This window comes from Mesorhizobium sp. B2-4-12 (assembly GCF_006441575.1).
In the GTDB taxonomy this organism is placed as follows: domain Bacteria; phylum Pseudomonadota; class Alphaproteobacteria; order Rhizobiales; family Rhizobiaceae; genus Mesorhizobium.
The window spans coordinates 55,523-109,960 of the sequence record NZ_VFVC01000013.1 but is presented as its reverse complement, the minus strand read 5'-3'; the positions used below and the strand labels follow the sequence as shown (position 1 = coordinate 109,960).

Below are 54,438 nucleotides of genomic sequence, written 5' to 3'. Positions count from 1 at the left end.
GACACCAATTTACAAAGCTCAATCAACGCGCAAAACAAAACCCCGCCGAAAATCGACGGGGTTCGTCAGCAGTCTGACCCGCGGGGAGCGATCCCCGCGGGTTTTGTTTGGTCCGGATCAAGCATAGTGCTTCAGCCGCCGTCCGGCTTGGCTCCATTGCTGTCGGCACGCTTGCGGGAGCGGGCCAGCACGTCGTCCACTCCTGGTTCGCGCGCCGCGTCGCCGGCAGGCCGCGTATCTCACGTAGCCTGGTGCCGAAGGCGCCGCGCCCGCATTTTGCGACAAAACTTGCTGGCTCTCGGATGGATGCCGCATGCTGCCAGAATCCGGCGTTTCAGATAGGTGGATTTCTTCAAGGGTCGAGGGTCCTCGGCCGCGGCAAGAATTTCCACACGCAGGGCGCCCCATCCCTGGCAAGTCGGCCGGTCCGGGGCCAAACAAAAACCCGTGAGATCGCTCCCACGGGTTTTTGGTCGCCTGAGATGTTGCTGCTTTTCCCCGGAGGGAAGCAGTGACTAAAGATCAGGGGGTGCCACCACCGGGGATGCCGGGCGCCAGCTTGCTGGCGCCGTTGATGATCTGGCTGAGGAAGTTCTGGTCCTTGCCGCCAGTAGGCGTGGTGCGCGAGATGAAGTCGAATATCTTGCCGTCCTTCAGGCCGTAATTGGCGATCTGGGTGACGCGGCCGTCCGGGCCGAAATAGACCGCCAGCACATGCTGGTCCACCAGGTGCGGCTTGTCGAACGCGACATAGCGCTTGCGCGTCTGCGAGATGTAGTAGAACGCCTCATTGTCGAAGGTCGCCGTGGTCGACGGTGTGCCAAGCGCCAGCAGCACCTGCTCGCGGCTGGAGCCGACCGGTACCGAATCGACCGCCTGCTGGTCGATGACATACCCTTGCGTCAGCGTCTCGCTTGGATTGAGATCGCCGATCATCTTGTTCGTGTGGCATGCCGACAGCGCCGAAACCATAAGCAGCAGCGAGATCGCGCCGGCGGGCCTGGAAGTGAAGGTCGACTTGAAATTCAGCGCGCGCAACAACAATTCTCCATTACATCGCCGCAACTTGCGCTGGGCCGCAAAACCGGTAAACCAGCTTGCTTGCCGATGCAACAAGGCCAATTCAACAAACGGTCCCCGGAGACCATCCCCATGTTCCAGCGCCTTTTTGGCCGTGAACGCCACACCAACCGCGCCATCACCGACGCGCTCTACGCACAAATCGTGGCGGCGGCGCGGCAGACTGCATTTTATTCCCACTGGAGTGTGCCGGACACGCCGCTTGGCCGTTTCGAGATGCTTTCGCTGCACATGTTCCTGTTCCAGCATCGGCTGCGTGGCGAGAACGGCGTGGCGCAGGAGATCGCGCAGGTGCTGATCGACGAGTTCTTCCTCGACGTCGATCATTCGCTGCGGGAACTGGGCATTGGCGACGTCGGCGTGCCGAAGCGGATGAAGAAACTGGCCAAGATGTTTTATGGCCGCACGGCAGCCTATGATGATGCGCTGGAAAGAAACGATCATGACGGGCTGACCGCGGCACTTGCCCGCAACATCCGGCCCGACGCCGGCATCTGGCCGGAAGCATCGCAATTGGCCGGCTATGTCGCCGGCGCCTGCCGGCAACTGGCGGCGCAGCCGTCCGAATCAATCGTTTCCGGGACGGTGACATTTCCGCTGGCCAGGGAGGTCGATCGATGAAACATGCTGATCCGCAAAGCCCGGTTTCCTTTTTCGCGAATGTCGCCCGGCTGCCGCAGAAAGGGCTGCCCGTGGTGATCGAGGCCGACGCCACACAGCGCGCGGCCCTTGCCGAGGAGCACGGGCTGCTGTCTGTCGAAGCCTATCGGGCGGAACTCCTGGTCGCCTCCTGGAAGCGCAATGGCGTGAAGGTCAGCGGCCGCGTCGAGGCCGACATCACGCAAGCCTGCATCGTCACGCTCGATCCCGTCGCGGCGCATATCGACGAGCCGGTCGAGGCGCTGCTGCTCCCCGAGGACTCCAAGCTTGGACGGCAGGGATTTGAAGGCGGTGGCGAGATTCTGCTCGATGCGGACGGGCCCGACAGTCCCGAAACATTTTCCGGCGACACCATCGATGTCGGCGCACTCGCGGAGCAGTTCTTCGGTTTGGCGATCGACCCCTATCCGCGCAAGCCGGGCGCATCCCTGGACGCCGGCGGCGACACCGAACCGGAGGAGAACGAATTTCAGCAAAAACTGCGGTCCTTGCTGGGAAAATCCTGAAAACCTCGCCCGCGACGGAAAAGTCGGTTGTGTGAAAACCCAAAACCGCTATTTTCGCCAAACCTTTGCGATCACTAAAGCGACCTGCCGCCTAACCGTGAGATGAATACCGCGTGATCAGGATTTCCATCGATGCCATGGGCGGCGATCACGGACCAGCCGTGGTCATTCCGGCGCTCATGACGGTCGCGACCCGCCGCCCAGACATCCGTTTCGTCATCTACGGGCGTGAGGACGTGGTGCGTCCTGAACTGGCCAAGTTTCCCAAACTGGCCGAGGTGAGCGAATTCTTCCACTGTGAGGTCGCGGTCAGGATGGACGACAAACCAAGCCAGGCGCTGCGCCATGGCCGCTGGAAATCGTCGATGTGGAAGGCGGTCGAGGCGGTTAAGTCGGGCACTGCGGACGCTTGTATCTCGGCAGGCAACACCGGCGCGCTGATGGCGATGTCGAAATTCTGCCTGCGCACCATGGCCACCATAGATCGTCCGGCGATCGCGGCCTTGTGGCCGACATTACGTGGCGAAAGCGTGGTCCTCGACGTTGGCGCCACCATCGGCGCCGATGCGCACCAGCTCATTGATTTTGCCATTCTCGGCACCGGCATGGCGCGCTCCGTATTCGGCATTGCCCGGCCGACCGTCGGCTTGCTCAACGTTGGCGTGGAAGAGATCAAGGGCCAGGAAGAGGTCAAGGAAGCGGGACGCATGCTGCGCGAGGCCAACATGGCCTCGATGAATTATCATGGCTTTGTCGAAGGCGACGATATCGGCAAGGGTACGGTCGACGTGGTGGTGACGGAGGGCTTCGCCGGCAACATCGCGCTGAAGACGGCGGAAGGCACCGCCCGCCAGATCGCGGGTTATCTGCGCGCCGCCATGAGCCGCACCCTGATGGCCAGGATCGGCTATGTCTTCGCCAAGGGCGCTTTCGATCGCCTGCGCGAGAAGATGGATGTCGGCCGCTCTAACGGCGGCGTGTTCCTGGGACTGAACGGCATCGTCGTCAAAAGCCATGGCGGTGCTGATTCGGACGGTTTTGCCGCGGCGATCGAGCTCGGCTACGACATGGTGCGCAACAATCTGCTCGACCGCATCGAGGCCGACCTGGATCTGTTTCATGCGCGCAACCCGCATGCCCTGTCATATCGGAAATCCGACGTCGTTAGCGACGCGAAGGAATAGGAAAGAACTTTGATCAGATCAGTCGTGCGCGGCACGGGCGCCGCGCTGCCCCGCCGCATCATGAAGAATGCCGATTTCGAGGGCATGGTCGAAACCTCGGACGAGTGGATCGCCCAGCGCACCGGCATCCGTCAGCGCCATATCGCGGGCGACGATGAGACGACGGCTTCCCTGGGCGAGGCCGCGGCGCGCGCCGCCCTTGCCGATGCGGGGCTGACGCCAGACGATATCGACCTGATCGTGCTGGCGACGTCGACGCCCAACAACACGTTCCCGGCCACCGCGGTCGAAATCCAGGACCGGCTCGGCATGCATCACGGCTTTGCCTTCGACATGCAGGCGGTGTGCTCGGGCTTCGTCTATGCGGTGACCACGGCCGATCTCTATATTCGCGGCGGCCTGGCCAAACGCGTGCTGGTGATCGGCTCGGAAACATTCTCGCGCATTCTCGACTGGAACGACCGCTCGACCTGCGTGCTGTTCGGCGACGGCGCCGGTGCCCTGGTGCTGGAAGCGGGCGAGGGGGGCGGCACGATCGCCGACCACGGTGTTCTGGCGGCCAGCCTGCGCTCCGACGGCACGCACAAGGACAAGCTTTTTGTCGATGGGGGACCATCGACGACGGGGACGGTCGGCCACCTCAGGATGGAGGGCCGCGAGGTCTTCAAGCATGCGGTCGGCATGATCACCGACGTTATCGAGGCGACCTTCTCGGCCGCCGGGATCACCGCCGACGATCTCGACTGGTTCGTGCCGCATCAGGCCAATAAACGAATTATTGACGCTTCCGCCAAGAAGCTCGGGATAGCAGAGCAAAAAGTGGTGGTTACCGTCAATTTGCACGGTAACACCTCGGCGGCTTCCGTGCCGTTGGCGCTGTCGGTGGCCGTTGCCGATGGGCGCATCAAGAAGGGTGACCTTGTGCTCCTGGAAGCGATGGGCGGCGGCTTCACCTGGGGCGCCGTTCTGCTTCGCTGGTAAGTGCCGAACGGCTCGGTTTCGGTCCTTGACCTTGACGGATCAATTACTTAGGCTCAGCCGTTGTTGTGCCGATTTTATGTTTGAGCTGATGGGACGGTCGCATGGGGGGAAAGACACTTACGCGCGCCGACCTTGCCGAGGCCGTCTACCGGAAGGTCGGTCTGTCGCGCACTGAATCCGCCGAACTCGTTGAAGCCGTTCTGGACGAAATCTGCGAAGCCATCGTCCGCGGCGAGACGGTCAAGCTGTCGTCCTTCGCGACATTCCATGTCCGCTCCAAGAACGAGCGCATCGGACGCAATCCCAAGACCGGTGAGGAGGTGCCCATCCTGCCGCGCCGGGTGATGACCTTCAAGTCGTCCAACGTATTGAAGAACCGCATCTTGCGCTCTCACCAGAACAGCAAGGCCAAGGGCGGCAAGTAGCCTCCATTGTACGGTTGAAAACCGGCCCTCACCATAACGTTGGGCTTGAATATTGTTGCACAAACCGCTGAAATAAGGCCCGATTCGGCAGCATGGCCGGATTGGTGTTCCGCGTATGATCCATTCCGCGCAAACGGAATAAGCTTCTCTCTTTGTTGAGCGTGATTTCGTCTGAAGACCGTTCCGGATCACGCTCCAGCGTGAGGATTTCGCCCATGGACAAGAGCCCTGACGCCTTTCGTACCATCAGCGAGGTCGCCGAGGACCTCGACCTGCCGCAGCATGTGCTGCGTTTCTGGGAAACGCGCTTCAACCAGATCAAGCCGATGAAGCGCGGCGGCGGCCGGCGCTATTACCGGCCGCAGGATGTCGAGTTGATCAAGGGCATCCGCCACATGCTCTACGACCAGGGTTACACCATCAAGGGCGTGCAGAAGCTGCTGCGCGAAAACGGCAACCATTTCCTGGTTGCCATCGGCAATGGCGACATGGCCGCGGTCGAAGCGATTTCCCAGCGAAAGCAGGCCGACCAGGTGCCGCTGACGTCGGCAGCGCAGCCGCGCGGCGGCGATGATGAACTGGTTGGCCAGCCAAGGGTCAAGCCCAGCCGCCGCTTTTTCGGCCTTGGCAAGGGCGATGAGGAAGGTCCCGTTCAGCCGGACGCCTCGAAACTCTCGCGCGACAATCGCGCGCTGCTGCAGGAGGCGCTGTTCGACCTGCTCGAATGCAAGCGCTTGCTCGACCAGGTGCGCTGAGCGTCGCACGAAGTGCTTTGAAGGCGCGAAACTGGAACCCGCCTCGGGGTGAGGCGTTACGTTTCCTTCTGCAAGAGAAGGAAACGTAACGATGGCATCATTCTCGACCCTTTCGGACATCGATCTCGAAAAGCAGATCACGGCGCTGTCGAGGGAACTCGCGGCGTTGCGCAAGGCAGTGTCCAGGCGGGGTGGCGCCTACTATGAAGATGGTCGTGATGCCGCGCTCGACACATATTCCGATCTTGCCGGCCGTCTGCGCGATGCCATGCCGGCAATTCGTAAGCAGGGAAGGGTGATCGAGAGATCGGCCCGCGACCATCCGGCGGCTGCTGCCGCGGTTGGCCTTGTGGTGCTCGGCCTGGTGGCCAGCCTGTTGTTCAGCCGACGCTGAGATGCCCTCGCTGTCCTTGGCATTGTGAATTCCAAGGCAGACAATGGCGGCTCGCCGTTTTGGCGCCGTCATCCTCTTTTTGGAGCACTTGCGCACACCGCGCGCTGGCCGATCCGGTCAGCGATATCGGCTGTCGCCTCGGCATCTGGCGCGAAGCGCTTCGGCATAGAGGTGCACAGCACCCCTGTGCGGTCGGCGCAGGAATGCGGACTGCTCAAGCCGCCAGAGCCGTTCTATTTCTGCTGCGATCGCCGGGTTCGTCCAAGTGCCGTAGCCGGCGGCCGAGTAGACAGTGATCTCGCCGGCATAGAGGCGATCGTCGGTGACTAGGAAGTCGATGCGGATATAGTCGAGGTCGCCAGCAATGCCAGGTGCTATCGAGATCGCCTGGCGGACATGGTCGAGCAGCCTCGCATTGACGGGCAGGGCCTGGTCTTCGTCGGGATAATCCGGATCCCTCCCGGGCAACGGATTGGCTTGCCGGGCACGATTGGCCGATAGGCCCATTCGCCATGGCGCCGACCATAGCGTTCGCGTTGCCAGCGCCTCGCCTTGCGCACGATGGCAGCACGGTCCGGCCCGCCTTCGGAAACGAATATGTTCATCGCGCAGCCATGGTTTGCCTTGATCACAGCGGCGCTGGTCAGCAGGCCCGGAGGGATATTGGCAGCGTCGCGCCCGCACCAGAGTGTCTCTGGCATGGCGATCCCGGGGCAGGCGTCACGGATGTAGACCTTGGCCGCGAGCTTGTCGGTCAGCGTCACGAACAGCGGGTTGCGGTCGACGATTTTCCGCCACAGCACCAGTTCATTGTAGCGCACGGGCGCGGCCGGATTGGGCAGATAACCCAGTTCCACGGCAAATCGTGCGACAAGGACAGGGTGACGAGCCGTGAGCCACAATCGTGCGACTGACAGAACAAGACGATTTTTCCAGGAAACATCGGCCACGGCCGTCATCGGGAATACCTGGCCAAGTTGGCGAAACCTACCCCGGTGCGCGTACCCGGTCAGCATATGCCTTGCCGTATCGTGATTTGGCTCTGCGTGAAAGGTTTCGCTTACCGTCGGGGCATCGGGATTGACGCCGGAATTCTGGGGCCGGCGGTTTCGGTGTAACTCGACAGGCCCGATTCACGTCGTCCCCGGCATTGCATCACCAAGAGAAGACCGGCCTTGAACAAGAAGCCAAGGCGGTCTTCTCGTTGGTCGTCTGGTATGCTTAGTAGGCCTTCTTCACCATTTTCTTCATGTGGTGGTGATGGTGGTGGTAGTGGTAGTGATGATGGCGATGGTGATGGCGATGATGCTTTGCCATCGGAGCCGCATCCGCGCTTGTCGCACCGATGACCGGCGCCGTGAAAGCGAGGGCAACTGCAAGCCCGAGGGCCGAGAGGAGGGACTTCTTCATGGATCGTTTCCTTCTTTTCGCAGGCAGATATAAATCGGGTCGATAGCCCGACCGCCGCGAATGGAATTACGCTCCCGAATTTTTTCGTCAGTATTTCCCGATTGTAGAATTTTGTTTCTGAACTGTTTCTGGCCGACCGAGCCTCCATCACCACCATGGCACGGGCTGCAAGCTGTCTTGGTCGGCTGTTTGGCTACGCACGCGCAGATGCGCCAGCGAGGTGTGGGGTTCACGATAGTGTGACGGCCCGTTTGGCTCTTGGCAAATCGCTGGCGAGCGGGCATCTTCCTGCCCGTCTCAGGCAACATCCATTTTGATCAAACGCTTTCAGCCACCGGAGTTGCCAATGCCCCACAATGCAAAAGAACATGCCCCTTCCGAACCGTTAGCCAATGAGCTCGGGCCAATTTACAGCACCCTCAAGGCGATGCGGGAAACCCGCGGTTACAGCGTGGAAGAGCTGTCGCTGACCTGCGGCCTGTCGGTCGACGAGATCGAGGACATCGAGAGCGGCAGGGCGGCCGACCCGGCGAAGCTGCGTCGTATTGCGTCCGCGCTTCAACTGCCCCAGGACGCTGTGATTGTTTCCGCTGCGCCGGCACCGGCCGCACAAGGTCGGCCCCTGGCATAGAATCCAGCAACAGGCATGCCCAAGAAACCCGCCAGGCCCGCTTGGCGGGTTTCTTGTTGATGCCGCAGCGTTCTCCAGAAGCCGGGCTTGCCGACTTGTCGATCGCACGTGTTTATACCCACGGCATCCAGATCTGTTGCCGATTGCGTCCGCCGTGCATTGGGTTTTGAGCTGTGGGTCTTCTGATATGAGCTTGGAATCGGTTCGTGCCTTCTTCGCCGCGCATGCGCCGGACATTGAGGTCATCGTCACGGAAGCGAGTTCGGCGACGGTGACGCTGGCGGCGCAGGCGCATGGTGTGTTGCCGGCGCAGATCGCCAAGACGATCTGTCTTCGCGTCGCGGAACGGACCATGCTCGTCGTGACCAGTGGCATCGCCAGGCTGGATAACCGCAAGTTCAAGGATCAGTTCGGCGGCAAGCCGCGCATGCTCGACGCTGAAGAGGTCGTCGAGGCGACAAGCCACCCGGTGGGTGGCGTCTGCCCGTTTGGCCTGCCGTCGCCGCTGCCGGTCTACTGCGACGTGTCGTTGCGCGAATTCGGCGAGGTCGTGCCCGCCGCCGGCGCCACCAACGCTGCGGTACGGATTGAGCCGCGGCGTATGGCGGACCTGGTCGGCGCCGAATGGGTGGATGTGTGCCAGGGTTAGAGGCCGGATCCCGAAGCTGGAACCAGGGCGCGGAAAGAGGCGAGTCGAAAATCGGCTGACTGGCCGGGCGGACTTCGGGGGCAAGTCCTGCATAATTGGTCGGAGTGGCCGGATTCGAACCGACGACCCCTTGACCCCCAGTCAAGTGCGCTACCGGGCTGCGCTACACTCCGGACCGGTCGCGATGTATCGTGATAACCCCGCTTCGGTCAACCAAAATTCGGCGTTTGTTGCACCGGCGTTGATACGATGGCTCTTGGCCTCTGCAATGCGGGCCGCAGCCGCCGCTGATGGCGGTATTCGAGCGCGATGGCACCCCAGATCAAGCCGAGCAGCAGGTAGACGTGGCGCCAGTGATCGATGTCGATGAAGGTGCCGAGCCCGATATTGCCGATGAAGGCGACATAGGCGCACAAGAGATAGGGTTGCCACGGCCGGTCACGCAAAAGGATGCGGAACCCGGCTGCCAGGGTCCACAGGACAAGCGTCAGGAACGACACGAAGCCGAGCCAGCCATAGTCCATCAGCATCTTCAGCCAGATGTCGTGCGTGTCCTCGCCGAACAGCGTGCCGAAGACCAGTGGGCCGATGCCGAACGGATGCTCCATCGCCATCTGGAAACCGATCGTATAGCGGGCGAAGCGGCCGAGGCGGGCGGTGTCATAGCTCTGTTCGAGGTGCGCGCGGTTGGAGAACATCTCTGCCACCCCAGGCAGATGCAAGATCACGATCACGGCGATGGCCAGCAGCGACAGTGCGGCGATCGTCATGATCACCACGCGCAGCCGGAACATGCCGCTGTTGCTCTGCAGGAACAGGCAGCCGGTGAGCAGCACGGCGGAGACGGCAAACATGCCCCAGGCGCCGCGCGAGAAGGAGAAGAAGATGCCGGCCGTGATGATCAGCAACGGTATCGCCAGCAATGGCATGCGCGAGATCGGTCCGGTCAGGAGCAGATAGAGCAGATAGATGCCCGGCAACACCAGGAACGGTCCGAACACGTTCGGATCCTGGAAGGCGCCAGCGGCGCGATCGTATTTGGTGAACATTTCAGCACCGGGAAAGACGTGGAAATAGCCTGCTATGCCAAGCAGCGACGTCGCCACCGCCGAGACGACATAGGCAATGAAGATCAGACGGTAGAGGTTCGGCTGCGTGGCGGTGACCGATGCGAAGAACACGGCGCTGAAGGCGAGAAACAGCGATACGGCGAGATAGAGCGGCGTGTTGGCGAGGTTCGCCATCTGCGTCATCGAGATCATGCCGCCGATGTTCATCGCCACCAGCAGCACCAGCAGCGGCGTGGCGGCGCGGGAGATCCTCAGGCCGAAAAGGGCCCAGACGGCGATCAGCCCGGCCATGTAGATTTCATAAGGGGCCGGCTCGCTGATGACGAAGCCGGACAGGAGAATACCGAGCACCACCGCGCTGGAAGAAATCAGGGCGATCAGCTTGGCGTTGACTGCGGCCGGCGGCAGTTCGTGGGAAATCGCGCTCAATAGGCGTTTTCCGTGTTGAGCAGTCGAATCGGGGTCAGGAACAGGATCCGCAAATCGAACAGCAATGACCAGTTTTCGATGTAGTAGAGGTCGTACTCCGTCCGCATGCGGATCTTCTCATTGGTGTCCATCTCGCCGCGCCAGCCATTGATCTGCGCCCAGCCGGTGACACCGGGCTTGACCTTGTGGCGGGCGAAATAGCCGTCGACCACCTCATTGTAGAGAAGGTTGTGCGACTGCGCGGCAATGGCATGTGGACGCGGACCGATGAGCGACAGCGAGCCCAGCAGCGAGTTGAAGAATTGCGGCAGCTCGTCGATCGATGTCTTGCGAATGAAGCGCCCGACGCGGGTGACCCGCGGGTCGTTCTTGGTCACTGTCTGCTTGGCGGTCGGGTCCGATCTGTCGGTGTACATCGAGCGGAATTTATAGACCTCGATAACCTCGTTGTTGAAGCCGTGCCGTTTCTGCTTGAACAGGACAGGCCCCTTGCTGTCGAGCTTGATGGCGATCGCGGTGCCGAGCATCACCGGCAGGAAGACGACGATGCCGATGAGGCTGAAGATGATGTCGAAGGCACGCTTGGCGACCGAATCCCAGTCGTTGATCGGCTTGTCGAAAATGTCGAGCATCGGCACCGAGCCGATGTAGGAATAGGCGCGCGGGCGAAACTGCAGCGCGTTGGAGTGTGCCGACAGCCGGATGTCGACCGGCAGGACCCACAGCTTCTTCAGCAATTGCAGGACGCGCGTTTCGGCGGTCAGCGGCAGCGACACGATCAGCATGTCGATGCGGGCGATGCGGGCGAACTCGATCAGTTCCGAAATGGTGCCGAGCTTGGGATAACCGGCAACGATGGGCGGCGAGCGCTTGTCGCTGCGATCGTCGAAGATGCCGCAGATGCGGATGTCGTTGTAAGGCTGCTTTTCGACCGAGCGGATCAGGATCTCCGCCGCCCTGCCGCCGCCGACGATGACGGCGCGCCGCTCCATGCGGCCGTCGCGTGCCCAGCGCCGGATCAGCTTCGACATCACCAGCCTGAGGCCGAAGAGGAAGACAAAGCCGACGACGAACCACGTCCCGAACAGCAGGCGTGAATAATCTTCCGACATCTTCGTGGCGAAGGCTGTCAACGCCATCAGGGCGAAGGCGCCGGCCCAGGCCAGCAGGATGCGGCCGAAATTGGCGATCGGCCGCATGAGGGAGACCACCTGATAGCAGTCGGTGACATCGAGCAGCACCACGGCGAGGAATGACGCGGCGGCAATCGTCACCGGATATTGCCAGGCGAGATAGTTGAAGAACCCGACATAGTAGAAATAGACGCAGAGCCCCGAAACGAACAGCACCGCGAATTCGACCATGCGCAGGACGCCGCTGACCATAATCGGCGACATCGTATCGCGCCGGTATTGCGTGGCGACCTGTCGGGCAACGTCGTTCATGCCGCCCGGCGCATCGCCATCGGCCGGGCCGTCGAATTTACGCACCGCTTCGGGTGAAAAGCGGCGCGCGGGGTCGATCTCGTTCATGGGACAGTCCGCAAGCTTCCCTCGGGGATAGCAAAAGAGAGCTAAGAAACCCTTGAAGCAACGCATGGCTTTGGAAGGGCTTGGACTAGCTGTCGAGCGCGGCGAAGTAGGCTTTCTCGATTTCGGCGGCCATGACGTCGGCGCCGAAACGCGCCCTGAGGCCGGAACTGTCGGGCATCAGTTCGCGATAGGCGGCAAGGTCGGTCAGCGCCTGGCTCATCTTGCCGGCAAGCTCGGCCGCATCGGGCCGGATCAGGGCAGGGGAATCGGAACCAAAAATCTCTGGTATGCCGCCGACGGCTGTCGCGATCATCGGCCTTGCCCCGGCAAGGGCCTCCAGCACGATATAGGGCATCGCCTCGGCACGCGAAGGAACCACGACGAGCGCCGCCAGCGCGAAAGCCTCCCTGGCCGGCATTGGTGGCAGGAAACGGACATGGCCCTCAAGTCCCAGGCGCCGCACTTGTACGTGGTAGCGTGGCAGGTCGTCGCCGTCGCCGACCATCACCGCGCTCAGCGCGCGGCCGAGGCGAGGGCCGGCGGCGGCCAGGGCATCGATGAAGATGTCTGGCCCCTTGAGATCCCGCATCATGCCGATATAGAGCAGGTCCGCCTGATCGGCGTTGGCGATCACGGGTTCGAATTCGGCCGCGCGCAAGCCGTTGTAGACCAGCGCGTTCGGAATGGGCGGTTCGCCCACCTTCCTGCGATAGGTCCGCCGCTCATAATCGGAGACGAACAGCAGGCAATCGGTGAAGCGCGCCATGAAGCGCTCGAGCGCGAAGAACATCTTTCCGGTGGCGGTGTTCTCGTCATAGTGGAGGGAGCCGCCATGCGGCGAATAAAGGCGGGCTACGCGAGACCTTGACACCCGCAACAGTGAGCCGAACAGACGGGCATAGGCGCCACCCTTGGCGCCGTGCCCGTGCAGCACGTCCGGCCGCAATTCCTTGATGATCCTGTAGGTGCGTCTGGCCGAGGCGAGGTCGCCCGGGCCGACATGACGCTGCATTGGCGTGCGGTGGATGCCGAGCGCCAGCGTCTCCTTCATCTGCGCGAACAGACGCTCCTCGAATTCGCCGCCCGTGGTCGAATCGCAGACGATGCCCACCATGTGACCGGCGGCGGCCTGCGCTTCCGTCAAATCGCGCACATGCCGGAAAATTCCTCCGACGGGTGAACGAAAGCAGTGGACGATCCTGAGCTTGTCCGCCACGTGGTGTCATTCAGAACAGGCGTTCACGAACGTAGACGGTGTCTCCGGGCAGCAGCGGGTCCGAGGTGACCACGCGGCCGGTCATCACCTTGCCGTTGATGTCGCGCGTGATGTCGACGCTTTCCTGATTCGCGCGTGGCGTGAAGCCGCCGGCAATGGCGATGGCCTTCTGCACGGTCAGGCCGGGTACGTAGGAATACTGGCCGGCGGCGCCGACTTCGCCCATGACGAAGATCGGCCTGTAGCGATCGATCTCGACCGAGACGTCGGGGTCGCGCAGATAGCCTTGCCGCAGCTTGTCGGCGATCGCCTTTTCCATCTGCTGCGCGGTGTGGCCGCGGGCCGGTATCGCGCCGACGAGCGGGAAAGAGATATAGCCCGATTGGTCCACACTGTAGGTATTGGTCAGCCCGTCCTGCTCGAACACCGTGACACGGACACGGTCGCCGGCACCGAGACGGTAGGGCTGGTCGAGGATCTCGTGGAAGGCTGCCGGCGTCGGCCGGTAGCTGGAGCAGCCGGCGAGCATCGATACGGCAAGCAGTGCGCGAAAGAGGGAAGCAGTGCTTTTCATGACCGGATACGTACCTTCGACTGGCCGCTGCCGCATCGCAGCAAAGATCTGGGATCGGGCTCGTTATCATCCTGTTAGGGTTAATGGCCGGTAAAGGAGTCGGCTGATGCCGTTTACGCCGGCGAGAATTTCGCCGTATTTGCTGGTTTATCGTTTTTCTTCCCGTTCGCGCGTAAATGCTAACCAAAACTTACCGTGATCTTAACGGCTGAGTTACCATAGTTGTTTACGGTGCATCCCGACCCAGTTTCGGAGTAGGGATGCATGTCCGTTCAATCCGCGGCCGCAGATGTCGACGTTGATCTCAGGCAGCTTTTCGCCAGCCTGGCGAGGAATTGGCTGCGCATCCTGGTCTTCGTTCTGGTGGTGACAGGACTGACGTTCGCGTTCGCTTCGCTCGCGACCCGGCATTACAAGGCCCAGACGCAGGTGGAGATCGTTCCGCGCGAATCCGTCTACACCCGTCCGGCCGGCAACACTGACGGCGACAAGCCGATCCTCGACGAGCAAGGCGTTGCCACCCAGGTCCAGATAATTTCGTCCAACGAGATCCTGAAGCAGGTGGCGCAGAAGCTCGGCCTGTCGCGGCTGCCTGAGTTCGACGAAACGATCAATATGTCCTCCCTGAGCCGCGTGCTGATCCTGCTCGGCTTGAAAAACGACCCGATGGACGTTCCGGCCGACGAGCGTGTCCTGAAGAAGATGGGTGAGAAGCTCAACGTCTATGGTGTTGAAAAGACCCGCATCATTGCCATCGAGTTCTCCTCGGAGGATCCCAAGCTCGCCGCCGCCATTCCCGATGCCATCGCCGCCGCCTATATTGCGGGGCAGGGTGCGGCCAAGCGCGAATCGAACACTGCTGCCGCCGACTTTCTGGCGCCCGAGATCGCCGACCTGTCGAAGCAGGTCAAGGATGCCGAGGCCAAGGTCGCGGCCTACCGCGGCCAGTCCGACCTCCTGATTGGCGGCAACAATTCCGTTCTGGCCACCCAGCAACTGGCCGAGTTGTCGACCGAATTGTCCCGGGTGCGGGCCAACCGCGCCGCGGCCGAAGGCACCGCCGACAGTGTGCGCAAGGCGCTGCAGAACGGCGGCTCGCTGGATTCGCTGCCGGAAGTGCTGTCGTCCGACCTGATCCAGCGTCTGCGTGAGCGGCAGGTCGAGCTGCGCGCCAACATCGCCGATATGTCGACGACACTGCTCGACAATCATCCGCGCATCCGCGCCGCGAAATCGCAGTTGGCCGACCTCGATGCGCAGATCCGCAGCGAAGCCCAGAAGGTCATGAGGGGCCTTGTGATGCAGGCGGACGCGGCCAAGGCGCGCGAAAACCAGCTCGTCGCGGACGTCAACACGCTCAAAGCGGCTTCGGCGCAGGCCGGCGAACAGCAGGTCGGCCTCGACGCGCTGCAGCGCGATGCCGCCGCCAAGCGCCAGCAGCTCGAACTCTACCTGACCAACTACCGCGAGGCGGCTTCGCGTCAGGACCGCAACTATGTCCCGGTGGATGCCCGCATCGTCTCGCCGGCCTTGGTGCCCGCCGAGCCATACTTTCCCAAGGTCGGGCCGATCATCGGTGCGGCCGCAGCGGCTTCGCTTCTGCTGGCGGCGGTGTTCACGCTGTTGCGGGAGCTCTTCTCGGGCCGAGCAATGCGCCCGGCCACAGGAGCCCGCTTTGAGCCGATCGACGAAGTGCCGATGCCGCCGACTGTCCATCAAGAGCCATCTGCTCGCCTGGAACCGCCTGTCGCCAGCAAGCCCGCCAATCGCGCCGCCGAAGCGCCATTGCCCGAAACGGTCATGGGCCCGGAGATGATCGCGCAGCCCCAGCCAGCTGTGGAGGCAGTATCTGCCGCCCATGCCGCCCCTGTCGCCGGGGCCGCGCCCATGGCTGAGGCCAAGCCTATGGCTGAGGCCAAGCCAGTGGCTGAAGCCGAGCCTGTCACGGAGATCCCGCGGCCACGCTCCGTGCTTGGCGAGATCGATATCGAGAAGGCCGCTGAAAAGCTGATCGCGAGCGGGGCCGCGCGCGCCATATTCGTTTCGCCCGAAGGCGACGAGGCGGCCGCGTCGGCGATCCTGGTGGCGCGTGAGGTGTCCGACGCCGGCCTGCGCGTCCTGCTGCTCGACCTCACCGCCTCGGGCGCCGCCTCGCGGCCGATGCTCGACAGCGGGCTTTTCCCGGGCATCACCGATCTGCTCGCCTCGCAGGCGCAGTTCAGCGACGTGATCCATGCCGATCTTTATTCCGACTGCCATGTCATCCCCGTTGGCACGGCCGACCCGGTCCGCGCCATGCGCGCCGCCGACAGGCTGCCGATCATCATGCAGTCGCTGACCACGGCCTATGATCTGGTGGTGGTCGAATGCGGACCGGCCGACGCGCAAGGCATCAGCCGCCTGGGCAGCGATGCCACCGAGGTGTTCCTGTCCATGCTCGAGCCGGACGACGAAGTGACGCGAGCCGCCGTCAAGCTGATCGAGAACGGCTATCCCGACCTGACCCTTGTTACGCCGCTTGGCCACGAACCGCCCGGCACCCCGGGTCAGCGCTCCGCGGCTTGAAAGAACAGCCGTTGGGAGGCTTGCTCACTTTACGGCGAGCTTAGCTGTCGTCCTCGCCAGCCGGGGGTGCTGCCTGTCCGGCTGACTTACGGCGCAGCATCTTGGCCAGCTTCCAGATCGCCGGGCTGTTCTTGATGAAAGCCTTCAGCCGTGCATTCTGGCGAAGCATCAATGCCAGCGCACGGCCCTTCAGCGTCAGCGGGACCAGCACCTCGAAATGCTGCGTTTCGATATCGCACCATTGTCGCTTGTAGGGCTCGTCGCCGACGGAGAAATCATAGACCGCGAAACCCGTCTCGCAGGCCTCCTGGATGTTGTCGAAGAACAGGAAGTCGCCGGGACTGGTGTGCGCGAGATCGTCCTCGGCGATCGCTCCGAACTCGCAGATCAGCCGCCTGCCCGAGCGGCTCGATCCGGTGATAGCGCGCAGCTTGCCGGCAACCTCCAGTCCGTGCAGCACGAAAGGAGGCTCGGGCTGGTCCAAGGCCTGGGTAAACAGCCCTCGGAAAAAGGCGCGCGTCGGATCGTCGCCGAAGACGTTGGCAATGCCCATCTTGCGAAAGCGAAGCTCCTTCATCTCGAAGAAGGCGTCGAGCAACCGCTCCACCTCGTCCGAGCTGCGAGCCTCGATGCGCCGGTGGCTGCCGACTGCCTCGAATTTGCGGGTCTGCGAACGATGCTTCTTGCGTTTGCGCTTTCCGCCGGCGCGCAGCAGCAACGCATCGAAGCCTCCGGCAAGGTCGGCGGCCAGCGAAAGATTGGGGCTGGAAAAACGTGCAAGCGACGCCAGCGGATTGGCGATATCATCGAGCTTGGGCAGCAAGCGTTCCAGCGCGATGAGATCGATGTCCGGACGGGATTTGGCGACGGCCGCAAGCATCGAACGGATGGCGGCGACATCCGCATTGGCCAGCCATTGCGGGTCAGCGGCCGCGAAATTGCCGTTGGCGTGCCGGCCGCCCATGAAACGGGCGACTCGGAACCGTCCCTGGTTCACAACTTCCAGCGCCAGTGCAAAGACCGGCTTGCCTTCGAGAGCGAGCGTAGCCACGAGGAGTTCGGGCTTGACCTGCGCGGCCCAGTTCATGACCCAGGTCGCGCCCTGTGCCGGCGCACAGACCGCCGAGCGGCAGAACTTCGCATAGGCCGCCAGCCCCTCGGCGCCCGCGACCGAGATCGATGGCCCGGTGGCACCCCCAGGCAGGGCGCGTGGTGATGCCTCGGTCGCCGCAAGCCGATTGCCGTCAAATGGCGCCATTGCGTCAACCATACCTCAATCCTTAAGGCGTATTGATCCCGATTTGGGGGGGCGCTCAGGCGTGTTCCGTGCTTGGATCAGCCTAGGCGCAAAAGGTGAATGAATGATCGACGGTGGGGAGGCTATCCGAAAACTGGCGCTCAACGTCGCGCGCTATACCGGCCTCGCCCCATTGGCCAGACCGTTTGTCGGCGGCATCGGCGCCATCCTGATGCTGCACCGCGTGACAGCGACACCCGAAAAGCCGGATAGCGCAAACCGGCACCTCAACATCGCGCCCGGCTTCCTCGATGCCGTGATCGCCGACATGAAGGCGGACGGCTATGCCTTCGTCTCGATGGACGAAGCCGTGGAGCGCATCGAGGCAGGCGGCAAAGGTGGTCGGTTCGCCACCATCACCGCCGACGATGCCTATCGTGACAACATGACGGAGGCGCTGCCGGTGCTGGAAAAGCACGGCGCGCCGATCACCATCTATGTCGCCCCGGGACTGATCGACGGTACCGCCGATCTGTGGTGGGATGTGACCGAGGATATCGTCAATGCCTGCGACCGGCTGACGCTGGCGACCTCAAATAGTCCAATCGTGATTGATTGCGCGACCCCCGCCAGGAAGCGTCAGGCCATAGCCCGGTTGCACGCCTACCTCGCCACCGAGGTTCGCGAGGAAGACCTTAGGACTGTGCTGCGCGATCTGGCCACTTCCAATGGCATCGACGCGGATGCTCCGCGCCTGCGGACCCTGATGAACTGGAATGAGATTCGCACCATCGCCGCGCATCCGCTGGTGACGATCGGCGCCCATACCATCAACCACAGCAATCTGAAGCGGCTTTCCGAGGCCGATGCGCGACACGAGATCGGCGCTGTGAAGGATATGTTGCGGGCCAGGCTCGGCAGGGAGCCGCGCCATTTTGCCTACCCTTATGGCTATGCAAGCGCCGTCGGCTGCCGCGAAGTGGGCTTTGCCCGCGAGGCCGGCTATGCCTCCGCCGTGACGACCCGCCATGGTGTGCTGCGCGCCGAACATGCCGGTTTTCTCCATGCTTTGCCCCGCATTTCGGTCAACGGCCGCTACCAGAGCCTTGCCCATATCCGCACCATGCTGTCGGGCGTGACGACGCCGCTCGCCAATGCCGGCAAGATGGTCGTCACCGTCTGACGGGCTGCCAAGGCATGGCTCAGCGCTTGGCGCGTGGCTCCAGCATCAGCCACTTGATGATGCCCATGGCCGGCAGCACCCAGAGCAGGCCGCTGAGCAGAAAGAAGAAGAAATGCACCCACGCGCCCGATTCCGACAGGCGGGCGACCGCTAAGATCGATGCGACCAGCGCGTAGATGATAACCAGCGCCACCAGCAGGAACATTCCGATCAGCTTTTTCAGGCGAATAGGCATGGCTTGGCCTCGTTGTTCGCTATCGCTTAGGCCGAACACACGGCACGCGCAACCCGTGACAGGCGGCGCGACGGCGTGCCGCGCCGTCCGGTCTTGCCAGCAGGAATGCGATGGTCCACCAATCCGCGACATCAACCTGCCGGGATAGATTCATGGCCGCCATCACTGCTGCCACGCCTTACCAGGCCCGTGACCGCGACCTGCGCAACCGGGCGCTGGTGCGCGGCTGGCTCTACGTCGTGCTTCTGGTGCTGTTTGCGTTGGTGCTGGTTGGCGGCGCGACGCGGCTGACCGAGTCCGGCCTGTCGATCACCGAATGGCAGCCGATCCATGGCGTCATCCCGCCGCTCAATGAGGGCGAGTGGCAGGAGGAATTCCAGCGCTATCAGCAGATCCCGCAATACACCGAGCTCAACAAGGGCATGACTATCGAGGCATTCAAGTCGATCTTCTGGTGGGAGTGGGCGCACCGTCTGCTGGCGCGCAGCGTCGGCCTGGTCTTTGCCTTGCCGCTGCTGTTCTTCTGGGTGACGCGCCGGATAGAGCGCGGGCTCGGACCGAAACTTGCGGGAATTCTTCTCCTCGGCGGCCTGCAGGGCGCTATTGGCTGGTGGATGGTGGCCTCAGGCCTGGTCGACCGTGTGTCGGTGAGCCAGTACAGGCTGGCCACGCACCTGACGCTGGCGGCACTGATCTTCACCGCGACCATGGTCGTCGCCCGCGGGCTGGCGCCGCATTCCGAGCCCGCCGCCGATCGCTCGACGCAGAGATTGGCCGGTTTCATCGTGCTTCTGGCGCTGATCCAAATCTATCTCGGCGGCCTGGTCGCCGGTCTCGACGCCGGGATGAGCTACAACACCTGGCCGCTGATGGATGGCAGGATTATCCCGGGCGATCTGCTGATCCTCGAGCCGGTATGGCGCAACGTCTTCGAGAACCCGAAGACGGTGCAGTTCATACATCGCTTCGGCGCCTACACGATCTTCGCCGTCGCGCTCTGGCACATGATCACCACGCGCCGTCGGCTGCCCGGCTCAACCCATGCCCGCCGCGCGACGCTGCTGTTCGTGCTGGTGCTAGTGCAGGCCTCTATCGGCATCGGCACGCTGCTGATGCAGGTGCCCCTGCATATGGCGCTGACGCATCAGGGGTTCGCGCTGGTTGTGCTCGGTTTTGCCGCCGCCCATTGGCGCGGCACCAAAGGTGCCTATCCGCTCCCGCATGAGGTCGCGGTCAGGAGCTGATCCGAGCCGGGTCAAAGGTCACATCCAGAATTCGTTCGACTGCGTGGTCCTACCGCCGTCGAATTCGGCCTGCGACGCTGCGGCGGACGGTGCGGGCTGGCCTTGACCGCTTTCGCAGCCGTGTCCGCTTCGCCACGCACCTCGTCGGCGACATCGTCGAACGGTTTGAGCGCCTATGGCCGGCGAGCCGTCCTCGAACCGCACCTTCCAGATACGGCTCGAAAGGTCTCGGCGATGAGTTCGGGCGCGCTGACCCTCCAGCGCGCCGGAAATGCGGGTCCGTCCATCAAAGGCCGAGCATCAGGTCCATGTTCTGGACGGCCGCGCCCGAGGCGCCCTTGCCGAGATTGTCATAGACCGCCAGCAGCAGCGCCTGCGCTCTGTCGTCGTTGGCGAAGACATAGAGCTTCATGCGGTTGGTGCCGTTGTAGATCTCAGGATCGATCTCCGGCATGCGTTCCAGATGCGTATAGGGCGCCACTTCGACCACGCCGCCCTTGATGGCGGCGAAATGGTCGGCAATGGCCGCATGCAACTCCGCACCCGTCGGCACATAGTCGAGGCCGCCGAGCTGCAGCGGCACCACCGTGATCATGCCTTGGGCAAAATTGCCGACAGCCGGCTGCATGATCGGATCATGCGACAGCTTCGCGTAGGCCCGCAGCTCCGGCACATGCTTGTGCTGCAAGGTCAGCCCATAGGGCAGGAACTCCGAGGCGTCCTCGCCCTTGGCGACGTAGTCCTCGATCATCGGACGTCCGCCGCCCGAATAGCCCGAAATGCCGTTGACCGTGATCGGGAAATCGGCCGGCAGCAGACCGGCGGTGACCAGTGGCCTGAGCGTCGCGATCGGCCCCTGCGGCCAGCAGCCGGGATTGGCGATGCGCTTGGCCGAGGCGATCTTCTTCGCCTGCTCCTTGTCCATTTCGGCGAAACCATATTCCCAGCCTTCGGCGACACGATGCGCGGTCGACGCATCGATGACCTTGGTGGTGTCGTTGGTGATGAGCGAGACGCTTTCCTTCGCCGCATCGTCCGGCAGGCACAGGATCGCGATGTCGGCGGCATTGAGGAATTCGGCGCGCGCCGCCGTTTCCTTGCGGCGCTCGGCAGGAATGGAAATGATCTCGAGATCGCCACGCTCGGCAAGCAGCGCCCGGATCTGGAGGCCGGTGGTGCCGTGCTCGCCGTCGATGAAGATTTTCGGTTTCATTGCCTGATCAAATTCCCTGAAGTTTCAAGACTATATGCCGTTACCGTGATTCACGGCGGCGCCATTGTGGCCGTTATTCAATTCTTCCTGTCGCGCCTTCCGCTCCGCCAGCAGACCGAGATATTGCATGGCGATCATCGAGCCGGCGATCGCCGTAATATCGGCGTGATCATAGGCCGGCGCAACCTCCACCACATCAGCACCGACAATATCGATCTGGTTGAGCTGGCGCAGCGTCGACAGGATTTTCGCCGAGGATGGCCCGCCGGCAACCGGCGTGCCGGTGCCGGGCGCGTAGGCGGGGTCGAGGCAGTCGATGTCAAAGGTCAGATAGGTCTTCTTGCCGCCGGTGCGGTCGACGATGGCGTAGGCAATGTCGGAGGCGCGCATCTCCTCGATCTCGTGGCCGTAAAGGATCTTGATACCGAACGTGTCGGGCGCATGGGTGCGGATGCCGATCTGAATCGAACGGTCGGGATCGATGATGCCCTCGTTGACCGCGCGGCCGACGAAGGATCCATGGTCGATGCGCTTGCCGTCATCGGGCCATGTGTCCTGATGGGCGTCGAACTGTACCAAAGCAAGCGGTCCGTGGATGGCGGCATGCGCCTTGAGCAGTGGCCACGTCACGAAATGATCGCCGCCGAGGGTCAGCAGGAAGGCGCCTGACTTCAATATCTTCGACGCTTCGCGTTCGATCGCTGCCGGCGTCTTCTGATGGTTGCCGGAATCGAGCAGGCAATCGCCGTAGTCGACCACGGCGAGATGCTCGAACAGGTCGCGTGAGAAGGGGTACTGCGGATCATTGTCGAGGATCGCCGAGGCACGACGAATCGCCTGCGGCCCGAAACGGGCGCCGGGCCGGTTGGTAACGGCGGCATCGAACGGAATGCCCCACACCACCGCGTCCGCGCCTTTCACATCCTTGGTGTACCGACGGCGCATGAACGACAGCGCGCCGGAATAGGTCGGCTCGAATGCGGCGCCCGTTTTGGAACGGGCGGTGAAGGCGTGGTCGATGTTCTTGTTCGCCATTACGAATCCTCGTTTTTATCGGGGTGCAACAACTACAGAACCGGCATGGAAGATGCCAGTCATAGCTTGGGGAGACGAAACGGCGCCGCCCGGGTACCACAGCAACACAGGGTTGTATCATTATGACGCAGACCGCGTTTCTTAATCCGTCTCATGCTGTGGTGTCGACCCACGCCGGCACGATCGCCGGCGAACGCTTCCAGGTGCTCGATTCGTGGCGCGGCATCTGCGCCCTGCTGGTGGCGCTGTTTCATTTTCCGACCGCTTCGGCGATCTCGCAGAGCGGCTTCATCGGTTCGTCCTATTTGGTCGTCGATTTCTTCTTTGTCCTTTCCGGTTTCGTCATCGCCGGCAACTACGCCAATCGGCTGAGCCAGCCGGCACAGGTCGCCCGCTTCGCGCTGGTGCGTTTCGGTCGCATCTACCCGCTGCATCTGCTGATGCTTGCCGCCTTCGCGGGGTTTGAACTGCTGCGGCTGCTGTTGCCGGCACTGCATGGCACCGGCGCCGCACCCTTCACCGAAGGGTTCGATCTGAAGAGCCTGCTTGCCAATCTTCTGTTGCTGCAGGGTGTCGGCTTCGAGGATCGACTGACCTGGAATGCGCCGAGCTGGAGCATTTCGGCGGAGTTCTTCGCCTACCTCCTGTTCGCGGGCGTGGTGTTCGTCGCCGGCGCGCGCGCCTGGGTGTGGTTCGTCGCCGCTGCCGTCACCGCGCCGCTGTTCCTGCTCGGCTTCTCCACGCACCATATGGATGTGTCCTATGATTTCGGCTTCATCCGCTGCCTCTACGGCTTCTCGCTCGGCGCCCTGCTAGCCTGGTTTCAGCATGATTCCATTGCAGGGGCGCGACAGATCCTCGCCAGGAGCGGCCCGCGGATGAACTGGACGCTGGCTGAAATGGTCATGGTGGCGGTCATCGTCGTTTTCGTCTCGCTGGCGGGCGGCAATGATTTTGGCATCGCAGCACCCCTCGTGTTCGCGCTGGCGCTGTTTCTCTTCGCCCATGAAGGCGGCTGGATTTCCGCTATGTTGAGGGTGCCGTTCATGCTGACGCTCGGCGCGCTGTCCTACTCGATCTACATGGTCCATCTCTTCGTCCAGGCGCGCATGATCAACCTCGCCGGGCTCGTCGGGCGCAAGCTCGACCTCGATCTTGTCGGTGACATCGTCCTGCGTGGCCAACCCGCGACGGGGTTCGGTGCCGGCTGGGCCGGGACGGTGGCGATCGTCATCATGCTGGCCGCCACCATCGCGGTGTCGTGGATCACCTGGCGCTTCGTCGAAACGCCGGCGATAGCGTGGTTCCGCCGCGAATCGAAGCGCCTCTGAGGCGAGCATCCGCTAGCCGGCTTCGTTCACCTGCTTGTCACGGGCATCGCCTATCCGGATCTCGATCCGGCAAGGAGCGATTCTCGATGCGGACCCTCTGGTTGAGCCTTCTGTTTTCCACGGCGCTTGTGGCATCTGCTGGCGAGTCAGTGGCCGGCGAAACCCGCGCCAGACAAATCCTCGACCGGTTCGAAAATGCCAACCAGTGGCGCGACCATGTCATGGTGGCCGCGCATCGCGCCGGCAGCATGCAGGCCGGCAAGACGCTCTACGCGGAGAATTCGCTCGCGGCTGTCGAGGGCTCGATCGCCATGGGCGCCGAGATCGTCGAGGTCGACATCAGGCGCTCGAAGGACGGCGAGTTCGTCGTCATGCATGACAGCTGGCTCGATCGCACCACGACCTGCAAGGGCGAGGTGGTGAGGTACACGCTGGCCGAACTGAAGACCTGCCGACTGGTGGTCGAAGGCACCCGCGCCGTCACCGACGAACGGGTCTCGACGCTGCGCGAGATGCTGCTGGCGACCCGGGACAGGATCGTCATCAATCTCGACAACAAGCTTGAAGTCGGCGACCTGCCGGGCATGATCGCGGTCGCCCGGGATCTCGGTATGGCCGACCAGGTCATCGTCAAGGAGAACTTGTGGAACCAGAACCGGATTGCCACGGTGAAGACCGCCATGGCCGCGATCGGCGGCGGCTTTCAGTTCATGCCGATCATCGCCGATGACGCGGTGCACGATGCCGGTTTCGCCGAGACGGTCGACCACTCCTTCTCGCCACGAGCAATCGAGCTGATCAACTGGCGGGCAGGCGCCGAGACGCTGACCGAAACTGGCGGACCGCTGTTCAGCACGCGCATGCGGGCGGTCGCGGTACGGGGAAACTGGCACATCTGGGCCGATACCTACGCCATCGTCAACAAGCCGGGCGGCTTCCTGGCCGGCGGCCGCGGGGACGAACTGGCGGTGCAGGCCAGCCTGCCGCGCGAAGCCTGGGGGTTCTGGGTCGACCGCGGCGCCAGCATCATCCAGACCGACGAGCCGAAGGCGGCAATTGATTGGCTGGCGGCGAACGGTTACCGTGTGCCTTATACCAACGATGCGCGGCCTGCGGAGCAGGCGCACACGGCGAGCATCAACTAAGCAACCGAACGCTGGCTCGTCACCTCTCCCGGCGCTTCGTGCCGACCTCCCCATCGAGGGGAAGTGGAAGGGCCGCGGCAAATTCTCCGCCCCGGAATGGCAAGAGCAGCAGGTTTTCATATCGGGCGGGCCACGGGTGCACCAAGCGTGACGCCACCTATGAGGAGGCCACGAAGGTGGGGTTCGGTGATAGCGCGACAATGACCGGGTGCGCATAACAAAACAAAAAGGCCGCTCGGAGGCGGCCTTTTCGGTATCGGCAGTTCGAAACGCTTAGCGCTTCGAGAACTGGAACGAACGACGGGCCTTCGCCTTGCCGTACTTCTTGCGCTCGACGACGCGGCTGTCGCGGGTCAGGAAGCCGCCCTTCTTGAGCACGGCGCGCAGCGCCGGCTCGTAGTAGGTCAGCGCCTTGGAGATGCCGTGACGCACCGCGCCGGCCTGGCCGGAGAGGCCGCCGCCGACGACAGTGGCGACGATGTCGTACTGGCCCGAGCGGTTGGAGGCGATGATCGGCTGGTTGAGGATCATCTGCAGGACCGGACGCGCGAAATAGGTCGCGAATTCCTTGTCGTTGACGACGATCTTGCCGGAACCCGGCTTCACCCAGACACGCGCGATGGCGTTCTTGCGCTTGCCGGTGGCATAGGCGCGGCCCGATTTGTCGAGCTTCTGGACGTGGACGGGGGCCGCGGCCTGCGCGTTGGAGTTGCCGGTGGCGGCGCCCAGTTCTGCGAGCGAGGAAAGCTCAGCCATCTTATGCGACCTTCTTGTTCTTGGAATTCAGCTTGGCCACGTCGAGGACTTCAGGCTGCTGGGCGACGTGCGGATGCTCCGCGCCTGCATAGACGCGCAGGTTCTTCATCTGGCGGCGGCCGAGCGGGCCACGCGGGACCATGCGCTCAACGGCCTTCTCGACGACACGCTCGGGGAAACGGCCCTCGAGCAGCTGGCGCGCGGTGCGCTCCTTGATGCCGCCGGGATGCCCGGTGTGCCAGTAGTAGACCTTGTCGGTGAACTTCTTGCCGGTGAACACCACCTTATCGGCATTGATGACGATGACATTGTCGCCGTCGTCGACATGCGGGGTGAAGGTCGGCTTGTGCTTGCCGCGAAGATGATTGGCGATGACAGTGGCGAGACGGCCGACGACGAGACCCTCGGCGTCGATCAGGATCCACTTCTTCACCACATCCGCAGGCTTCTGCGAAAAGGTTGTCATGTTTTCTGCTTTCGGTTCTGACCTTCACGAGGAAGGCGTTTCTTGTTGCTTGGATTGCCGAAAGGCCCGTGCCCGTCGGCAATAACAAAACGGCGGCCTTTGCGGGCCGCTGCTTCGTGAGGGGCTTATAGGCGAGGGGCGGCGCAGCGTCAAGGCGCATTGAAAGTCTTGCGTCAGAGAAAGTATCGCCAAAACACGTAGTTAGATGAGAGGTATTATTTTACCGCACCGATTTGGCGTGGCCTGCCGCGCTTAGTGCTTTGCTTCAATCTCCTTGCGGGCCGCGCTTGAGAGGAAGGCTGATCTGGTAATGCCGCGTTCGCGCGCGGCCGCGTCGATGGCCCGCAATACGCCGCGCTCGAAGGTCACATTTGCCCGGACGACGGCGCTGTCATTATCGATGAGCGGTACAGAAACCAGATAGCTGCCTCCAGCGAGTGCGCTGCGTATGTCGGGAAGCGCGACAATCGCTTCGTGGCTGGACGGCTCGGGGACGGGCATATCCTCCGCCCACAGTTGCAGTGCTTCGGTCGCGTTCGGCACGATGTCCTTGGCTTCGTCCGCAGCCGAAAAACAGCCGGGAATATCAGGAAAGCGAATGCCGAACGCGCTATCGGCCTCCTTGTCGACCAATGCGAAATAATTCTTCACCCTAGCCTCCAAACCGTTCACGCGGTCCTAATCCAGCCCGCTTGCTTGGCGATCGCACGAGCTGTGCCGGTTGGCAGATCCTTTTCCGGATGGGGAACAATCAACACGATCTCGCCTTTGCGGAACTTGTGGTGTGAACCGCGCACCGAGATCAGCTCGAAACCTTCATCCCTCAGGCGTTTCACGATTTTACGACTATCACGCTCCAGCAAAGATCGCCTGTGCGCATATATATACACATTAGAGAAAAATCCAACATCACGTAAGTGATTAAGCTCGTCTCGGCGGGATCGAATACGTACCGGTGGCATGCGCCACCGTCTGCCCTTCCGGGCCGGCGACGATATCGATGTCGAACAGCATCAGGTTCTTTCCCAGCTTCAGGATGCGGCAATGGCCGTCGATCGGCCCGGCCTCGGCCTTGCGCACGAAGTTGATGTTGAGGTTGGTCGTGACCGAGAGCGCGTCCGGCCCGGCATGGCTGAGCACGCAGACATAACCACCGATGTCGGCCAGCGTGAACAGGGCAGGTCCGGACACCGTGCCGCCGGGACGCAGATGCCGTTCGCCGGCATTGAGCCGCACCGTGCAACCGCCGGGAAATACGTCGATCGCCTCATAGGCGGTGGAATTCTCGTTGAGTTGCGGAAAGACGGTTTCCATCAGCGCGTTGATCTGCGCTGCGGTCAGCACCGGCTCGAGTTTTGTCTGGGCGGGCATGTCGGTCTCTCATTCTGCGACAGGCCTGTATGGGCGCAGCCGGGCGTTTCTGGCAACACCTTCATCCGGCTGGCGCAAGCGATGGGTGTTGGATGAAACCCGATCCGGTATTAGATACTCCGGCAGCCCGATCGGAATCGCGGAGACCCTAGCCATGGCCGAAATCCTTGCCATCACGCCTGCAGCCGCCGAGGAGGGCCCGGTCACGACGAGCCTGGATAGAGGCGTGCTGCGCCTGACGCTCGCCAACCCCCCCGCCAACGCGCTGTCGCTTTCCGTAATGACGGCGCTGACCACGGAACTCGACCGCGCCAAGGCGGACAAGGCTGTTCGCGTCATCGTGCTGTCGGCTGCCGGCAAGGTCTTTTGCGCCGGCCATGATTTGAAGGAGATGACCGCGCGCCGCTCCGATGCCGATCGCGGCAAGGCCTTCTTCGAAGAGACGTTCGCCGCTTGCGCCACGCTGATGCAGGCGATCGTGCGCCATCCCGTGCCCGTGATCGCCGAAGTCGACGGCCTGGCGACCGCCGCCGGCCTGCAACTGGTCGCGAGCTGCGATCTGGCGATCGCCTCGCATGAGGCGACCTTCTGCACCCCCGGCGTCAACATCGGCCTGTTCTGCTCGACGCCGATGGTGGCGCTTTCGCGCAATGTCTCGCGCAAGCAGGCGATGGAGATGCTGCTCACCGGCGAGACGATCGATGCCGCGACGGCCAAGGAATTCGGCCTGGTCAACCGCGTGGTGCCGCGCGAGTACCTGAATCAGATTGTCACCAAATACGCGCAAACCATTGCTTCCAAGTCATCTCTGGTGGTGAAGACCGGCAAGGAAGCCTTCTACGCGCAGGCCGAAATGGGGCTGGCGGATGCCTATGCCTATACCGGCCGCGTCATGGTCGAGAATATGCTCGCGCGGGATGCGCAGGAGGGCATTGGCGCCTTCATCGGCAAGCGTAAACCGGAATGGATGGACGACTAGCCGTGGAGCCGCGTATCTCCATCATCACCATCGCTACGGATGATCTCGACCGGGCAGTACGCTTCTATGAAGCGATGGGCTTGAAACGCCATGCCGGGATTACCGACGGGGTAGCCTTCTTCCAGATGGGCGGTGCCATTCTCGGCCTGTTCCCGCGCGCCAGCGCCGAGGCGGATTCCGGGATCACTTTTGCTGGGGCTCCTTCCGCCATCTATCTCGCCTACAACACCCGCTCCGATGCCGAAGTCGACGAGGTGCTCGCCTTGGCGGAGCAGGCTGGCGGGCGCATCGTCAAGCCGGCCGGCCGCGCCTTCTGGGGCGGCTGGTATGGCTACTTCGCCGATGCGGACGGACATGTCTGGGAGGTGGGACACAATCCGGCCTTTCCGATCGCAGAAGACGGCACGATTTCGCTGCCTGATTGATGGCTTACCGCAAGCAGCTGACGCGGCTCAAGGCACGTATCTCAAGCGCACTTTGCTCGATGCCGAGCGCGTGGCTATCCGCAGGCCTTCATGGAGGAAGCGCTGAGGGAGGACGACGCGTGACTGTCGAGGATGACCTCAACTGGCGGGTCGAGCAGGCTTGCCGCGAGGGTTGGCCGGCGGCAACCGAGACGGTCGTCAAAGGCTGGCTTATGAGGCGCTCAGGTGGCAGAATCCGCCGCACCAATTCGGTCAATCCGCTACGCGGCAACCGGGCAGGGCCGGCGGAAGCTCTTGCCTCTGCCGAGACCTTTTATGCCGGTTATGGCCAGATACCGTTGTTTCGCGTTCCCGGTGTCGCCGGCGAGATGGATGCGGTTCTCGACCAGCACGGTTATGCCGTCGAAGGCGGTACGATCCATCTCTACGCCGATATCGATGCGATGGCCCGGGTGCGCGACGAAAAGGTCGTGATTTCCGCCACACCGGGCGAGGACTGGTTCGGCGCGCGATTTCGCATGAGCGGCTATGACGATGCCGATCGCCGCATCCTTCGGGAGATGACCGGGTTGATCGTCGGCGACCGCGCGTTTGTGTCCTGTGAATACGACAGCGAAATCGCTGCCCTGGCCTATGGTGTCATCCGCGATGGGCTGCTTGTGGTGGAATCGGTTGAAACGGATGCCCGCTTCAGGCAGCAAGGCCTCGGCCGCAGGACCGTTGGCAGCCTGATCGATTGGGCGCGGCGGGCAGGCGCCACGGCTGCCTGCTTGCAGGTCGTGGCAGACAACGTGCCCGGGCGTGCACTCTACGCTTCGCTCGGCTTCAACCGCGAACTCTACCGATACCACTACCGCAGGAAGGCAGTTGCCCAGTGAACCACGACACCTATGACAATGCCTATATCGGCGGCATCCTCAATTCGGTGAAGACCATCGCCATGGTCGGCGCGTCGGCCAACGACGTGCGGCCGAGCTATTTCGTGCTGAAATATTTGCTGGCCAAGGGATTCTCGGTGTTTCCGATCAATCCCGGTCAGGCCGGCAAGGAAATCCTCGGCCGGATGACCTATGCCAGGCTGGCCGATGTGCCCGAGCCGATCGACATGGTCGATATCTTTCGCGCACCGCCAGCGGTGCCGGGTATTGTCGACGAGGTGTTGCGGCTCGATCCTTTGCCCAAGGTCATCTGGATGCAGCTTGGCGTACGCCATGACGAGGCCGCCGCGCGCGCCGAGGCCGCCGGGATCAAGGTGGTGATGAACCGCTGCCCCAAGATCGAGTACGGCAAGCTGTCCGGCGAGATCGGCTGGACCGGTGTCAATTCCGGCGTGCTGTCATCGAAAAAGCCGTTGATGCGCCAAGGCTTCCAGAGTTTTGGTGTGCGCCAGAAATGACGCAACCTGAAAACCGGGATCGCTTTTTTCGCAAGAGATTTTGGTCAAGCGCTGATGCGCAAAAATTTTCCGGGATGCGATTGAGTTTCCCCCGCGTTCATCGCAGATCGCGCGCCGAAAGGCATTTTCTTCTTTGCATTCCGGTCCGGGCTTCGCCAAGAATGCCTGGCGAATTTTGAGAAATTCTCGAGGGAGGTTTCAGTGATCCGTACGCCCGGTTTCAATACGCTCGCCGTCCACGCCGGCGCCAAGCCCGACCCGGCTACTGGCGCGCGCGCCACGCCGATCTACCAGACCACCTCCTTTGTCTTCGACGACGCCGATCATGCCGCATCGCTGTTCGGGCTGAAGGCCTTCGGCAACATCTACACCCGCATCATGAACCCCACCCAGGCGGTGCTCGAGGAACGCGTTGCCGCGCTCGAGGGCGGCACGGCTGCGCTTGCCGTCGCCTCCGGCCACGCCGCGCAGGTGATCGTGTTCCACAATCTGATGCAGCCGGGCGATAATTTCGTCGCCGCCAACAAGCTTTATGGCGGTTCGATCAACCAGTTCGGCCATGCCTTCAAGAATTACGGCTGGGAAGTGCGGTGGGCCGACACCAACGACGTCTCCACCTTCGAGAGTCAGATCGACGACAGGACCAAGGCGATCTTCATCGAGAGCCTCGCAAACCCCGGCGGCACTTTTGTCGATATCGAAAAGATCGGCGAGATCGCGCGCAAGCACGGCTTGCCGCTGATCGTCGACAACACGCTGGCCTCGCCCTACCTGATCCGGCCGATCGAGCATGGCGCCGACATCGTCGTTCATTCGCTGACCAAGTTCATCGGCGGCCACGGCAATTCGATCGGCGGCGTCATCGTCGACGGCGGCACCTTTGACTGGTCGAAGTCCGGCAAATACCCGATGCTGTCGGAACCGCGCCCTGAATATGGCGGTCTCGTGCTGCACGAAACCTTCGGCAATTTCGCTTTCGCCATCGCCGCGCGCGTGCTCGGCCTGCGCGATCTCGGACCTGCGATCTCGCCCTTCAATGCCTTCCTCATCCTGACCGGTCTTGAAACCTTGCCGCTGCGCATGCAGCGCCACTGCGACAACGCGGTCACGGTCGCCGGCTGGCTATCAAACCATCCCAAGGTCGCCTGGGTGAATTATCCAGGCCTGCCCAGCGACAAGAACAACGCGCTGCAGAAAAAGTACTCGCCCTTGGGCGCTGGCGCCGTGTTTACCTTCGGCCTCAAGGGCGGCTACGAGGCCGGCGTCAAATTCGTCGAGGCGCTGGAATTGTTCTCGCATCTGGCCAATGTCGGCGACACCAAATCGCTCGTCATTCACCCCGCGTCGACCACGCACCGCCAGCTTTCGGACGAGCAGAAGGTCAAGGCCGGCGCCGGCCCGGACACCGTGCGGCTTTCCATCGGCATTGAGGACGTCAGCGATATCGTCGCCGACCTCGAACAGGCGCTCGCCAAGGTTTGATCGCTGATGTCTAGCTTTCTTTCCGTCGACACCAAGACCGTCGAGCCCGAATCTGGCGCGCCGGCGCCGGACCGGCTGATCTCGGGCGATCCGAAATTCCGCACCTGGAACGTCGAGGAGCGGGACGGTGGGCTCTACGCAGGTATCTGGGAATCGACGCCGGGCAAGTGGCGCATCGTCTACGACGAATGGGAATTCTGCCACATCCTGTCTGGCGTTTCGGTTATCGCGGAGGACGGTGGCGAAGCGCGCACCGTCAAGGCCGGCGACAGTTTCGTTCTGCGGCCGGGCTTCAAGGGCAGCTGGGAAGTGCTTGAAACGACTTGCAAGGAGTATGTGATCAAGCTGTGAGCTGTTTTGGCCGGGAACTCGCGCAACCTCGGGCCCGCGATCGTTCAGAAGCCGACGGCGAGCTTTTCCAGCCCATGGAAGTGGTAGGTGTCGCGGAAGCGCGGTTCCTCGGCAAGATGCAGTTGCGGGTGCCGATCGAACAGCGTCTTCAGCGACACCTGCAGCTCCAGCCTGGCCAGCGGCGCGCCGATACAGAAATGGATGCCGGCGCCGAAGGACACGTTCTTCTGGTCCGCACGATCCGGCCGGAAGGCCAGAGGTTCGGCGAAGCCGCGCGGATCGTGATTGGCCATGCCAAGCAAAAGCCCGATCGTCTCGCCCGGTTGCACGATGATGCCCGGGGCGATCTCGATCTCCTGATAGGCATAGCGCGTGAACATATGCAGCGGCGCGTCGAAGCGCAGGCATTCCTCTACGGTAGCAGCGGTTCCTTCGGGCGACGTGAAGAAGCGGCGCGGGTCGCCGCTCTGCGCCAGGATAGAGCGCACCGCGTTGCCGGTCTGATGCACGGTCGCTTCATGCCCGGCATTGAGCAGCAGGATGGCAGAGGACACCATCTCGTCTTCCGATAGTTTCTGGCCGTCCTCCTGCGCCGAGATCAGCAGCGACAGCAGGTCGTCGCCCGGGTTCTTGCGTCGCTCGATGACGTAGCCGCGCAGGAAATCGGAGAACTCGCGTGCCGCGCGGTTGGCGGTGTCCTCGGTCTCGCGGGTACGGCCATGGATATACATGGCGACCATTTGATGTGACCAGTCGAGCAGTTGCGGCCCCATCTCGACCGGCACGCCGAGCATTTCGGCGATGATGGTGATCGGCAGGGGAGAAGCGAAGGCCGGCAGCAGGTCGACGGTTTTCTCTCCTTCGAAACAATCGATCAGCTCGTGGGCGAGGGCTTCGACACGCGGCCGCAGCCGTTCGACCTGGCGTGAGACGAAGGCCCGGTTGACCAGTGTCCTCAGCCGCGTGTGCACCGGCGGTTCCAGTTCGAGCATGGAGTTCGCCTCGATGCCGTCGAATGCCTCGAGATGGCTGCGGTCCTCGCCGATGCCGCGGCTGTCGGGAATGCCGGCCGGGTTCTGGCGGCCGAAGCGGCGGTCGCGCAGCAGCCGGTTGACATCATCGAAGCCGCCAAAGCACCAGAACCCGAACTCCTCCCAGTAGAACGCATTCGAGACGCCATGCAGGAAGGCATAGGCCTCGTACGGGTTCAGGAAGAAGGCCGGCCCGTGCGGGTCGAGCCTCAGGTGGCGGGTCGCCGGATCAAGGGCAAGGTAAGGAAGTGCCGGTTTGGTCATTCCAGACCAATAGCGCGGCTTGCCAGCTTGGTTCCAGACCGTATGTCGCGCCCAATGAACTAAGTTTGGCGGACCAGTCGATTGAGCCGGCCGGTGCGCTGCGGAAGGCCTGGACGGACGAGTGCGATTGTCGTCGGCGCGGGCAGTGGCGATATCGCCGGCCTGGCTGCGGGCCGAGGTGGTCTGAGCGCCTGCCTGAACCTGAATTAGCCTTGGCAATGCCTGGAAATATGCACGCGCCGCCAGCCCGAAGAGCCTTCCCGCACCAGCACGCGCCGTGCGACCGTCTGGTAGGACGCAGGAACATCGATGACACGCCTTTGCTCCGGCTGCACCAGCACTTCCTCGGCGATCCGGTCATATTGCGCCGGGATGACGACACGGCGGGTACGTTCCGGCTGGATCACCACCGTCTCGGCGACGCGTTCGTAGCGCGCCTTGTGCCAGATCTTGCAGAGCACGCGGCGCCCATGGATGACGCGCCATTCCCAGGAATAGCCCCCGCCATCGACTTTCACTGTGTGGTAGATGGTACGGGTGATCGCGGGCACGACTTCGTAGGTCACCTGTGTGGGAACGGTCATCACCACGCGTTCGCGCGTGCCGTAGATGGGTGGCGTGTAATCGACCTGCTGGCCCGGCGGGCTTATCATCATATCTTCATAGACCGTGTCGTAGACGGCCGGTGCGCGCACCGGTTCATAGCACTCGACAGCGCGGCCACCGGCTGCCGTCTGCGACGTTGTGCCGAGCATTGCCAGCCCGGTAATGGCGAAGGACGCACTTCTCCTGAGCATCACATTCCCCCTGTTTGAACTGTAGGCACAAGTTCAACGTTGAATTGTAGGGTAAGCGGTCCTGGAGAAAAGCGGCTTCCCGCATTTCGTTAAGTGACGCGGTTAAGAAATTGCTACGTTGGCGGCGGGTCGATTGTGCGGCTGTGGCACGGCGGAGGTTGTCATTGCAACGAATCCTGGCCGCAAAGCTTGATTCGCCTTACCCAGATGGCTAGGACGGGTCGGCCTTGCACAAGGATGAGCCGGCATCCTATCTACGGAACAGCGATCCAGAACCGATTCTTCCCGACTTGCCAGCATTCCCGGCGCCGGACCCCACCGCGAGATAAGAGATAACTGATGAAGAACCCCGTCGAAACCTACATGAACCTCGTTCCGATGGTGGTCGAGCAGACCAATCGCGGCGAGCGGGCCTACGACATTTTCTCGCGCCTCCTCAAGGAGCGCATCATTTTCATCACCGGACCGGTCGAGGACGGCATGGCGACGCTGGTCTGCGCGCAGCTTCTGTTCCTCGAAGCCGAGAATCCGAAGAAGGAAATCAACCTCTACATCAATTCGCCAGGTGGCGTCGTCACCTCGGGCATGGCGATCTACGACACCATGCAGTTCATCAAGCCGGCCGTGTCGACCCTCTGTATCGGCCAGGCCGCCTCGATGGGCTCGCTGCTCCTGACCGCTGGCCACAAGGACATGCGCTTCGCCACGCCGAACGCGCGCATCATGGTCCACCAGCCGTCCGGCGGCTTCCAGGGCCAGGCGTCCGACATCGAACGCCATGCCCAGGACATCATCAAGTTGAAGCGTCGCCTCAACGAGGTCTACGTCAAGCACACCGGCAAGAGCTATGACGAGATCGAGAAGACGCTCGATCGCGACCATTTCATGACCGCCGACGAGGCGAAGGATTTCGGCCTTATCGACAAGGTCATTTCGTCGCGCGAGGCGGCCGAAGGGGCGCTGGCATAAAGGCTAATTGGCAACTGGATGGCACCATCACGCGCTTTTGGCGCGTCTTGCGGCATTTCGGCCACAATTGGCTGTTCCCTCGGGGATTGGGATTTGCCTACGTTAAGGCTATGTTGATTTTCGACGGCTTAGCTTTGTGTGGGGTGCTGCGAATCATTGCCACGTTTTCTGATTTGTGTTTCGTACGGAATACGTTGCGGGAGCCGGGACACTGGCGGCGGCGGATTCCCGCGATAGATTAAAGTTACGCCCTTTCAGCCAGACCATCGGCGGGCGGCCATGAAAGGACATGAAAATGCCTGCGAACAATACCGGCGGCGGTGATTCCAAGAACACGCTTTATTGCTCGTTTTGCGGCAAGAGCCAGCACGAAGTGCGTAAGCTGATCGCTGGCCCGACGGTCTTCATCTGCGACGAGTGCGTCGAACTCTGCATGGACATCATCCGCGAGGAGAACAAGACCTCGATGGTGAAGTCGCGCGAGGGCGTGCCGACTCCGCAGGAGATCCTCAAGGTTCTCGACGACTACGTCATCGGCCAGCCCTACGCCAAGCGTGTGCTGTCGGTGGCGGTCCACAACCACTACAAGCGCCTCGCGCATGCGGGCAAGAACAACGATGTCGAACTGGCCAAGTCCAACATCCTGCTGATCGGCCCGACCGGTTGCGGCAAGACGCTGCTTGCGCAGACGCTGGCCCGCATCATCGACGTGCCCTTCACCATGGCGGATGCCACGACGCTGACCGAGGCCGGCTACGTCGGCGAGGACGTCGAGAACATCATCCTGAAGCTGTTGCAGTCGGCCGACTACAATGTCGAGCGCGCCCAGCGCGGCATCGTCTACATCGATGAGATCGACAAGATTTCGCGCAAGTCCGACAATCCCTCGATCACCCGCGACGTGTCGGGCGAAGGCGTGCAGCAGGCGCTGCTGAAGATCATGGAAGGCACGGTCGCCTCCGTGCCGCCGCAGGGCGGCAGGAAGCATCCGCAGCAGGAATTCCTGCAGGTGGACACCGCCAACATCCTGTTCATCTGCGGCGGCGCGTTTGCCGGCCTGGACAAGATCATCTCGGATCGCGGCCGCAAGACCTCGATCGGCTTCGGCGCCATCGTCGCTTCGCCTGAGGATCGCCGCACCGGCGATGTGTTCCGGCTTGTCGAGCCGGAGGATCTGCTGAAGTTCGGCCTCATTCCGGAGTTCGTCGGCCGTTTGCCGGTCCTGGCGACGCTGGAGGATCTCGACGAGCCGGCGCTGATCCAGATCCTGACCGAGCCGAAGAACGCTCTGGTCAAGCAGTATCAGCGGCTGTTCGAGATGGAGAATGTCGACCTGACGTTCCACGAGAACGCCTTGTCGGCGATCGCCAAGCGCGCCATCGAGCGCAAGACCGGCGCGCGCGGCCTGCGTTCGATCATGGAAGCGATCCTGCTCGACACCATGTTCGAACTGCCCGCGCTCGAAGGCGTGCGCGAAGTGGTGATTTCGGAAGAAGTGGTGACCGGCAGCGCCCGGCCGCTCTACATCTATTCCGAACAGAAGGAAAAGAAGGGCAACGTCAGCGCGTGATGTCGCACTTGATCCGATGTTTTTTATGGAACGGCGCCCTCGCGGCGCCGTTTTGCTGTGAGGGCATGCGACCTTTGCACTGGAGTGGATTGCGGCGATGTTAACTCTTGATCTTTGCCCCTCTTGCATCCACCTAACACGAGAAGGCCGAGGTGCCCGATTTCTGTGCTGTAAAACTCCCGTCACAAACGGTGGTAGGCGGAACGATCCCCGGTCGTTAATATGAGATTCGCGGTTGGCCTGATGGCGACCGCGACATGAAAGGTTGGACAATGGCCAAAATATCCAAGGCTCCCAGCGACGGCGTCTTCGCAGTCCTCCCACTGCGCGACATCGTGGTGTTCCCGCATATGATCGTTCCGCTCTTCGTTGGGCGTGAAAAGTCGATCAAGGCGTTGGAAGAGGTGATGGGTCAGGAAAAGCAGATCCTGCTTGCCACCCAGATGAATGCCGCCGATGACGATCCCGAGCCCGATGCCATCTTCGACATCGGCACGCTCGCCAATGTGCTGCAATTGCTGAAGCTGCCCGACGGCACCGTCAAGGTTCTGGTCGAAGGCGCCTCGCGCGCGAAAATCGTCTCCTTCACCGACCGCCCCGACTTCCACGAGGCCCGCGCCACGGCGCTGGTCGAGCCGGAAGAGGAAGAGGTCGAGGTTGAGGCGCTGGCTCGTTCGGTCGTCACCGACTTCGAGAACTACGTCAAGCTGAACAAGAAGATCTCGCCCGAAGTGGTGGGTGCCGCCAGCCAGATCGACGACTATTCCAAGCTCGCCGATACGGTTGCCTCGCATCTCGCCATCAAGATCCCTGAAAAGCAGGAGATGCTGGCCACGCTCTCGGTCAAGGAGCGGCTGGAAAAGGCGATGGGCTTCATGGAAGCCGAAATCTCCGTCCTGCAGGTGGAGAAGCGCATCCGCTCGCGCGTCAAGCGCCAGATGGAGAAGACCCAGCGCGAATACTACCTCAACGAGCAGATGAAGGCGATCCAGAAGGAGCTCGGCGAAGGCGAGGATGGCCGCGACGAGGCCGCCGAGATCGAGGCGCGCATCAAGAAGACCAAGCTTTCCAAGGAGGCCCGCGAAAAGGCGGAAGCCGAACTGAAGAAGCTGCGGACGATGTCGCCGATGTCGGCTGAATCGACCGTTGTGCGCAACTATCTCGATTGGCTGCTGTCGATACCGTGGGGCAAGAACTCCAAGGTCAAGCAGGATTTGGCCTATGCGCAGAACGTGCTCGACACCGATCATTTCGGCCTCGACAAGGTCAAGGACCGCATCGTCGAGTATCTCGCCGTTCAGAGCCGCCAGAAGAAGCTGAAGGGGCCGATCCTGTGCCTCGTCGGCCCTCCCGGCGTCGGCAAGACCTCGCTCGGCAAGTCGATCGCCAAGGCGACCGGCCGCGAATTCATCCGCATGGCGCTTGGCGGCGTGCGTGATGAGGCCGAGATCCGTGGCCACCGGCGCACCTATATCGGCTCGATGCCCGGCAAGGTCATCCAGTCGATGAAGAAGGCGAAGAAGTCCAACCCGCTCTTCCTGCTCGACGAGATCGACAAGATGGGCCAGGACTTCCGTGGCGATCCATCGTCGGCCCTGCTCGAGGTGCTCGATCCCGAGCAGAACTCGACGTTCATGGACCATTACCTCGAGGTCGAATACGACCTGTCGAGCGTGATGTTCGTGACGACGGCAAACACGCTGAACATCCCTGCGCCCTTGATGGACCGCATGGAGATCATCCGTATCGCCGGCTACACCGAGGACGAGAAGATCGAAATCGCCAAGCGGCACTTGCTGCCCAAGGTGGTGCGTGACCATGCCCTGCAGCCGAAGGAATTCTCCGTCGGCGAGGACGCGATCCGCGCCATCATCCAGACCTACACCCGTGAAGCGGGCGTCCGTAGCCTGGAGCGCGAGTTGATGAAGCTTGGGCGCAAGGCGGTGACCGAGATCCTGAAGACGAAGAAGAAGACGGTGAACATCACGGCGGCGAACCTCGCCGATTACCTCGGTGTCCAGCGCTTCCGCTTCGGCCAGGTCGAGGCTGACGATCAGGTCGGTGTCGTCACCGGTCTTGCCTGGACGGAAGTCGGCGGCGAGCTGCTGACGATCGAAGGCGTCATGATGCCCGGCAAGGGCCGCATGACGGTGACGGGCAATTTGCGCGACGTGATGAAGGAATCGATCTCGGCGGCGGCCTCCTATGTCCGCTCGAGGGCGATCGATTTCGGCATTGAGCCGCCGCTGTTCGACAAGCGCGATATCCATGTGCACTTGCCGGAAGGCGCCACGCCGAAGGACGGCCCGTCTGCTGGCGCCGCCATGGCTACGGCTATCGTGTCGGTTCTGACGGGTATTCCGGTCCGCGCCGATGTGGCAATGACTGGCGAGATAACGCTTCGCGGCCGCATCTTGCCGATCGGTGGCCTCAAGGAGAAGCTGCTTGCCGCGCTCCGCGGCGGCATCAAGAAGGTGCTGATCCCGGAAGACAACGCCAAGGATCTGGCGGAGATTCCGGATAACGTGAAGAACGGCATGGAAATCATTCCGGTCTCGCGGGTCGGCGAAGTGTTGCGCCACGCACTGGTGCGCATGCCCGAGCCAATTGAATGGGTCGAGCCCGTCAATCCTCCGGCCGCGACTGAAACGGCGGATGACGCTGGAAAGTCGCTTGCGCATTAGAGTCTTCTAAAGTTGCAGCGCACAAACAGAAAGCCGGGCCTCGCGCCCGGCTTTTTCATGTTAAAAACCCCGGATTTCCGGGCTTTTTTCCACTTTTCCCGGGCTTTTCGACTTGGTTGCGGGAACGCTTCTTTCTAAAGTCCGTTTCCTGCCGGATGAGTCGTATGTTCCGGCGTTCTCATGGAAGGGAATTTTTATGAACAAGAACGAACTGGTGTCCGCTGTCGCCGACACCGCGAGCATTTCGAAGGGTGACGCGCAGTCGGCGGTCGATGCGGTATTTTCCGTGATCACCGGCGAACTGAAGAAGGGCGGCGATGTACGGCTTGTCGGCTTTGGCAATTTCACCGTGTCAAAGCGTGCGGCTTCGACCGGCCGCAACCCGCAGACCGGCGCTGAAGTGCAGATCCCGGCACGCACCGTGCCGAAGTTCTCGGCCGGCAAAGGCCTCAAGGACGCAGTCAACTAAGCGCGTTTTTTTCTTTTTTCAGAGACCAGAAAAGCCGGGCTCCCCGGCTTTTCCTTTTTATGTCTGCCTGGAGGCGGATGATTGTCATGCGGTTGGCGCATCCGCACGCATCAGACCTTCCTGTTTGAGGTCGGCCCAGAGGGCGGCGGGCAGTTTCGCGTCGAGCAGCGCCCGGTTGCTTTCTACTTCGCTCGGCCGCTGGCCGCCGGGGATCACTGAAACGACCGAGGGGTGCAGCAGCGGGAATTTGAGCGCCGCCTCGATCAGCCGCACGCCATGGCGTTTGCAGACAGCTTCGATGCCGGCGACCCGGTCGAGAATGTCCTTGGGCGCTTCGGAATAGTTGTAGTAGGCGCCGGGCTTTGGTCCCGTTGCAAGGATGCCGGAATTGTAGGGGCCGCCGAGAACGATGCCGATGCCGCGTTTCTGGCAAAGCGGCAGGAAGGACGTCAGCGCCTCCTGTTCGAGCAGCGTGTAGCGTCCGGCCAGCAGAAACAGGTCGAAATCGCCGCGCTCGGCCAGTGTCTGGGCAACCTGCCATTCGTTGATACCGCCGCCGAAGGCCTTGATGACGCCCTGGTCGCGCAGCGACAGCAGCCCGTAATAGCCCGAGCGCATGAACTCCTCGATGCGCCGGTCGGACGCCTCCTTGCTGCCATGGGTGAAAATGTCGACATCGTGCACGAACAGGATGTCGATCCGGTCGACACCCAAGCGTTCGAGCGAGGCTTCGAATGAGCGCATGACGCCATCATAGCTGTAATCGTACACCTCCTGACGCGACGGCGTGTCGAAGAACTTGCCGATCCCTGTGCGCTGCTCTGGCGGGCAGGCGCGCATGAGGCGTCCGACCTTGCTCGACAGCACGTAGTCGTCGCGCTTCTTCGAGCGCAGGAACGGATTGAGGCGTGTTTCGGATAGGCCAAGCCCATAGAGCGGCGCGGTGTCGTAATAGCGGCAGCCGGTCGCCCAGGCGGCGTCGAGCGTTGCATTGGCATCCTCGTCCGAGACGGCGCGATAGAGATTACCCAGCGGCGCGGTGCCGAAGCCGAGTTCTGTAAAGGTGATGCCGCCATTGCCGATGCGGTCGAAATGCCGTGTCTTCATATCTTAGAGGTGTCCCGGGTTGATTTGTCTGACATGACATTATCACGCCTGTGGCCCGGCAAAAGCGCTGCACAGCGTTGGACATGCATTTTCGCCGTTGCTAGCATGAACGAAATCAAGCTGTTCGTGGAAAAATCCGGGATGATTTCGAGCGCGGGTTTGCCGTGAGCGACCAGAACGAAAACCTGTTCAGAACCGCGCTCGACGAACTCGGCGCCGTGCTGGCGCGCGTGGATGAAGGCTGCATCGATGCCGCGTGCAATATGTTGGCCGATGCCGGGCGGATCGTCGTCTATGGCTGCGGCCGCGAGGCCCTGCAGGTCAAGGGTTTTGCCATGCGGCTCTATCATCTGGGACTGCCGGTCTCGGTGGTCGGCGACATGACCACGCCGCCGCTGGGGCCGGGCGATGTTTTCCTGGCCAGTTCCGGGCCGGGAGAAACTTCGACGGTGCTCACCTTGATGCGCGTCGCGCGCGAAGCCGGCGCGACAAATCTGCTGCTGACCGCTCAGTCTGGTGGTAGTGCGGCGCGGCTGGCTGACACCACGCTGCTCATCCCGGCCCAGACCATGGCCAACGACCAGGGACCGCAAAGGACTTCGGTGCTGCCGATGGGCTCGCTATTCGAGGGGGCGCTGTTCCTGCTGTTCGAGGTGATGGTGCTGAAGCTCAAAGCCCTGACCGGTGCGTCGCCTGAAGCCATGCGCGCGCGCCACACCAACATGGAATAGATCATGCGCTATGAACTGATGCTGCCGCACCAGATCCGCAAGGCGATCGCCGAAAACTGGCCGGTCGTTCTGCCGCTCGGCGTGCTGGAATACCATGGCGAGCACATGGCCGTCGGCATGGACACGCTGGCCGTCATCAAGACGCTGGAACTGTTCGAAAAGGAGAGGCACATCGTCATCCTGCCGCCTTTCTACTATGGCGCGGCGAGTTACGCGGTGGCACCCCCGGAAGGCAGTGGTTCGGTGCAGGTCGGCGGCAATCAACTGGCGCCATTCGGCGAGGAGCTGTTCTACAGCCTGCTGCGCAACGGTTTCCGCAACATCCACGCCATCATCCACCACCAGACCGAGAATTTCGCCGCCGGCATGCCGACCGATCTGGCCTTCAAGACCGCGGGCCGGCAGGCCATCTTTCGATTTCTCGAAAAGGAGCGCGGCGAGGGCTGGTGGGGTTCGAACACCATGACCGATTACTATGCCGGCCATGCCCAGGGTGAGAATGTCTTCAACTGGGTGCAGGTGCATCCACTGATGCCGGCCGCTATGAATGGCAAGTATCCGTTCGATCATGCCGGGATCGGCGAGACGTCATTGATGCTGGCGCTATATCCGGAGGCTGTTGACGCGGCGCACTTCGCCGACAACAAGAGCTGGTATACGGCGAGCGCCAAGGATGCGTCGGCGGAACTCGGGCACAAGGGCGTCGCCATGATCATGGATCACCTGCGCACGATCCTGAAGGCTTAGCCTTTTGTCCTCAGCCAGGCGCTCGGCATGAGGCCCTTCGGCGTAGCGATCGTGCCCTTGTAGCCGACCCGGATGTTGCACGCGCCCCGGTGCTTCGCCGTCACGCCTATCCGGCCTATTTCACGGCTCCCGCTGTCATGCCCATGATCAGATAGCGTTCCAGGGCGATGCCGATGACCGCCAGCGGCGCGATGGCCGCGGTGGCAAGGGCCGCCATCGACCACCAGTTGATGCCTTGCGAGCCGGTCTGGCTCGCCACCATCACCGGGATGGTCTTGGCATCGGTCGAGGTCAAAAGGGCGGCGAAGAAATACTCGTTCCAGCACAGCACCATCGCCAGGATGAAGGCGGCGACCATGCCCGGCAGCGCGATCGGCATGACGATGCGCAAGAATGCGCCCCAGATCGACAGGCCATCGACGAGTGCTGCTTCCTCCAGTTCGACCGGTATCGAGTTGAACTGGTCGCGCATGATCCAGATGACGATCGGCAGCACCATCAGCGTGTAGAGCAGGATCAGCCCGACGCGCGTGTCTAGCAGGCCGACCTCCCGGTAGAGGACCAGGAAGGGCAGGGCGAGCACCACAGGCGGCAGGATCAACTGCGACAGGAAGAAGAACGAGATATCCTCGTTCTTGAACCAGGCGAAGCGATAGCGGTAGCGCGTGAGGCCGTAGGCGGCGAGGCTGCCGATGATGATGGCGAGGCTCGACGCGCCAACCGAGGTGATGACCGAATTCATGAAGCGCTTGAAGAATTCGTCACGCACCGTGGAGGTCTGGGAAATCGAATCCGGCGACAGGCCAAGCGATCGCCAACCCTTCCAGTCCGGCTGGAAGTCTATGAAGGGGATGAGATGCCCTTGCGTGACGTCGACCGCCGATTTGAACGAGGTCGTTATCGTCCAGTAGATCGGGAACAGGCAGATGAAGGCCCAGAACACCAGCGCGCCGTAGATGAAGACGCGGCTGGTGATGAAGCTCGCCGGAGAGCGGATTTCGGAGGCGGTATAGTCGGTGGTCTGAACGCTCATGATCCGGCCACTCAGTTGACGTTGCGCACGAAGCGGTTGGCAAGCTTCAAGAGCCAGGTCACGAACACGACGATGATGACGAGATAGGCCATCGCCAGCATGGTGCCGTAGCCGACATTCGAGCGGTCGCGGTATTCGCGGTAGATGAAGCTCGATACGGAATCGGTCGCACCGCCCGGGCCGCCCGACGTCACCGTGATGATGATGTCGGCAAGCTTCAGCTTGAAGATGATGCGCAGGATCACCGCCGTCACCGACACCGGCAGCATCAGCGGGAAGGTGACCTGCCAGAAGGTCTGCCATGCGGTCGCGCCGTCGACGCGCGCCGCCTCGAGCACCTCGCGCGACATTGCCTGCAGGCCGGCGAGCAGCATGATCATCATGAACGGAATGAAGGTCCAGGCATCAAGCAGCATGATCGAGATGCGCGCGGTGATCGGGTCGGAAAAGAAGGCGGGATTGTCCCAGCCGAGATGGCGTGCCAGCGTTGCCGCCGGTCCGAACCGGTACTCCATGAGTGATTTGCCGATCATCCAGGACACCGCCACGGGCGACAGCATCAGCGGCATCAGGAAGACGACGCGGAAGAATTTTCGCGCCCGGATCTGCGCGTTGAGCAACAACGCCAGCCCGAAGGCGATGACATATTCGACCAGTACCGCCAGCACATAGAGCACCATGTTGAACAGCGCGTTGCGGTAGTAGGGATCGCCGAGCATCTGCCAGAAATTGTCGAGCCCGTTGAACCTGCGGCCACTGAAGGAACTGAGATTCCAGTCGGTGAGCGCTATGTAGAAACCGAACAGCGTCGGGAAGATCACCATGGCGATGGTGAAGAGCAGCGCCGGCAACAGGAACAGCGCGCGCTGGCCGTCCTCGCCACGCGTCAGAACCTGGCCGATGCCGAGTGCCACGCCCCACAACACATAGGCATAGACGACAGGACGCCACGTCTCGAAGCCGATCGTATCGATTTCGCTCTTGTAGAGGATCTGCACCACGATGGTCGCTAGCAAGCCAAACGTGGCGATTGTCATCAGCGCCCAGCCGAGACGTTTGCGGCCCGGCGGGATCAGATCATAAGGGACGGCGTCAGCCGGCCACTGGTGTGCGGTCGAAGTCTGGTCAGCCACAAATCTCGCCCGTTTTTAGAAAGTTCCGCGATGGCCGGAGGTCAGACATGGTCCGGCGGATCGCCCGCCGGACCATGGTGTGTATGGGCATTAGGCCATGCCGAGCGAAGCCTTATAAAGCTTGATCTGCTTTTCGCGGCCGATCTGGTCTGTCAGCTTTTCCCAGGCTGCGGCGATGGCATCCGCACCTTCCTGTGCCTTCATCTTGCCGGCGAAGGTGTTGGCCAAAATGTCCTCGGCGGCGCTGTAATACTGGAAGATGCCGGGGATGCGCGGCTCGATCGCCGCGTTGGGATGGTTGTAGCTATCGCCTTCCGACTTGAGGTAGGAGGTGATGAAGGCTTCGTCGTAGCCCGCGGCCACCCATTCCGGAATGTCGAAGTGCGAATTGCGGTAGGGCTGGAAGCCGGACGGATACATTGCCGTCCAGATCGACAGGTCCTTGCCGCCGAGATGGGCGGCGGCCGACCAGGCCGCCTTCTTTTTCTTTTCGTCCTTGTCGACGCGGGCCATGACATAGACGCCCCAGCCGAGATAGGCGCAGTTCGGCGAATAGTTCGGACCGCTGGCCAGCTTTTCCCATTTGCCAGTCTTGGAATTGTAGACATCGTCGGAGCCCGGCAGGATCGAGAAGCCGGTGACATCGCCGATGACCGATGAATCATTGGTCTTGACGTTCGAGCCGACGTCGCCCCACCAGGGGATCATCGAGCCCGTGCCGGCCAGGAATTGCTGGAAGGCGGTTGTGTTCGGGTCGGCGTTGATCTGGTCGGCGGGTTCGGAGGGCAGAGCGTCGATCACGTCCTGGATGGCGCGCACCCAGGCAGGGTTGTTGATCCGCGGCTTCATCGTGTCGGCGTCGAACAGCCAGGCCTTGTCGTCGGGGTGTTTGGCGTAGGCGGTGGCGCGGCTGCCCAGGAAGTAGAAACCGAAACCGCCCCATGGCTTGGGTGCATCGAGATAGCCATAGACATCCTGGCCCTTGAACTTCTTGCCCTTGAGGAACTTGGTCACGGCCTGCACCTGCTGCCAGGTTTTCGGCACGCCCCATTCGCCCTCACCGCCGCCATCCTTCCACTGCTTGGCAAGGTCCGCGTCTGCGAACACATCGGTGCGGTAATTGAAATTGTGCGTGTCGCCATCGATGGTCACGCGATACTGCTTGCCGTCCCACGTGCCGACCGGCGGCTTCAGATAGTTGACCAGATCGTCGAAATCGATCTGTTTCTTGACCCAGTCGGGCATCTCCGACGTCAGGCCCTTGCCGCAGACATCGCCTTCGAAGGGCGCGCCCATCTCGATGATGTCGAAGTCGACGGTGCCGGTGGCGATCGACTGCTGCAGGCGGGCGTTGTAATCAGCCTGCGCCAGGTCGATCCAGCTGATCTTGGCGCCCGTATAGGCCTCCCACGGCTTCAGGAAGCCGCGGAACAGCACATTGTGCAGGTTCTGGTTGTTGAGACCCATGAATGTCAGCTCGACGCCGGCGAACTCGCCTTGCTTGACATTTGCCTTGGTCGCGTCGAGGCAGAGCTCGCCGACCTTCTGGAAATCGGCATCGGTCGGCTGGCCTTTGCCAACGCCGGGAATCTGCAGGATTTTCGCACGAAGTTCGCTTGCCGCGGAGGCAGGGCGCGTCAAGGCGCCGAGCCCTGCACCGGATGCCGCCGCGATCGCCGCCATGCTGGCAGCGCCCTTCAATATGTAACGCCTGGTCGCACCAGCGCTGACCAGTTTTTCGTAAAGACCTATTCTCATCGATTATTCCTCCCAGAATATCTGCGTGAACGGATGTAGCCAAACTTCTCAGGCATTGGAGCGCCAACGATTCTCCCGGCTCGGAAACGAAATACGCAGGCCCCCACCTGCTCGATTGAAATTCCGATTTTGCGGTTCGGGAAACCAGCGTTCGGACCAGCGCCCATCACTATTCTCACAACCAAACGCCGTGTCAACGAGAACAGGTTTTTATCTATAAGAGACCGACTTGCCCTGGCAGGTCGCGTTGGTTAGCTTCTGCGCCTACGGCCAGTGGAGCCGATGGGGGAGATATGGCTCAAGTCACAATCAGCAAAGTGGCCAAGGCATTTGGAACCGTCAAGGTTCTGCACGAAGTCAGCGTCGATATTTCGGATGGTCAGTTCGTGGTGCTGGTCGGTCCCTCGGGTTGCGGCAAGTCGACATTGCTCAGAATGGTGGCCGGGCTGGAGACCGTCTCGGGCGGCACGATCGCGATCGGCGACCGCGTCGTCAATCATCTGCCGCCGGCAAAACGCGACATCGCCATGGTGTTCCAGAACTATGCGCTCTATCCGCACAAGACTGTGGAGCAGAACATGGCGTTTGCCCTCAAATTGCGGAAAACCGATCCGGCCGTGGTCGCCGAGCGGGTCAAGCGGGCCGCCGACATCCTCGACCTCAACCCTTACCTGAAGCGCTACCCCCGGCAGCTTTCGGGCGGTCAGCGCCAGCGCGTGGCCATGGGCCGCGCCATCGTGCGCGACCCGCAGGTGTTCCTGTTCGACGAACCGCTCTCCAATCTCGACGCAAAGCTGCGCGTGCAGATGCGCACCGAGATCAAGGAACTGCACCAGCGGCTGAAGACCACCACCATCTACGTTACCCACGACCAGATCGAGGCCATGACCATGGCCGACAAGATCGTCGTCATGCGCGACGGCCACATCGAGCAGGTCGGCGCGCCGCTGGATCTGTTCGACCGGCCGGCGAACCTGTTCGTCGCCGGCTTCATCGGCTCACCTTCGATGAACCTGCTTAAGGGCGTCATGCGCAAGGGCGGCGTCGACATTGCCGGGACGATGTTCCCGCTTGCTCACAACAATGTCGTTGAGGAGGGGCGTGGTGTCGTCTACGGCGTGCGGCCCGAACATCTCGAAATCCACCCCGACGGCGTGCCGGCGAAGATTTCGGTGGTCGAGCCGACCGGCTCGGAGACGCTGGTGTTCCTCCGCTTCGGCGAAGGCGAGATGGTAGCGCTGTTTCGCGAGCGCCATGACTTCAGGCCCGGCGATACGTTGAAGCTCCGGCCAAGGCTCGACCACCTCCATCTGTTCGACGCCGAGACCGGCACGCGTCTCTGATCTTAAACGGACTTCACGAGGACCATCATGCTCAAAGGGATCGATCCGCTGCTCAATGCCGATGTGCTCCAGGCATTGCGGGCGATGGGCCATGGTGATGACCTGATCATCGCCGATACCAACTTCCCGTCCGATTCGGTGGCACGCCAGACGGCGCTCGGCCGGCTGCTGCGCATCGATGCGTCGGCGGCGCAAGTGGTCAAGGCGGTGCTGTCGCTCTACCCGCTGGACACGTTCGTCGACGATTCCGCCGCCCGCATGGAGATCGTCGGCAAACCGGACGAGATTCCGCCGGTGCAGAAAGAGGTGCAAAAGGAGATCGACGCGGCCGAAGGCAAATCCTGGCCGATGCTGCCGGTCGAGCGCTACGCCTTCTACGAGCGCGCCAAGCAGGCCTATTGCGTCATCCAGACCGGCGAGCGCCGCTTCTATGGCTGCTTCGCCTTCCGCAAGGGCGTTGTGCCGCCGGATGCGGAGTAGCGGCATGGCTTCGGGCACGCCGATCATCATCCTCGGTGTCTTTGTCGCCGACACCGCCTATCGCGCCGATCGCCAGCCCCGCATGGGCGAAACGATCCTCGGCAACTCCTTCAAGCTTGGGCCGGGCGGTAAGGGATCGAACCAGGCCGTGGCTGCCGGCAAGCTCGGCGCCGACATCACCTTTCTGACAAGGCTTGGCGTCGATGCCTTCGCCGACATGGCCAGGCGGACCTGGAAGGATGCCGGTGTGAAAAGCGCCGTCATCGACACGCCGGACAGCTACACGGGCGCCGCCTACATCTTCGTCGAGGAGGGAAGCGGCAACAACGCCATCATCGTCAGCCCTGGCGCCGCCATGTTGATCTCGCCCGGTGACATCGAGGCCAATGCCGTCCTGATCCGTGGCGCCGGCGTTTTCGTCACGCAGCTCGAACAGCCGATCGATGCCGCGATGCGGGCACTGGAGATCGCGCGCGGGGCAGGGGTGACGACCATCCTCAATCCCGCCCCCGCCGCCAAGCTTCCCGACAGCATCTATGCGCTCTGCGACTATCTCACGCCCAACGAGACAGAGACCGAGGAACTGACCGGAATGAAGGTCTCCTCGGTCGACGACGCCCGCGCCGCCGCCGGAAAGCTGCTCGAAAAAGGTGTCGGCACGGTCATCGTCACGCTGGGCGACAAGGGCGCGTTGCTGCACACGAAGAATCGCTCCGAGCACATCCTGGCGATCAACGCAGGTCCAGTGGTCGAAACCACGGGGGCGGGGGACGCCTTCAACGGTGGCCTTGCCGCCGCGCTGTCGCGAGGCGTGGAGCCGCTGGAAGCGGTGCGATTCGCCTGTGCCGTCGCCGGCATTTCGGTGACGCGACCCGGCACGGCACCGTCGATGCCGACACTGCAGGAGGTCGAGGCGCTGCTGGCGAAAAGCGATGCGGCTTAGGCCGAGACCTTAGCCTCGGAATCCAGCCTTCAACACCCCGTTGATATGCTCAAGAGATCGAGCCAAGGTCCGAAAGGACTTGTGTCGCTCATGCCTTGCAAGGGATTTCTGACATTCAACGTCGACATTTCTCTTCAAGCCAAAGGTTTGATACCCTTGAGAGAAATGGCGCGAGTGACGGGGCTCGAACCCGCGACCTCCGGCGTGACAGGCCGGCACTCTAACCAACTGAGCTACACCCGCGCATTGACGAGCACGTGTCAGCCGTGTTCGTCGTTGGGCCGCTGGATAAGGGGTTCGCCACCGGGTGTCAAGCGCACGAAACCATCATAACAGCAAACTGGAGAAGGTTTTTTGACAGCCGGCGTTTTGTGGGCAAATCCGGCGTGCGAACAGGACGGCAGCTGTTCATTGGGCCTTGCGAAGCCGGTCCCGACCGCTTAAAGGTCCGCGCCGGAGCGGGCGATTAGCTCAGTTGGTAGAGCGCTTCGTTTACACCGAAGATGTCGGCGGTTCGAGCCCGTCATCGCCCACCATATGGTTTCATGATTTTATGGATTATTTCGCATTGTCGGCTGGCTATTTTTGCGCTGAGCCCGAGCTTGGATGTGAAAATAGGTGTGATGCGTCCTTGGATGTCTCCCGTTCATCGTAACATCGCCGTGTCGTTGATCGGATGTCTGTTGGTGGCAGGCTGCTTCGACGTGAAGCAGGATCTGGCATTCCGTAGCGACGGGACCGCTACGGCCAACGTCCGCATAGCTGTGGATGCTTCGCTGCTTGCGATGGCCAAGGACGCGAACAGCAAATGGTGCAGTTCTGAAAAGCTGTTGTCCTTGAGAGGAATCACCGGAACAGCCGAGCAGACAACCGAGGGAGGGGATGAAGTCTGCTCCATCTCATTCTCCGGCAAGACGGACGATCTCGTTGCGGCTCTTTCGAATGCCAATGTCGGAGGGGACAAAAGGCAAGGGGTTCAGCTCAACCAGGTTGGGGAAAATTACGAATTCGTGGTCAATTTCCCCAGTCTCAAGCCAACCGGCAAGTACGCCGACGATCCAATGGCACAAGGGCTGCAGACCCTCATATTGGCGAAGATGTCAGGCAGGCACATCGCGTGGACGGTGACGGCTCCGCGCATCATCGAGACAAGTGGCACGATATCGGACGACGGACGGACGGCATCGTATTTCCGACCGCTTGCTTCGGCACTTTCCAGCGACCAGCCGACGACATTTAGAGCGGTGTTCTCGTTGGAGCCGCCAGGAATGTTCGAACAATTGTTGAACTGGTTCGGATGAGGGCGCCGGCTTTCACGTGCAGAACCGGGCGTCAGGCTCAGGGCGGCGCCATCCGAAAATCCTTACCCTCCGGCAACAGCTGCCCGCCATCGACGACAATGGTCGTGCCGGTGATGTAGCTGGCATCGTCCGAAGCGAGGAACAGAAAGGCATTGGCGACGTCGCGCGGGCTGCCGAGCCGGCCGAGCGGGATGGAATCCTCCATGTTCTTGATATAGGCGGCGCCGCGATGCAGTTGGATGGCTTCGGTCAGGATGTTGCCGGGCTCGACGCCGTTGACGGTGATGCCGTAGCCGGAGAACTCCAGTGCCGCTGCCCGAATGAAGCCGTTGATGCCGGCCTTGCTGGCCGAATAGTGACCATGGCCGGGACTGGTGACATGCGGGCCGGTGATCGATGAGGTGTAGAGCATACGGCCGAAGCGCTGCGCCTTCATCGGCACCAGGGCCGCACGGCTGGCATTGAAGGTGCCGCGCAAATTGACGGCCATGACGCGGTCCCAGTCGTCGGCGCTGGTGTTTTCGATCAGTTGCCAGGGATAGATGCCGGCATTCTGGACGATGATGTCAAGGCGGCCGTGGCGCTCCAGCGCCAGTGCCACTGCCGCCTCGGCGTCGCGCATTTGCGAGATGTCGGTGCGGAGGAAGGGGGCTGCGAGATCATTCGCCGTCGCTTGCCCGGCCTCGGTCTCGGTGTCGGCGAGCACCAGCCTTGCCCCTTCTTCGGCGAAGCGCAGCGCGATACCCTTGCCGATGCCGCGCGCGCAGCCGATGATCAGCGCCACCTTGTCTTTCAGTCGTCCGGTCATGCGAGCCGTCCTGTCATGCCAGTCTTTGGCGAATGGTTTGCTTGAATGCGTCGAGCAGCACGGCGGCCAGCACCAATAGGCCGTGGATGACCTGGGTGAAGTTGGCCGGCAGCCCCATCAGATTGATCGCGGTGTTGATGGCCGAGAGCAGAAGCACGCCGGCATAGACGCCGGGCAGGGTGCCGACGCCGCCTTTCAGGCTGACGCCGCCGATGACGACCGCGGCAAAGGCGTTGAACAACAGGCCAACGCCAAGATTGGCGGTGGCGCCCGAGGTGCGGATCGCCAGCAGCCAGCCGGCGAGCCCGGCGATGGCGCCGGCGAGCACGAAGGCGATGATGAGGTTGCGGTTCACCCGGATGCCGGCGCGGAAGGTAGCGGTTTCGTTGCCGCCGATCATCACCAGGTGCCGGCCGAACGGCGTCTTGGCCATGATCAGCGAGAAGACGACGAAACAGGCGATGGCGATCCAGGCGGTAAGCGGCAGGCCGATCAGCCGCTGGATACCGAACCAGCGGATGGCCGGCGCCAGATCCTGCGCCGAGCGGCCGCCCGAAATGACCAGCACCAGGCCGCGCACCCAGATGTAGGACGCCAGCGTGATGATGAAGGCGCTCATCTTGACCTTGACGACGAGCAACCCGTTGAAGGCGCCGATGAGGCCGCCGACGGCCAGCGCCAGTAGCAGCGACACCGGAACCATCAGCCATTCCGGGTGCAACTGGATGCCAAGGCCGATGCCCGATGAGCAGAACAGGATGCCAACCACCATGGCGCTGAGCGCGGCAACAGATTCGACCGACAGATCCATATGGCCGGCGATGATGACCAGCGCCAGTCCGATCGACATGACGCCCAGCACGCTCGAGGCTTCGATGATGTTGGCGAAGATGCCGAGTTGGAAATAGTTCGGGATGAAGATGGAAAACACCACCAGCACGAAGACCAGCATAAACCAGACAAGGTTGTCGAGGACGAACTCCAGGGCATGGCGTGTGCGGGGGTTCATGGCATGATCCGGCTGGCGGCATGGCCCCAAATTTCAATCGGGACCGTGCACGGATTGAAGTTGCGGGGAGGTGCTCCGGGCCGTTGGCCCGGAGCGTTTCGTCATCTCACCTATTCGACGGCCTTGACGGTATCCGTCGGCGCCTTCTGGTTGCCCCAGAAGGCCGGATTGTCGACGTTTTCCTTGGTGATGGCGGCACCCGGGATCTTGATGTTCGGTCCCCAGGCTTCCTTGGTCACGACCGACTTCAGCCCGAGAACGTCATAGTCGCCGGGCTTGATCTCCTGCTTGTTGGCGACCTTGTCCATGAACATGGCGACCGCCGCTGCCTGCGCGTAGAGCGGCTGCTCGACTTCGACGTTGAGCCAGCCCTTGCGGATCAGGTCGAGGCCAACCGGCGCGCCGTTCGAGCTCATCAGCATGACGTCGCCAGGCTTCTTGCCGGCGGCCTCGAGCGAGGCGACGGCGGCGACCGATAGGTGCGCGGCGTGACTGAAGATCAAGTCGATGTCGGGATTGGCCAGCATCTGGTCGGCGACGATGGTTCCAGCATTGCTCGCCTCCCACTGCATGGCCGGCAGCGAGATGATCTTGACGTCCGGGAACGCTTTCATCTTCTCCTCAAAGCCCTTCTGGATGTCGAGCGTATAGGGATCGCCGGGATCGCCGAGCACCTGCAGGACCTTGCCCTTCACCGATCCGTTCTTCGCCTTCAGCAGTTTCTCCGCCTGGTCGGCGGCGATATGGCCGATCTCGACGGTGCCCGCCACCGAGGTGAAATCGGACGGCGTCGACGTGATCTGGCGGTCGAATTCGACCACCGGGATGCCGGCGGCACGCGCCGCCTCGATGGATGGCTTCAGCGCATTGAAATCGACCGCCGCCAGGATGATCGCCTTCGGCTTCAGTGCGATGACGTCGTTCATCTGCGACTGCTGCGCGTCGGTCTTGTTGTCGGCGTTTAGCGTCTTCATCTCGTAGCCGACCTGCTTCAGGAACAGTTCCAGCGCGGCCACGGAGCCGGTCTGGAATTCATCCAGCAATGTCGGCACCAAATAGTAGACAGTACCCTTGGACTGGGCGAATGCCGGCGTGAGCGTGGCAAAGGCCAGTGCCAGGATACCGAAGACAGCAAGAAATATTCTCTTCATGTCATTGGCTCCCTGTTAAGCCGGACCCCTCTTTGTCCCTCAGCCTGTCGGTCCGGCACCGGCAAGCGTCTCCCCGGTGATCATGTTGATCACCGCATCGGGACTTGTTTTGTTTCTGGCTACATCGCCGGCCACGACACCTTGCCGGATCACCACGATCCGGTCGGCGACCTGAAAGGCCTGCTGCATGATATGGGTGATGATGACGACTCCGATGCCCTGGCTCGCCACCTGGCGGATCATGTCGAGGCCGCGCCGTGTCTGCTCGACGCCAAGGGCGGCGAAGGGTTCGTCGAGGAGCACCAGCTTGCCGCCCCAGTGCACGAAGCGGTTGAGTTCGATGGCCTGCCGCTGGCCGCCCGAGAGGTGCTCGACATTGGTGCGCAGTGACGGAATGCGGGTGCCGGCGTTGGCCAGCGCCTTCCCGACGACGGCCTCCATGGCCCGTTCATCGAGCACGGGAATGCCAAGCACCTTCCTGGTGATCTCGCGGCCCATGAAGAAATTGGCCACCACATCGACATTGGTGCACAGCGACAGGTCCTGGTAGACGGTCTCGATGCCCGCCGCCTTGGCTTCCGCCGGGGACCTCGCAAGAAACTCCTTGCCCTCGAACAGCATGCGGCCCGAGGTCGGCTCCAGTCCGCCTGATATGATCTTGACCAGCGTCGATTTGCCGGCGCCATTGTCGCCGAGCAGCGCCACCACTTCGCCCTTGCCGATGGAAAAGCTGATCCCCTTCAGCGCTTCGATCGCGCCATAATTCTTGGTGACGTTGTCGAGCACCAGCAGGGGTTCGCTCATGCCGCGATCTCGTTTGCTGTCAGAAAATCGCGACCGCGTTCTCGCTCGGCCGCGAACATCTGGCCGAAGCGGGGGGAAAGCACTCCGGAAACCGCGAGGGCGGCGGCGCCGCGCAGCACCGAATGTTGACCGCCGCGCGCGACCATGACCCGCGGCGTCGTCCGGTCCTTGCGCGCGGAAACGGAGTTGTGCAGGCCGTTGGTGGAACCAGCCAGCCGCTCGAGCAGATCCGTGGACGCCAGCCCGCCGAGGATGACCGTTTCGGGATCGAACAGGTTCTCGATGATGGCGATGGCATTGTGAAAGATCGGCGCGACATGCGCGACCCAATCGGCCTCGCTGCCGTTCCAGCGCCGGAGCGCCTCGAGCGACAGGTATCGTTCGAGGCAACCCCGG

General features: G+C 62.2%; 58 protein-coding genes and 3 tRNA genes (1 of these 61 running past the window's edge). 31 read left to right on the top strand and 30 right to left on the bottom strand.

The window, feature by feature from the left end:
* Positions 1-522: 522 nt before the first annotated feature.
* Entirely contained in the window at positions 523-1,038 is a 516-nt protein-coding gene (locus tag FJ934_RS10885; RefSeq protein WP_140609557.1) for an outer membrane protein assembly factor BamE, read from the bottom strand.
* Between the two features lie 114 nt (positions 1,039-1,152).
* Here FJ934_RS10885 and FJ934_RS10880 point away from each other — a divergent pair, with 114 nt between their 5' ends.
* The 5 genes from FJ934_RS10880 (at position 1,153) to FJ934_RS10860 (ending at position 4,836) form a co-directional block, all read left to right on the top strand.
* Positions 1,153-1,701 carry a ubiquinol-cytochrome C chaperone family protein gene (locus FJ934_RS10880; RefSeq protein ID WP_140609555.1) on the top strand — a complete coding sequence of 183 codons (549 nt, stop codon included), beginning with the start codon at positions 1,153-1,155 and terminating at the stop codon, positions 1,699-1,701.
* Entirely contained in the window at positions 1,698-2,246 is a 549-nt protein-coding gene (locus tag FJ934_RS10875) for a DUF177 domain-containing protein (protein WP_140609553.1), read from the top strand. Before FJ934_RS10880 ends, FJ934_RS10875 begins: the two co-directional genes overlap by 4 nt.
* Positions 2,247-2,359: 113 nt before the next feature.
* On the top strand, positions 2,360-3,430 hold the full coding sequence (gene plsX, locus FJ934_RS10870) for a phosphate acyltransferase PlsX (protein WP_140609551.1): 1,071 nt from the start codon (positions 2,360-2,362) through the stop codon (positions 3,428-3,430).
* A gap of 9 nt (positions 3,431-3,439) precedes the next feature.
* The gene (locus FJ934_RS10865) at positions 3,440-4,411 is read left to right on the top strand and encodes a beta-ketoacyl-ACP synthase III (protein WP_140609549.1); all 972 of its coding nucleotides are present in this window, start codon (positions 3,440-3,442) and stop codon (positions 4,409-4,411) included.
* A 101-nt stretch (positions 4,412-4,512) separates the two neighbouring features.
* A complete protein-coding gene (locus FJ934_RS10860) occupies positions 4,513-4,836 on the top strand; it encodes an integration host factor subunit alpha (RefSeq protein ID WP_010915609.1) in 324 nt (107 codons plus the stop codon).
* Positions 4,837-4,864: 28 nt separating this feature from the next.
* Here the strand turns inward: FJ934_RS10860 and FJ934_RS10855 are convergent, their stop codons facing one another.
* A complete protein-coding gene (locus FJ934_RS10855) occupies positions 4,865-5,053 on the bottom strand; it encodes a hypothetical protein (RefSeq protein ID WP_140609547.1) in 189 nt (62 codons plus the stop codon).
* Here FJ934_RS10855 and FJ934_RS10850 point away from each other — a divergent pair.
* Both FJ934_RS10850 and FJ934_RS10845 read left to right on the top strand, forming a co-directional pair.
* Entirely contained in the window at positions 5,052-5,591 is a 540-nt protein-coding gene (locus tag FJ934_RS10850; RefSeq protein WP_140609545.1) for a MerR family transcriptional regulator, read from the top strand. The two genes, FJ934_RS10855 and FJ934_RS10850, sit on opposite strands and share 2 nt — an antisense overlap.
* 91 nt (positions 5,592-5,682) lie before the next feature.
* Positions 5,683-5,985, top strand: a complete 303-nt coding sequence (locus FJ934_RS10845) for a hypothetical protein (protein ID WP_140609543.1) — start codon at positions 5,683-5,685, stop codon at positions 5,983-5,985.
* A gap of 374 nt (positions 5,986-6,359) precedes the next feature.
* Here FJ934_RS10845 and FJ934_RS28345 read toward each other — a convergent pair whose 3' ends face one another.
* Together FJ934_RS28345 and FJ934_RS10835 are read right to left on the bottom strand one after the other, a co-directional pair.
* Complete coding sequence (locus tag FJ934_RS28345) at positions 6,360-6,842, bottom strand: hypothetical protein (RefSeq protein WP_246671483.1); 483 nt, start codon at positions 6,840-6,842, stop codon at positions 6,360-6,362.
* A gap of 364 nt (positions 6,843-7,206) precedes the next feature.
* The gene (locus FJ934_RS10835; protein WP_140609539.1) at positions 7,207-7,395 is read right to left on the bottom strand and encodes a hypothetical protein; all 189 of its coding nucleotides are present in this window, start codon (positions 7,393-7,395) and stop codon (positions 7,207-7,209) included.
* A 346-nt stretch (positions 7,396-7,741) separates the two neighbouring features.
* On the opposite strand from FJ934_RS10835, the gene FJ934_RS10830 reads away from it, so the two are divergent.
* On the top strand, positions 7,742-8,026 hold the full coding sequence (locus FJ934_RS10830; RefSeq protein ID WP_140609537.1) for a helix-turn-helix transcriptional regulator: 285 nt from the start codon (positions 7,742-7,744) through the stop codon (positions 8,024-8,026).
* Between the two features lie 187 nt (positions 8,027-8,213).
* Positions 8,214-8,675, top strand: a complete 462-nt coding sequence (locus FJ934_RS10825; protein WP_140609535.1) for a YbaK/EbsC family protein — start codon at positions 8,214-8,216, stop codon at positions 8,673-8,675.
* A gap of 96 nt (positions 8,676-8,771) precedes the next feature.
* Here the strand turns inward: FJ934_RS10825 and FJ934_RS10820 are convergent.
* The 5 genes from FJ934_RS10820 to FJ934_RS10800 form a co-directional block, all read right to left on the bottom strand.
* Positions 8,772-8,848, bottom strand: a tRNA-Pro gene (locus FJ934_RS10820).
* A 36-nt stretch (positions 8,849-8,884) separates the two neighbouring features.
* A complete protein-coding gene (locus FJ934_RS10815) occupies positions 8,885-10,174 on the bottom strand; it encodes an O-antigen ligase family protein (RefSeq protein ID WP_140609533.1) in 1,290 nt (429 codons plus the stop codon).
* Positions 10,171-11,706: an undecaprenyl-phosphate glucose phosphotransferase gene (locus tag FJ934_RS10810; RefSeq protein ID WP_140609531.1), complete on the bottom strand. Its 1,536-nt coding sequence runs from the start codon at positions 11,704-11,706 to the stop codon at positions 10,171-10,173. The genes FJ934_RS10815 and FJ934_RS10810 overlap by 4 nt, the downstream gene beginning before the upstream one ends.
* Positions 11,707-11,791: 85 nt before the next feature.
* Positions 11,792-12,922: a glycosyltransferase gene (locus tag FJ934_RS10805; RefSeq protein WP_140609529.1), complete on the bottom strand. Its 1,131-nt coding sequence runs from the start codon at positions 12,920-12,922 to the stop codon at positions 11,792-11,794.
* A gap of 10 nt (positions 12,923-12,932) precedes the next feature.
* The gene (locus FJ934_RS10800; protein ID WP_140609527.1) at positions 12,933-13,496 is read right to left on the bottom strand and encodes a polysaccharide biosynthesis/export family protein; all 564 of its coding nucleotides are present in this window, start codon (positions 13,494-13,496) and stop codon (positions 12,933-12,935) included.
* 264 nt (positions 13,497-13,760) lie between these two features.
* Between FJ934_RS10800 and FJ934_RS10795 the strand changes: the two genes are divergently transcribed.
* A complete protein-coding gene (locus tag FJ934_RS10795) occupies positions 13,761-16,061 on the top strand; it encodes a Wzz/FepE/Etk N-terminal domain-containing protein (protein WP_140609525.1) in 2,301 nt (766 codons plus the stop codon).
* A 40-nt stretch (positions 16,062-16,101) separates the two neighbouring features.
* Here the strand turns inward: FJ934_RS10795 and FJ934_RS10790 are convergent, their stop codons facing one another.
* Positions 16,102-17,331, bottom strand: a complete 1,230-nt coding sequence (locus tag FJ934_RS10790) for a GNAT family N-acetyltransferase (protein ID WP_140609523.1) — start codon at positions 17,329-17,331, stop codon at positions 16,102-16,104.
* A 91-nt stretch (positions 17,332-17,422) separates the two neighbouring features.
* Between FJ934_RS10790 and FJ934_RS10785 the strand changes: the two genes are divergently transcribed.
* Positions 17,423-18,481, top strand: coding sequence for a polysaccharide deacetylase family protein (locus FJ934_RS10785; protein ID WP_140609521.1), 1,059 nt, complete (start codon positions 17,423-17,425; stop codon positions 18,479-18,481).
* Positions 18,482-18,500: 19 nt separating this feature from the next.
* Here the strand turns inward: FJ934_RS10785 and FJ934_RS10780 are convergent, their stop codons facing one another.
* Entirely contained in the window at positions 18,501-18,716 is a 216-nt protein-coding gene (locus FJ934_RS10780; RefSeq protein ID WP_140609519.1) for a DUF2842 domain-containing protein, read from the bottom strand.
* A gap of 152 nt (positions 18,717-18,868) precedes the next feature.
* On the opposite strand from FJ934_RS10780, the gene FJ934_RS10775 reads away from it, so the two are divergent.
* Positions 18,869-19,960 carry a COX15/CtaA family protein gene (locus tag FJ934_RS10775; protein ID WP_140609517.1) on the top strand — a complete coding sequence of 364 codons (1,092 nt, stop codon included), beginning with the start codon at positions 18,869-18,871 and terminating at the stop codon, positions 19,958-19,960.
* Between the two features lie 286 nt (positions 19,961-20,246).
* On the opposite strand, the gene argC is transcribed toward FJ934_RS10775, so the two are convergent.
* Both argC and speB read right to left on the bottom strand, forming a co-directional pair.
* Positions 20,247-21,173 (bottom strand): N-acetyl-gamma-glutamyl-phosphate reductase, encoded by a 927-nt coding sequence (gene argC, locus FJ934_RS10765; RefSeq protein ID WP_140609515.1) that lies wholly within the window; start codon positions 21,171-21,173, stop codon positions 20,247-20,249.
* Positions 21,174-21,203: 30 nt separating this feature from the next.
* The gene (gene speB, locus FJ934_RS10760) at positions 21,204-22,208 is read right to left on the bottom strand and encodes an agmatinase (protein WP_140609513.1); all 1,005 of its coding nucleotides are present in this window, start codon (positions 22,206-22,208) and stop codon (positions 21,204-21,206) included.
* 122 nt (positions 22,209-22,330) lie between these two features.
* Here speB and FJ934_RS10755 point away from each other — a divergent pair, with 122 nt between their 5' ends.
* The gene (locus tag FJ934_RS10755; RefSeq protein ID WP_140609511.1) at positions 22,331-23,539 is read left to right on the top strand and encodes an acyltransferase; all 1,209 of its coding nucleotides are present in this window, start codon (positions 22,331-22,333) and stop codon (positions 23,537-23,539) included.
* Positions 23,540-23,625: 86 nt separating this feature from the next.
* Positions 23,626-24,684, top strand: coding sequence for a glycerophosphodiester phosphodiesterase family protein (locus tag FJ934_RS10750; protein ID WP_140609509.1), 1,059 nt, complete (start codon positions 23,626-23,628; stop codon positions 24,682-24,684).
* A gap of 273 nt (positions 24,685-24,957) precedes the next feature.
* Here FJ934_RS10750 and rpsI read toward each other — a convergent pair whose 3' ends face one another.
* The 5 genes from rpsI to FJ934_RS10725 all read right to left on the bottom strand — a co-directional run bounded on the left by rpsI (position 24,958) and on the right by FJ934_RS10725 (position 27,277).
* Positions 24,958-25,440, bottom strand: coding sequence for a 30S ribosomal protein S9 (gene rpsI, locus FJ934_RS10745; RefSeq protein ID WP_140609507.1), 483 nt, complete (start codon positions 25,438-25,440; stop codon positions 24,958-24,960).
* Position 25,441: 1 nt separating this feature from the next.
* A complete protein-coding gene (rplM, locus tag FJ934_RS10740) occupies positions 25,442-25,906 on the bottom strand; it encodes a 50S ribosomal protein L13 (RefSeq protein WP_010915638.1) in 465 nt (154 codons plus the stop codon).
* A 252-nt stretch (positions 25,907-26,158) separates the two neighbouring features.
* On the bottom strand, positions 26,159-26,557 hold the full coding sequence (locus tag FJ934_RS10735; RefSeq protein ID WP_140609505.1) for a type II toxin-antitoxin system HicB family antitoxin: 399 nt from the start codon (positions 26,555-26,557) through the stop codon (positions 26,159-26,161).
* 17 nt (positions 26,558-26,574) lie between these two features.
* Positions 26,575-26,766 (bottom strand): type II toxin-antitoxin system HicA family toxin, encoded by a 192-nt coding sequence (locus FJ934_RS10730; protein WP_140609569.1) that lies wholly within the window; start codon positions 26,764-26,766, stop codon positions 26,575-26,577.
* 61 nt (positions 26,767-26,827) lie between these two features.
* Complete coding sequence (locus FJ934_RS10725; protein WP_140609502.1) at positions 26,828-27,277, bottom strand: PaaI family thioesterase; 450 nt, start codon at positions 27,275-27,277, stop codon at positions 26,828-26,830.
* A 154-nt stretch (positions 27,278-27,431) separates the two neighbouring features.
* Between FJ934_RS10725 and FJ934_RS10720 the strand changes: the two genes are divergently transcribed.
* The 6 genes from FJ934_RS10720 to FJ934_RS10695 all read left to right on the top strand — a co-directional run bounded on the left by FJ934_RS10720 (position 27,432) and on the right by FJ934_RS10695 (position 31,910).
* Positions 27,432-28,256: an enoyl-CoA hydratase gene (locus FJ934_RS10720; RefSeq protein ID WP_140609500.1), complete on the top strand. Its 825-nt coding sequence runs from the start codon at positions 27,432-27,434 to the stop codon at positions 28,254-28,256.
* 2 nt (positions 28,257-28,258) lie between these two features.
* Positions 28,259-28,681, top strand: a complete 423-nt coding sequence (locus FJ934_RS10715; RefSeq protein WP_140609498.1) for a VOC family protein — start codon at positions 28,259-28,261, stop codon at positions 28,679-28,681.
* Positions 28,682-28,800: 119 nt separating this feature from the next.
* On the top strand, positions 28,801-29,559 hold the full coding sequence (locus FJ934_RS10710) for a GNAT family N-acetyltransferase (protein WP_246671482.1): 759 nt from the start codon (positions 28,801-28,803) through the stop codon (positions 29,557-29,559).
* Entirely contained in the window at positions 29,556-30,077 is a 522-nt protein-coding gene (locus FJ934_RS10705) for a CoA-binding protein (protein WP_140609497.1), read from the top strand. Before FJ934_RS10710 ends, FJ934_RS10705 begins: the two co-directional genes overlap by 4 nt.
* A gap of 201 nt (positions 30,078-30,278) precedes the next feature.
* Positions 30,279-31,559, top strand: a complete 1,281-nt coding sequence (locus FJ934_RS10700) for an O-acetylhomoserine aminocarboxypropyltransferase (RefSeq protein ID WP_140609495.1) — start codon at positions 30,279-30,281, stop codon at positions 31,557-31,559.
* A 6-nt stretch (positions 31,560-31,565) separates the two neighbouring features.
* Positions 31,566-31,910, top strand: coding sequence for a cupin domain-containing protein (locus tag FJ934_RS10695; protein WP_140609493.1), 345 nt, complete (start codon positions 31,566-31,568; stop codon positions 31,908-31,910).
* A 44-nt stretch (positions 31,911-31,954) separates the two neighbouring features.
* Here FJ934_RS10695 and FJ934_RS10690 read toward each other — a convergent pair whose 3' ends face one another.
* Both FJ934_RS10690 and FJ934_RS10685 read right to left on the bottom strand, forming a co-directional pair.
* Positions 31,955-33,205 carry a cytochrome P450 gene (locus tag FJ934_RS10690; RefSeq protein ID WP_140609491.1) on the bottom strand — a complete coding sequence of 417 codons (1,251 nt, stop codon included), beginning with the start codon at positions 33,203-33,205 and terminating at the stop codon, positions 31,955-31,957.
* A gap of 206 nt (positions 33,206-33,411) precedes the next feature.
* Complete coding sequence (locus FJ934_RS10685) at positions 33,412-34,002, bottom strand: hypothetical protein (protein ID WP_140609489.1); 591 nt, start codon at positions 34,000-34,002, stop codon at positions 33,412-33,414.
* A gap of 339 nt (positions 34,003-34,341) precedes the next feature.
* Here FJ934_RS10685 and clpP point away from each other — a divergent pair, with 339 nt between their 5' ends.
* The 4 genes from clpP (at position 34,342) to FJ934_RS10665 (ending at position 39,694) form a co-directional block, all read left to right on the top strand.
* A complete protein-coding gene (gene clpP, locus FJ934_RS10680; protein ID WP_027028064.1) occupies positions 34,342-34,971 on the top strand; it encodes an ATP-dependent Clp endopeptidase proteolytic subunit ClpP in 630 nt (209 codons plus the stop codon).
* 295 nt (positions 34,972-35,266) lie between these two features.
* Positions 35,267-36,541 (top strand): ATP-dependent Clp protease ATP-binding subunit ClpX, encoded by a 1,275-nt coding sequence (clpX, locus tag FJ934_RS10675; RefSeq protein WP_140609487.1) that lies wholly within the window; start codon positions 35,267-35,269, stop codon positions 36,539-36,541.
* 272 nt (positions 36,542-36,813) lie between these two features.
* Positions 36,814-39,225 (top strand): endopeptidase La, encoded by a 2,412-nt coding sequence (lon, locus tag FJ934_RS10670; protein WP_140609485.1) that lies wholly within the window; start codon positions 36,814-36,816, stop codon positions 39,223-39,225.
* 196 nt (positions 39,226-39,421) lie between these two features.
* Entirely contained in the window at positions 39,422-39,694 is a 273-nt protein-coding gene (locus tag FJ934_RS10665; protein WP_140609483.1) for an HU family DNA-binding protein, read from the top strand.
* A gap of 84 nt (positions 39,695-39,778) precedes the next feature.
* Here FJ934_RS10665 and FJ934_RS10660 read toward each other — a convergent pair whose 3' ends face one another.
* Positions 39,779-40,801, bottom strand: coding sequence for an aldo/keto reductase (locus tag FJ934_RS10660; protein WP_140609481.1), 1,023 nt, complete (start codon positions 40,799-40,801; stop codon positions 39,779-39,781).
* 164 nt (positions 40,802-40,965) lie between these two features.
* Here FJ934_RS10660 and FJ934_RS10655 point away from each other — a divergent pair, with 164 nt between their 5' ends.
* Positions 40,966-41,532, top strand: a complete 567-nt coding sequence (locus FJ934_RS10655; protein WP_140609479.1) for an SIS domain-containing protein — start codon at positions 40,966-40,968, stop codon at positions 41,530-41,532.
* 3 nt (positions 41,533-41,535) lie between these two features.
* Complete coding sequence (locus FJ934_RS10650) at positions 41,536-42,279, top strand: creatininase family protein (RefSeq protein ID WP_140609477.1); 744 nt, start codon at positions 41,536-41,538, stop codon at positions 42,277-42,279.
* A gap of 115 nt (positions 42,280-42,394) precedes the next feature.
* Here FJ934_RS10650 and FJ934_RS10645 read toward each other — a convergent pair whose 3' ends face one another.
* From FJ934_RS10645 to FJ934_RS10635, 3 genes are all read right to left on the bottom strand, one after another.
* Complete coding sequence (locus tag FJ934_RS10645; RefSeq protein WP_140609475.1) at positions 42,395-43,312, bottom strand: carbohydrate ABC transporter permease; 918 nt, start codon at positions 43,310-43,312, stop codon at positions 42,395-42,397.
* 11 nt (positions 43,313-43,323) lie between these two features.
* Positions 43,324-44,445, bottom strand: a complete 1,122-nt coding sequence (locus FJ934_RS10640) for a sugar ABC transporter permease (protein ID WP_140609473.1) — start codon at positions 44,443-44,445, stop codon at positions 43,324-43,326.
* A gap of 90 nt (positions 44,446-44,535) precedes the next feature.
* Positions 44,536-46,203: a sugar ABC transporter substrate-binding protein gene (locus tag FJ934_RS10635; protein WP_140609471.1), complete on the bottom strand. Its 1,668-nt coding sequence runs from the start codon at positions 46,201-46,203 to the stop codon at positions 44,536-44,538.
* A gap of 293 nt (positions 46,204-46,496) precedes the next feature.
* On the opposite strand from FJ934_RS10635, the gene ugpC reads away from it, so the two are divergent.
* From ugpC to rbsK, 3 genes are read left to right on the top strand one after another with little or no spacing between them, the layout of a single operon-like run.
* Positions 46,497-47,546: a sn-glycerol-3-phosphate ABC transporter ATP-binding protein UgpC gene (gene ugpC, locus FJ934_RS10630; protein ID WP_140609469.1), complete on the top strand. Its 1,050-nt coding sequence runs from the start codon at positions 46,497-46,499 to the stop codon at positions 47,544-47,546.
* A 27-nt stretch (positions 47,547-47,573) separates the two neighbouring features.
* Positions 47,574-48,026, top strand: a complete 453-nt coding sequence (locus FJ934_RS10625; RefSeq protein WP_140609467.1) for an RbsD/FucU family protein — start codon at positions 47,574-47,576, stop codon at positions 48,024-48,026.
* A gap of 4 nt (positions 48,027-48,030) precedes the next feature.
* Positions 48,031-48,969: a ribokinase gene (gene rbsK / locus FJ934_RS10620; protein ID WP_140609465.1), complete on the top strand. Its 939-nt coding sequence runs from the start codon at positions 48,031-48,033 to the stop codon at positions 48,967-48,969.
* Between the two features lie 166 nt (positions 48,970-49,135).
* On the opposite strand, the gene FJ934_RS10615 is transcribed toward rbsK, so the two are convergent.
* Positions 49,136-49,212: transfer RNA gene (locus FJ934_RS10615), tRNA-Asp, on the bottom strand.
* Between the two features lie 217 nt (positions 49,213-49,429).
* Between FJ934_RS10615 and FJ934_RS10610 the strand changes: the two genes are divergently transcribed.
* Both FJ934_RS10610 and FJ934_RS10605 read left to right on the top strand, forming a co-directional pair.
* Positions 49,430-49,505 (top strand) — tRNA-Val (locus FJ934_RS10610).
* A 9-nt stretch (positions 49,506-49,514) separates the two neighbouring features.
* Positions 49,515-50,270, top strand: coding sequence for a hypothetical protein (locus FJ934_RS10605; RefSeq protein ID WP_140609463.1), 756 nt, complete (start codon positions 49,515-49,517; stop codon positions 50,268-50,270).
* A gap of 37 nt (positions 50,271-50,307) precedes the next feature.
* Here the strand turns inward: FJ934_RS10605 and FJ934_RS10600 are convergent, their stop codons facing one another.
* From FJ934_RS10600 to FJ934_RS10580, 5 genes are all read right to left on the bottom strand, one after another.
* Entirely contained in the window at positions 50,308-51,078 is a 771-nt protein-coding gene (locus tag FJ934_RS10600; protein WP_140609461.1) for an SDR family oxidoreductase, read from the bottom strand.
* A 13-nt stretch (positions 51,079-51,091) separates the two neighbouring features.
* Entirely contained in the window at positions 51,092-52,087 is a 996-nt protein-coding gene (locus tag FJ934_RS10595; RefSeq protein ID WP_140609459.1) for an ABC transporter permease, read from the bottom strand.
* Between the two features lie 110 nt (positions 52,088-52,197).
* Positions 52,198-53,238 carry a sugar ABC transporter substrate-binding protein gene (locus FJ934_RS10590; RefSeq protein ID WP_140609457.1) on the bottom strand — a complete coding sequence of 347 codons (1,041 nt, stop codon included), beginning with the start codon at positions 53,236-53,238 and terminating at the stop codon, positions 52,198-52,200.
* A 39-nt stretch (positions 53,239-53,277) separates the two neighbouring features.
* Entirely contained in the window at positions 53,278-54,042 is a 765-nt protein-coding gene (locus tag FJ934_RS10585) for an ATP-binding cassette domain-containing protein (protein ID WP_140609455.1), read from the bottom strand.
* A protein-coding gene (locus FJ934_RS10580) for an ROK family transcriptional regulator (protein ID WP_140609453.1) crosses the window boundary here: on the bottom strand, positions 54,039-54,438 show its end. The gene runs 767 nt beyond the window's last position; 400 of the gene's 1,167 nt are visible here — the last part of the coding sequence; its start codon lies off the right edge, out of view; the stop codon is at positions 54,039-54,041. The genes FJ934_RS10585 and FJ934_RS10580 overlap by 4 nt, the downstream gene beginning before the upstream one ends.

Excerpts from the sequence above, each read along its gene's own strand:
- clpP (WP_027028064.1), top strand. The coding sequence starts at position 34,342 with ATGAAGAACCCCGTCGAAACCTACATGAACCTCGTTCCGATGGTGGTC.
- FJ934_RS10845 (WP_140609543.1), top strand. The coding sequence starts at position 5,683 with ATGGCATCATTCTCGACCCTTTCGGACATCGATCTCGAAAAGCAGATC.
- FJ934_RS10690 (WP_140609491.1), bottom strand. The coding sequence starts at position 33,205 with ATGACCAAACCGGCACTTCCTTACCTTGCCCTTGATCCGGCGACCCGC.
- FJ934_RS10860 (WP_010915609.1), top strand. The coding sequence starts at position 4,513 with ATGGGGGGAAAGACACTTACGCGCGCCGACCTTGCCGAGGCCGTCTAC.
- FJ934_RS10600 (WP_140609461.1), bottom strand. The coding sequence starts at position 51,078 with ATGACCGGACGACTGAAAGACAAGGTGGCGCTGATCATCGGCTGCGCG.
- FJ934_RS10780 (WP_140609519.1), bottom strand. The coding sequence starts at position 18,716 with ATGCCTATTCGCCTGAAAAAGCTGATCGGAATGTTCCTGCTGGTGGCG.
- FJ934_RS10835 (WP_140609539.1), bottom strand. The coding sequence starts at position 7,395 with ATGAAGAAGTCCCTCCTCTCGGCCCTCGGGCTTGCAGTTGCCCTCGCT.
- FJ934_RS10650 (WP_140609477.1), top strand. The coding sequence starts at position 41,536 with ATGCGCTATGAACTGATGCTGCCGCACCAGATCCGCAAGGCGATCGCC.
- FJ934_RS10875 (WP_140609553.1), top strand. The coding sequence starts at position 1,698 with ATGAAACATGCTGATCCGCAAAGCCCGGTTTCCTTTTTCGCGAATGTC.
- FJ934_RS10880 (WP_140609555.1), top strand. The coding sequence starts at position 1,153 with ATGTTCCAGCGCCTTTTTGGCCGTGAACGCCACACCAACCGCGCCATC.
- FJ934_RS10795 (WP_140609525.1), top strand. The coding sequence starts at position 13,761 with ATGTCCGTTCAATCCGCGGCCGCAGATGTCGACGTTGATCTCAGGCAG.
- FJ934_RS10855 (WP_140609547.1), bottom strand. The coding sequence starts at position 5,053 with ATGGGCGAAATCCTCACGCTGGAGCGTGATCCGGAACGGTCTTCAGAC.
- FJ934_RS10720 (WP_140609500.1), top strand. The coding sequence starts at position 27,432 with ATGGCCGAAATCCTTGCCATCACGCCTGCAGCCGCCGAGGAGGGCCCG.
- FJ934_RS10585 (WP_140609455.1), bottom strand. The coding sequence starts at position 54,042 with ATGAGCGAACCCCTGCTGGTGCTCGACAACGTCACCAAGAATTATGGC.
- rbsK (WP_140609465.1), top strand. The coding sequence starts at position 48,031 with ATGGCTTCGGGCACGCCGATCATCATCCTCGGTGTCTTTGTCGCCGAC.
- FJ934_RS10775 (WP_140609517.1), top strand. The coding sequence starts at position 18,869 with ATGGCCGCCATCACTGCTGCCACGCCTTACCAGGCCCGTGACCGCGAC.
- FJ934_RS10595 (WP_140609459.1), bottom strand. The coding sequence starts at position 52,087 with ATGAACCCCCGCACACGCCATGCCCTGGAGTTCGTCCTCGACAACCTT.
- FJ934_RS10755 (WP_140609511.1), top strand. The coding sequence starts at position 22,331 with ATGACGCAGACCGCGTTTCTTAATCCGTCTCATGCTGTGGTGTCGACC.
- FJ934_RS10790 (WP_140609523.1), bottom strand. The coding sequence starts at position 17,331 with ATGGTTGACGCAATGGCGCCATTTGACGGCAATCGGCTTGCGGCGACC.
- clpX (WP_140609487.1), top strand. The coding sequence starts at position 35,267 with ATGCCTGCGAACAATACCGGCGGCGGTGATTCCAAGAACACGCTTTAT.
- lon (WP_140609485.1), top strand. The coding sequence starts at position 36,814 with ATGGCCAAAATATCCAAGGCTCCCAGCGACGGCGTCTTCGCAGTCCTC.
- FJ934_RS10810 (WP_140609531.1), bottom strand. The coding sequence starts at position 11,706 with ATGAACGAGATCGACCCCGCGCGCCGCTTTTCACCCGAAGCGGTGCGT.
- FJ934_RS10685 (WP_140609489.1), bottom strand. The coding sequence starts at position 34,002 with ATGCTCAGGAGAAGTGCGTCCTTCGCCATTACCGGGCTGGCAATGCTC.
- argC (WP_140609515.1), bottom strand. The coding sequence starts at position 21,173 with ATGAAACCGAAAATCTTCATCGACGGCGAGCACGGCACCACCGGCCTC.
- FJ934_RS10800 (WP_140609527.1), bottom strand. The coding sequence starts at position 13,496 with ATGAAAAGCACTGCTTCCCTCTTTCGCGCACTGCTTGCCGTATCGATG.
- FJ934_RS10645 (WP_140609475.1), bottom strand. The coding sequence starts at position 43,312 with ATGAGCGTTCAGACCACCGACTATACCGCCTCCGAAATCCGCTCTCCG.
- FJ934_RS10725 (WP_140609502.1), bottom strand. The coding sequence starts at position 27,277 with ATGCCCGCCCAGACAAAACTCGAGCCGGTGCTGACCGCAGCGCAGATC.
- FJ934_RS10825 (WP_140609535.1), top strand. The coding sequence starts at position 8,214 with ATGAGCTTGGAATCGGTTCGTGCCTTCTTCGCCGCGCATGCGCCGGAC.
- speB (WP_140609513.1), bottom strand. The coding sequence starts at position 22,208 with ATGGCGAACAAGAACATCGACCACGCCTTCACCGCCCGTTCCAAAACG.
- FJ934_RS10850 (WP_140609545.1), top strand. The coding sequence starts at position 5,052 with ATGGACAAGAGCCCTGACGCCTTTCGTACCATCAGCGAGGTCGCCGAG.
- FJ934_RS10750 (WP_140609509.1), top strand. The coding sequence starts at position 23,626 with ATGCGGACCCTCTGGTTGAGCCTTCTGTTTTCCACGGCGCTTGTGGCA.
- FJ934_RS10695 (WP_140609493.1), top strand. The coding sequence starts at position 31,566 with ATGTCTAGCTTTCTTTCCGTCGACACCAAGACCGTCGAGCCCGAATCT.
- FJ934_RS10605 (WP_140609463.1), top strand. The coding sequence starts at position 49,515 with ATGATTTTATGGATTATTTCGCATTGTCGGCTGGCTATTTTTGCGCTG.
- FJ934_RS10665 (WP_140609483.1), top strand. The coding sequence starts at position 39,422 with ATGAACAAGAACGAACTGGTGTCCGCTGTCGCCGACACCGCGAGCATT.
- FJ934_RS10660 (WP_140609481.1), bottom strand. The coding sequence starts at position 40,801 with ATGAAGACACGGCATTTCGACCGCATCGGCAATGGCGGCATCACCTTT.
- FJ934_RS10625 (WP_140609467.1), top strand. The coding sequence starts at position 47,574 with ATGCTCAAAGGGATCGATCCGCTGCTCAATGCCGATGTGCTCCAGGCA.
- FJ934_RS10635 (WP_140609471.1), bottom strand. The coding sequence starts at position 46,203 with ATGAGAATAGGTCTTTACGAAAAACTGGTCAGCGCTGGTGCGACCAGG.
- FJ934_RS10785 (WP_140609521.1), top strand. The coding sequence starts at position 17,423 with ATGATCGACGGTGGGGAGGCTATCCGAAAACTGGCGCTCAACGTCGCG.
- ugpC (WP_140609469.1), top strand. The coding sequence starts at position 46,497 with ATGGCTCAAGTCACAATCAGCAAAGTGGCCAAGGCATTTGGAACCGTC.
- FJ934_RS10830 (WP_140609537.1), top strand. The coding sequence starts at position 7,742 with ATGCCCCACAATGCAAAAGAACATGCCCCTTCCGAACCGTTAGCCAAT.
- FJ934_RS10590 (WP_140609457.1), bottom strand. The coding sequence starts at position 53,238 with ATGAAGAGAATATTTCTTGCTGTCTTCGGTATCCTGGCACTGGCCTTT.
- rpsI (WP_140609507.1), bottom strand. The coding sequence starts at position 25,440 with ATGGCTGAGCTTTCCTCGCTCGCAGAACTGGGCGCCGCCACCGGCAAC.
- rplM (WP_010915638.1), bottom strand. The coding sequence starts at position 25,906 with ATGACAACCTTTTCGCAGAAGCCTGCGGATGTGGTGAAGAAGTGGATC.